This is a genomic window from Brachybacterium paraconglomeratum (genome assembly GCF_003994255.1).
GTDB classification, from domain to species: domain Bacteria; phylum Actinomycetota; class Actinomycetes; order Actinomycetales; family Dermabacteraceae; genus Brachybacterium; species Brachybacterium conglomeratum.
This window is the reverse complement of sequence record NZ_ML133855.1, coordinates 57,021-114,691: the sequence shown is the minus strand read 5'-3', so window position 1 is coordinate 114,691 and position 57,671 is coordinate 57,021. Positions and strand designations below refer to the sequence as shown.

42 protein-coding genes and 1 other RNA gene are annotated in these 57,671 nt (G+C 72.9%); 20 read left to right on the top strand and 23 right to left on the bottom strand.

Features of this window, described 5'->3' with window-relative positions:
* Nucleotides 1–30: 30 nt before the first annotated feature.
* On the top strand, nucleotides 31–498 hold the full coding sequence (locus DS079_RS09460) for a globin family protein (protein WP_126986871.1): 468 nt from the start codon (nucleotides 31–33) through the stop codon (nucleotides 496–498).
* 127 nt (nucleotides 499–625) lie between these two features.
* Entirely contained in the window at nucleotides 626–1,765 is a 1,140-nt protein-coding gene (locus tag DS079_RS09455) for an adenosine deaminase (protein WP_126986869.1), read from the top strand.
* A 10-nt stretch (nucleotides 1,766–1,775) separates the two neighbouring features.
* Here the strand turns inward: DS079_RS09455 and DS079_RS09450 are convergent, their stop codons facing one another.
* The 7 genes from DS079_RS09450 to DS079_RS09420 all read right to left on the bottom strand — a co-directional run bounded on the left by DS079_RS09450 (nucleotide 1,776) and on the right by DS079_RS09420 (nucleotide 10,494).
* Nucleotides 1,776–3,116, bottom strand: coding sequence for a glycosyltransferase family 4 protein (locus DS079_RS09450; RefSeq protein ID WP_126986867.1), 1,341 nt, complete (start codon nucleotides 3,114–3,116; stop codon nucleotides 1,776–1,778).
* Nucleotides 3,117–3,244: 128 nt separating this feature from the next.
* Nucleotides 3,245–4,498, bottom strand: a complete 1,254-nt coding sequence (locus DS079_RS09445) for a GHMP family kinase ATP-binding protein (protein WP_206516157.1) — start codon at nucleotides 4,496–4,498, stop codon at nucleotides 3,245–3,247.
* Nucleotides 4,495–5,292, bottom strand: coding sequence for a nucleotidyltransferase family protein (locus DS079_RS09440; RefSeq protein WP_164736180.1), 798 nt, complete (start codon nucleotides 5,290–5,292; stop codon nucleotides 4,495–4,497). Before DS079_RS09440 ends, DS079_RS09445 begins: the two co-directional genes overlap by 4 nt.
* Complete coding sequence (locus DS079_RS09435; protein WP_126986865.1) at nucleotides 5,289–6,707, bottom strand: phosphoglucomutase/phosphomannomutase family protein; 1,419 nt, start codon at nucleotides 6,705–6,707, stop codon at nucleotides 5,289–5,291. The genes DS079_RS09440 and DS079_RS09435 overlap by 4 nt, the downstream gene beginning before the upstream one ends.
* Before the next feature lie 267 nt (nucleotides 6,708–6,974).
* Nucleotides 6,975–8,291, bottom strand: a complete 1,317-nt coding sequence (locus DS079_RS09430) for an ROK family transcriptional regulator (RefSeq protein ID WP_241237612.1) — start codon at nucleotides 8,289–8,291, stop codon at nucleotides 6,975–6,977.
* Between the two features lie 32 nt (nucleotides 8,292–8,323).
* Complete coding sequence (locus tag DS079_RS09425) at nucleotides 8,324–8,962, bottom strand: TetR/AcrR family transcriptional regulator (protein WP_126986863.1); 639 nt, start codon at nucleotides 8,960–8,962, stop codon at nucleotides 8,324–8,326.
* Nucleotides 8,963–8,964: 2 nt separating this feature from the next.
* A complete protein-coding gene (locus DS079_RS09420) occupies nucleotides 8,965–10,494 on the bottom strand; it encodes an MFS transporter (RefSeq protein ID WP_126986861.1) in 1,530 nt (509 codons plus the stop codon).
* A gap of 145 nt (nucleotides 10,495–10,639) precedes the next feature.
* On the opposite strand from DS079_RS09420, the gene DS079_RS09415 reads away from it, so the two are divergent.
* The gene (locus tag DS079_RS09415) at nucleotides 10,640–12,754 is read left to right on the top strand and encodes a potassium transporter Kup (RefSeq protein WP_126986859.1); all 2,115 of its coding nucleotides are present in this window, start codon (nucleotides 10,640–10,642) and stop codon (nucleotides 12,752–12,754) included.
* Here the strand turns inward: DS079_RS09415 and DS079_RS09410 are convergent.
* From DS079_RS09410 to DS079_RS09395, 4 genes are read right to left on the bottom strand one after another with little or no spacing between them, the layout of a single operon-like run.
* Entirely contained in the window at nucleotides 12,751–13,323 is a 573-nt protein-coding gene (locus tag DS079_RS09410) for a PRC-barrel domain-containing protein (protein ID WP_126986857.1), read from the bottom strand. The genes DS079_RS09415 and DS079_RS09410 overlap by 4 nt on opposite strands.
* A 56-nt stretch (nucleotides 13,324–13,379) precedes the next feature.
* Complete coding sequence (locus tag DS079_RS09405; RefSeq protein ID WP_126986855.1) at nucleotides 13,380–14,237, bottom strand: TetR/AcrR family transcriptional regulator; 858 nt, start codon at nucleotides 14,235–14,237, stop codon at nucleotides 13,380–13,382.
* A 13-nt stretch (nucleotides 14,238–14,250) separates the two neighbouring features.
* A complete protein-coding gene (locus DS079_RS09400; protein WP_126986853.1) occupies nucleotides 14,251–15,369 on the bottom strand; it encodes an aspartate-semialdehyde dehydrogenase in 1,119 nt (372 codons plus the stop codon).
* The gene (locus tag DS079_RS09395) at nucleotides 15,366–16,733 is read right to left on the bottom strand and encodes an aspartate kinase (RefSeq protein ID WP_126986851.1); all 1,368 of its coding nucleotides are present in this window, start codon (nucleotides 16,731–16,733) and stop codon (nucleotides 15,366–15,368) included. Before DS079_RS09395 ends, DS079_RS09400 begins: the two co-directional genes overlap by 4 nt.
* A gap of 1,219 nt (nucleotides 16,734–17,952) precedes the next feature.
* Between DS079_RS09395 and DS079_RS09390 the strand changes: the two genes are divergently transcribed.
* Nucleotides 17,953–18,609, top strand: a complete 657-nt coding sequence (locus DS079_RS09390; RefSeq protein WP_126986849.1) for a hypothetical protein — start codon at nucleotides 17,953–17,955, stop codon at nucleotides 18,607–18,609.
* Nucleotides 18,610–18,902: 293 nt separating this feature from the next.
* Here DS079_RS09390 and DS079_RS09385 read toward each other — a convergent pair whose 3' ends face one another.
* Nucleotides 18,903–20,495, bottom strand: coding sequence for a mannitol dehydrogenase family protein (locus tag DS079_RS09385; RefSeq protein WP_126986847.1), 1,593 nt, complete (start codon nucleotides 20,493–20,495; stop codon nucleotides 18,903–18,905).
* Between the two features lie 224 nt (nucleotides 20,496–20,719).
* Nucleotides 20,720–21,709 (bottom strand): sugar-binding transcriptional regulator, encoded by a 990-nt coding sequence (locus DS079_RS09380; protein WP_241237611.1) that lies wholly within the window; start codon nucleotides 21,707–21,709, stop codon nucleotides 20,720–20,722.
* A gap of 168 nt (nucleotides 21,710–21,877) precedes the next feature.
* Here DS079_RS09380 and DS079_RS09375 point away from each other — a divergent pair, with 168 nt between their 5' ends.
* The 3 genes from DS079_RS09375 to DS079_RS09365 are packed head-to-tail and all read left to right on the top strand — an operon-like array spanning nucleotide 21,878 to nucleotide 24,260.
* On the top strand, nucleotides 21,878–22,354 hold the full coding sequence (locus DS079_RS09375) for a hypothetical protein (protein WP_241237610.1): 477 nt from the start codon (nucleotides 21,878–21,880) through the stop codon (nucleotides 22,352–22,354).
* A 3-nt stretch (nucleotides 22,355–22,357) separates the two neighbouring features.
* Nucleotides 22,358–23,323, top strand: coding sequence for a carbohydrate ABC transporter permease (locus DS079_RS09370; protein ID WP_126986845.1), 966 nt, complete (start codon nucleotides 22,358–22,360; stop codon nucleotides 23,321–23,323).
* Between the two features lie 52 nt (nucleotides 23,324–23,375).
* Complete coding sequence (locus tag DS079_RS09365) at nucleotides 23,376–24,260, top strand: carbohydrate ABC transporter permease (RefSeq protein ID WP_126986843.1); 885 nt, start codon at nucleotides 23,376–23,378, stop codon at nucleotides 24,258–24,260.
* Between the two features lie 130 nt (nucleotides 24,261–24,390).
* On the opposite strand, the gene DS079_RS09360 is transcribed toward DS079_RS09365, so the two are convergent.
* Complete coding sequence (locus DS079_RS09360; RefSeq protein ID WP_126986841.1) at nucleotides 24,391–26,655, bottom strand: NAD(+) synthase; 2,265 nt, start codon at nucleotides 26,653–26,655, stop codon at nucleotides 24,391–24,393.
* Nucleotides 26,656–26,786: 131 nt separating this feature from the next.
* On the opposite strand from DS079_RS09360, the gene DS079_RS09355 reads away from it, so the two are divergent.
* The 6 genes from DS079_RS09355 to DS079_RS17425 all read left to right on the top strand — a co-directional run bounded on the left by DS079_RS09355 (nucleotide 26,787) and on the right by DS079_RS17425 (nucleotide 32,365).
* Nucleotides 26,787–27,650 (top strand): carbohydrate ABC transporter permease, encoded by an 864-nt coding sequence (locus DS079_RS09355; protein WP_126986839.1) that lies wholly within the window; start codon nucleotides 26,787–26,789, stop codon nucleotides 27,648–27,650.
* A gap of 13 nt (nucleotides 27,651–27,663) precedes the next feature.
* On the top strand, nucleotides 27,664–28,644 hold the full coding sequence (locus DS079_RS09350; RefSeq protein ID WP_241237609.1) for a carbohydrate ABC transporter permease: 981 nt from the start codon (nucleotides 27,664–27,666) through the stop codon (nucleotides 28,642–28,644).
* Between the two features lie 98 nt (nucleotides 28,645–28,742).
* Nucleotides 28,743–30,110 (top strand): ABC transporter substrate-binding protein, encoded by a 1,368-nt coding sequence (locus DS079_RS09345; RefSeq protein ID WP_126986837.1) that lies wholly within the window; start codon nucleotides 28,743–28,745, stop codon nucleotides 30,108–30,110.
* Nucleotides 30,111–30,203: 93 nt separating this feature from the next.
* A complete protein-coding gene (locus DS079_RS09340; protein ID WP_126986835.1) occupies nucleotides 30,204–31,238 on the top strand; it encodes an ABC transporter ATP-binding protein in 1,035 nt (344 codons plus the stop codon).
* Nucleotides 31,238–31,735, top strand: a complete 498-nt coding sequence (locus DS079_RS17430; protein ID WP_241237608.1) for an ABC transporter permease — start codon at nucleotides 31,238–31,240, stop codon at nucleotides 31,733–31,735. The genes DS079_RS09340 and DS079_RS17430 overlap by 1 nt, the downstream gene beginning before the upstream one ends.
* The gene (locus DS079_RS17425) at nucleotides 31,736–32,365 is read left to right on the top strand and encodes a hypothetical protein (protein ID WP_241237607.1); all 630 of its coding nucleotides are present in this window, start codon (nucleotides 31,736–31,738) and stop codon (nucleotides 32,363–32,365) included. It begins immediately after the preceding gene.
* A 123-nt stretch (nucleotides 32,366–32,488) separates the two neighbouring features.
* On the opposite strand, the gene DS079_RS09330 is transcribed toward DS079_RS17425, so the two are convergent.
* Nucleotides 32,489–34,189: a hypothetical protein gene (locus DS079_RS09330; protein WP_126986833.1), complete on the bottom strand. Its 1,701-nt coding sequence runs from the start codon at nucleotides 34,187–34,189 to the stop codon at nucleotides 32,489–32,491.
* Between the two features lie 19 nt (nucleotides 34,190–34,208).
* Entirely contained in the window at nucleotides 34,209–34,802 is a 594-nt protein-coding gene (gene recR, locus DS079_RS09325; RefSeq protein ID WP_010549346.1) for a recombination mediator RecR, read from the bottom strand.
* A 143-nt stretch (nucleotides 34,803–34,945) separates the two neighbouring features.
* Between recR and DS079_RS09320 the strand changes: the two genes are divergently transcribed.
* Both DS079_RS09320 and DS079_RS09315 read left to right on the top strand, forming a co-directional pair.
* Nucleotides 34,946–36,310, top strand: coding sequence for a glycoside hydrolase family 125 protein (locus DS079_RS09320; RefSeq protein WP_126986831.1), 1,365 nt, complete (start codon nucleotides 34,946–34,948; stop codon nucleotides 36,308–36,310).
* Nucleotides 36,311–36,467: 157 nt separating this feature from the next.
* Nucleotides 36,468–36,995, top strand: coding sequence for a GyrI-like domain-containing protein (locus DS079_RS09315; protein WP_126986829.1), 528 nt, complete (start codon nucleotides 36,468–36,470; stop codon nucleotides 36,993–36,995).
* A 57-nt stretch (nucleotides 36,996–37,052) separates the two neighbouring features.
* Here the strand turns inward: DS079_RS09315 and DS079_RS09310 are convergent, their stop codons facing one another.
* Nucleotides 37,053–40,805 carry a DNA polymerase III subunit gamma and tau gene (locus tag DS079_RS09310; protein ID WP_126986827.1) on the bottom strand — a complete coding sequence of 1,251 codons (3,753 nt, stop codon included), beginning with the start codon at nucleotides 40,803–40,805 and terminating at the stop codon, nucleotides 37,053–37,055.
* 537 nt (nucleotides 40,806–41,342) lie between these two features.
* Between DS079_RS09310 and DS079_RS17090 the strand changes: the two genes are divergently transcribed.
* Nucleotides 41,343–41,621 (top strand): type II toxin-antitoxin system prevent-host-death family antitoxin, encoded by a 279-nt coding sequence (locus DS079_RS17090; RefSeq protein ID WP_164736179.1) that lies wholly within the window; start codon nucleotides 41,343–41,345, stop codon nucleotides 41,619–41,621.
* A gap of 37 nt (nucleotides 41,622–41,658) precedes the next feature.
* Here the strand turns inward: DS079_RS17090 and DS079_RS09300 are convergent, their stop codons facing one another.
* On the bottom strand, nucleotides 41,659–43,041 hold the full coding sequence (locus DS079_RS09300; RefSeq protein WP_241237606.1) for a hypothetical protein: 1,383 nt from the start codon (nucleotides 43,039–43,041) through the stop codon (nucleotides 41,659–41,661).
* Between the two features lie 240 nt (nucleotides 43,042–43,281).
* Between DS079_RS09300 and DS079_RS09295 the strand changes: the two genes are divergently transcribed.
* Nucleotides 43,282–44,769, top strand: coding sequence for a dicarboxylate/amino acid:cation symporter (locus DS079_RS09295; RefSeq protein ID WP_126986823.1), 1,488 nt, complete (start codon nucleotides 43,282–43,284; stop codon nucleotides 44,767–44,769).
* A 218-nt stretch (nucleotides 44,770–44,987) separates the two neighbouring features.
* Here the strand turns inward: DS079_RS09295 and DS079_RS09290 are convergent, their stop codons facing one another.
* Nucleotides 44,988–49,805, bottom strand: a complete 4,818-nt coding sequence (locus tag DS079_RS09290) for a lamin tail domain-containing protein (protein ID WP_126986821.1) — start codon at nucleotides 49,803–49,805, stop codon at nucleotides 44,988–44,990.
* A 292-nt stretch (nucleotides 49,806–50,097) separates the two neighbouring features.
* Here DS079_RS09290 and DS079_RS09285 point away from each other — a divergent pair, with 292 nt between their 5' ends.
* Nucleotides 50,098–51,447: an MFS transporter gene (locus tag DS079_RS09285; RefSeq protein WP_164736178.1), complete on the top strand. Its 1,350-nt coding sequence runs from the start codon at nucleotides 50,098–50,100 to the stop codon at nucleotides 51,445–51,447.
* 15 nt (nucleotides 51,448–51,462) lie between these two features.
* On the opposite strand, the gene DS079_RS09280 is transcribed toward DS079_RS09285, so the two are convergent.
* Nucleotides 51,463–52,323, bottom strand: coding sequence for a CPBP family intramembrane glutamic endopeptidase (locus tag DS079_RS09280; protein WP_126986819.1), 861 nt, complete (start codon nucleotides 52,321–52,323; stop codon nucleotides 51,463–51,465).
* A 235-nt stretch (nucleotides 52,324–52,558) separates the two neighbouring features.
* An RNA gene (gene ffs, locus DS079_RS09275) (signal recognition particle sRNA small type) lies at nucleotides 52,559–52,655 on the bottom strand.
* 251 nt (nucleotides 52,656–52,906) lie between these two features.
* Between ffs and DS079_RS09270 the strand changes: the two genes are divergently transcribed.
* Complete coding sequence (locus DS079_RS09270; RefSeq protein WP_126986817.1) at nucleotides 52,907–54,484, top strand: alanine/glycine:cation symporter family protein; 1,578 nt, start codon at nucleotides 52,907–52,909, stop codon at nucleotides 54,482–54,484.
* Nucleotides 54,485–54,712: 228 nt separating this feature from the next.
* On the opposite strand, the gene DS079_RS09265 is transcribed toward DS079_RS09270, so the two are convergent.
* Nucleotides 54,713–55,717 (bottom strand): aldo/keto reductase family protein, encoded by a 1,005-nt coding sequence (locus DS079_RS09265; protein WP_126986815.1) that lies wholly within the window; start codon nucleotides 55,715–55,717, stop codon nucleotides 54,713–54,715.
* 167 nt (nucleotides 55,718–55,884) lie between these two features.
* Between DS079_RS09265 and DS079_RS09260 the strand changes: the two genes are divergently transcribed.
* Nucleotides 55,885–56,397, top strand: a complete 513-nt coding sequence (locus DS079_RS09260; RefSeq protein WP_126986813.1) for a DUF779 domain-containing protein — start codon at nucleotides 55,885–55,887, stop codon at nucleotides 56,395–56,397.
* Between the two features lie 365 nt (nucleotides 56,398–56,762).
* Here the strand turns inward: DS079_RS09260 and DS079_RS17240 are convergent, their stop codons facing one another.
* Nucleotides 56,763–57,587 carry a MerR family transcriptional regulator gene (locus tag DS079_RS17240; protein WP_206516156.1) on the bottom strand — a complete coding sequence of 275 codons (825 nt, stop codon included), beginning with the start codon at nucleotides 57,585–57,587 and terminating at the stop codon, nucleotides 56,763–56,765.
* Between the last annotated feature and the right edge of the window lie 84 nt (nucleotides 57,588–57,671).

Here is a 57,671-nt window from a genome sequence, read left to right as displayed (position 1 = left end):
GGCCGCCCGGCCCTGAACCTACGGAGAGTCATGAGCAACATCGAGCTGACGGATGTCGACGGGGACGCCCTGACGATCTACATCCGCGACGAGTCGACGTGGATCACGTGCACCAGCGGCGCCGAGGAGGTGACCGTCGGTCCCTTCCCCACCCATGTGGTGCGGTCCGTCGTGGACCGCGGCTTCGAGGTCGAGGGCGGGACCCTCTCCGCCCTGGTCCGCCGCACCTCACAGGCGGGCACCCGCCTGACCGACGAGATGCGCGAGAGGGCCTGGGAGGTCTTCGCCCGGGAGAGCGGCCTGCCGGGCGAGGCGGACCCCGCGGCCCGCGAGGCGCTGGACCGCGCGCTCGAGGCCGCGCTCGCGCCGCCGGTCCGCACCCCGGCGGCGGAGGCGCTGGTCGGCGATCTGCGCCGCGCCGCCGTCACGATCACGGACGTCGAGGGCCTCGCCGATCATCTGGTGGCGAGCGGCTACCGCAAGGGCGCCGCCTCCTGACGGGCGAGGCCGCACCGGTGCGTCGACCCGGCCTCTGGATGGGGATCCGCCGGGGTCGACGGGAAGGGCCGGCCGGGCCGCCACAGCGCCCGGCCGGCCCGCTCCTCGCGCCGCGTATCCTGCGGGGATGCCGCTGCCCCGTGACCTCGTCCGCTCCCTGCCCAAGGTCGTCCTGCACGACCACCTCGACGGCGGGCTGCGCCCCGCGACCGTGATCGACCTGTGCCGGGTGCTGGGGATCGACCCGCCGGGCGCGGACGCGCAGCAGGCCACCGCGCAACAGGTCTCCGAGCAGCAGGTCGCCGACTGGTTCCACGACGCCGCGGACTCCGGCTCCCTGCCCGAGTACCTCTCGACCTTCGAGCGCACCGTCGCGCTCATGCAGTCCGCCGCGCACCTGCGCCGGATCGCGCGCGAGTTCGTGGAGGACATGGCGGCCGACGGGGTCGTGTACGCGGAGACCCGCTGGGCGCCGCACCAGCACACGGACGGCGGACTGTCCCTCGAGGAGGCGGTCCGGGCCGTGCAGGACGGGCTCGACGAGGGCGTCGCGGCGGTCGAGGCCCGCGGCGGCCGGATCATGGTCGGCCAGCTGCTGTGCTACCTGCGCCATCTCGAGCCGGGCGACGACCTGGTGGAGATCGCGCTCGCGCGGCGAGCCGACGGCCCGCGCCCCGGGGCGCCCGTCGGCTCCGCGGGAGTGGTGGGGCTGGACCTCGCCGGTCCCGAGGCGGGCTTCCCCGCCTCCCGCTTCGGTGCGCAGTTCGCCCGTGCCCGGGCCGAGGGGCTGCGCGTCACCCTCCACGCCGGGGAGGGCGACGGCCCCGCCTCGATCGCCGACGCGCTGGAGGCCGGCGCCGAGCGGCTCGGCCACGGGGTGCGCCTGGTCGAGGACCTCGATGCCGACGGCGGCGACGCCCTCGGCCCGCTCGCCGAGCGCGTCCATCGGGAGCAGATCTGCCTGGAGGTGTGCCCCAGCTCGAACCTGCAGACCGGGATCGCCCGGACGATCGCGGAGCACCCCGTCGGCCGCCTCCACGCGGCCGGCTTCGCCCTTGCCCTCAGCAGTGACAACCGGCTGATGAGCCGCACCGGCACCACCCGTGAGACGGCGCTGGTCGCGGAGGCGCTGGACTGGGGCGTCGACGAGCTCGAGCAGGTCGCGCTCACCGCGCTCGACAGCGGCTTCGCCCCGGCGGCCCAGCGGGAGGCGCTGCGCGAGGAGGTCGTGCGTCCCGCCTACGCGGCGGCGCGGCGAGCGGGCTGACCGGACCGCATCAGTCCGCGACCACCTCGCGCAGGATCTCCAGATAGGTGCGTGCGAGCTCGTCGTCATCGGCGTGCTCGCTCACCCAGTTCCGCCCGCTCGCCCGCACCGCGGTGCGGGAGCGGTCCGCGGCAAGTCCGCGCCACAGCTCCACCAACGCCGCCACGTCCTCGGGCGGCAGGACGTCCCCGGCCCCGGAATCGCGGACGATGTCCGCAGCCTCCCCCTCCAGAAGCGCGGTGACATGGCGGCCGGTCGCGAGGATCTCGTACAGCTTCGAGGGGACGGTCCAGGCGAACGGCGCCCACGACCGCAGCGACACCACGACCGAGTCCGCCCAGGCGTACTGCGCGCCGACCTCGCAGTGCGGGATCCGAGGCAGCACCTCGACCGGGGCCTCCAGCTCTCGGGCGAGTGCTGCGAGCGCGGGAGCGGCCACCCCGTGCCCTACCAGACGCACTCTCAGCGAAACCCCCTCGCGTGCGAGCACCGCCGCCGCCCGGACCACGGTCTCGAGCCCCTGGGAGCGGCCCATGTTCCCCAGGTACAGGCAGCGCAGCTCGGCGTGGTCGCCGGGTGGATGGTCCCGCTGGGCCCGGACGCGCGAGAGCTCGGTGCCGTTGCGGACCACGTGGACAGTCGGGACCCCGCGCTCGCGCAGCACGTCAGCGAAGCGGGAGGTGGTGGTGACCACGGCATACGCCTCGGTCTGCCAGTCAGTGACCTGACGGTGCACTACCCGCTTGGCGAGTGCCACGACGCTGCTGCGCAGACGACCGAGGGAGAGGACGCGGGCCGCTCCCTCGCGCCGTTCGGGCCGCTCTCCGGCGTCGCCGGCGGCGCGGACAGCGGCCACGACCGCCCCGGGCACGACCCGCGCGGCACCGCCGACCTGCGTGACCAGGTCCGGCCAGGCGTCGCGCATCTCCACCACCAGCGGCACACCCCACCGTGCGGACAGCAGTCTCCCGACGAGGAGGGTGGGGATCGCGGGGGCGGTCGCGACGATGACCTCCGGCCGGTCCTCCGGGCGGCCGAAGCGTCGACGCAGACGGCACAGGGCATCGAGTGCGGCGACCAGGTGGTCCGCGGTGCGGGTCCCGATGTCGCCTAGATGCGGCAGGTAGGCGGTGCGCAGCACGGTCTCGCCGTGCGCGCCGTGCTCCGCTCCGCCGACCCGGTGGTCACGCCGCTGCTCGACCGTCGGGCGACCGGAGGGATAGTGCGGGACGGGGGCGGCGACCGTGACGCGATGACCCGCCGCGATGAAGCGGCTGACCAGCGCGGACCAGCGGCGCTGGGGAGCCCCGTACTCGGGGGCGTAGTAATGGGTCAGGACCAGGATCCTCATCCCGCTCCTGCACCTCGGAGCTCTCCGCGCACAGCCACGACCATGGAGTCTACTCATCGTTCGGGCAGCCTCTGCATCAGCACCCCGTCGGGCGCCCGGCTCAGCCCGTTCGTCCCGCCGAGACCGACTCAGCCCGCGATCGGATCGACCCGCCTGCCGGGAGCTCCGGGGCGGGTGACCAGCGCGGAGGCCCCGCCCGGCGCCGTGCCCTCGGCGCGGTAGCGGTCCATCCACTCCGCGGCGAAGCCGTCGGCGTCGGCCGTGGGGACGAGCGCCCACACGCTCCCGCCGAAGCCGGCGCCGAAGGAGGAGGCCGCCCGGGCGCCGAGCGCCTTCGCGTGCCGGGCCAGGGCGATCGTCTCGGGGACCTGGTTGCCGAGGTGCGTCTCGGCGAGGCGCTGGGAGGCGTCGACCGCGGCCGCGAAGGCGTCGAGGTCGCCGCCGCGCAGGGCGCGATGGGCGCGGGGCACGAACACCGCGGACTCGAGCAGGAACTGGTCCAGCCGGTCCCGCTCGGCGCCCTCGGGGGCCAGGCGGCGCAGCGGCTCCCAGCGGATCTCGTCCTCGGCGAGCGGGGCGGCGAGGTCCTCCCCCACCAGGGAGCGCAGCGCCCCCTGCAGCGAGGCGTCGGCCCGGCCGGTCTCCCGGTTCCAGCGCTCGAGGATCTGCCCGAGCAGGGCGGGGCCGCGGTTGTAGGAGGCCTGGGCGGCGCCGGTCTTCTCGGCGAGCACGCCGGAGACGGCGACGACGAAGGACCAGCCCTCCGGCAGGGCGACCTGGTCGAGGATCCGCATCGGGTCGAACTCGGCGTAGGAGATCATGCCGTCGTGGCCTGCGAGCATGCCGGTGTGGTCCAGCGAGCCGCCGCTGGTGCCGACGCCGGGCCGTCCGGCGAGGGCCCCGAAGGTCTTCCCGTTCTCGATCGAGGCGGCGTAGCCGGCCAGCACCACCCGGTCGGGGATCTGCGAGGTCCAGGCCTCGGAGGCGGGCAGGCCCGCGAGGTCGGCGAGCGCGAGCGCGGTGCCGGTCAGCAGCGCGGAGGAGCTGGACATGCCGGAGGCGGGCGGGAGGTCCGAGGTGATCGTGAGCCGCGCGGCGGGCAGCGGACCGAAGTTCGCCCCCAGCCGCTCGATGACGGTGTGGACGTAGCGGCCCCAGTGCCCGGCCGGCAGGTCCGGGGCGGTGCCGGCGGCGAGGCGGAGCGTGCCCGGGTAGGCGTCGGTGCTCGCCCGGAGGGTTCCCGTCGGCCCGTCGATCCGCTCGGCATGCACGGTGACGCCGCGGTCCACGGCGCAGACCAGCACGCGGCCGCCGCCGTAGTCGGTGTGCTTGCCGAGCACCTCGATGCGGCCGGGCATGGTCCAGCGCGCCGCACCGCTCACAGGGCGACCTCGACGCCGGCCAGGCGGCGCTCGACCTCGTCGATGTCGTCGCGGCGCGAGAGGTCCAGGACCCCGCCCGCGAAGGGCAGCACGCGCACATCGGGCAGGGCGCGGACGGCGTCGACGATCTCGAGCTCCCCGCGCTCGGACGGCTCGATCCGTGCGCAGGCCTCGAAGATCTCCGGCTGGAAGGCGAAGGCGTTCATGCTGACCAGCGCGTCGGGGCCGGCGGCGGCGAGCTGCTCGGCCGTCGGCTTCTCGAGGATCCGCCGCAGCGCGCCGTCCTCGTGCTCGACGATCGCGAAGGCCGCGACCCGGTCGGCGGCGATGTTGGAGTGCTCCACGAGCGCGGTCCGCTCGAAGCCGAGCAGGGTGGTGCGCTCCTGCTCGAGCAGGGCCGCGATCCCGTCGCGGGGGTAGAGGTTGTCGCCGTTGACCATCACGAAGGGCCGCTCGCCCACGGCGTCGCGGGCGGAGGCGACGGCGTCGGCGGTGCCCTGCGGCTCGGCCTGGACGGCGAAGCCGATCTCGAGCCGGAGGGGCGCGAGCTGCTCGACGTGGCGGGCGAATTCCTCGTGCTCCGGGGCGACCACGAGCACGGCGCGACGGATGCCGGCGTCGGCCAGGGCCGAGAGGGAGTAGTCGATCAGGCGGTGGGGGCCGATGGGCATCAGGGCCTTGTGGCCGGAGGCGGCGGCCGCGGCCTGCTCCGGGGTGAGGTCGCCGGCGCCCTCCTTGCGCATGCGGGAGCCGAGTCCCCGGGCCAGGACCACTGCGGTGTCGATCATCGTCATGCCCCCAGACGGTAGTGCTCGGCGACGGTGCGGGAGAGCCGCTGGGCCTCCTCGGCGGTCTGCGCCTCGGAGAACACGCGGATCACGGGCTCGGTGCCGGAGAAGCGGATGGTGAGCCAGGAACCGTCCGCGAAGTACACCTTGCCGCCGTCGGACCAGGAGATCCGCTCGATCTCGCGGTCGAAGGCGGGCAGCTCGTGCTCTACGAAGATCCGCCGCTGCAGCTCCTCGCGCCGCTCGGGGGTGTACTCGTAGGCGGCCTCCTCCATCACGAGGGAGCCGTAGCGCCGGACGATGTCCGCGTAGATCTCCGAGAGCGGCTTTCCGGCGCGGGCGACCATCTCCACCAGCAGCCCGGCGGCCTGGATGCCGTCCTTGCCGGGGATGTGGCCGCGCACGGTGAGGCCGCCGGAGGACTCCCCGCCGATCACGGCGTCGGTCTCGGCCATCTTCGCGCTGATCCACTTGAAGCCGACGGGCACCTCGTGGCACTCCTGGCCGTGCGCCTCGGCGACCCGGTCCAGCAGGTGGGTGGTGGACATGTTCCGCACGACGGGTCCGGTCCAGCCCTTTCCGGTCAGCAGGTACTCGTACAGCAGCACCAGCACCTGGTCGGGGCTGATGTAGGCGCCGGTGTCGTCGATGATGCCGAGCCGGTCGGCGTCGCCGTCGGTGGCGATGCCGAGGTCGGCGCCTCGCTCGAGCACGGCCTGGCGCAGCGGGGACATCGACCCCTCCGCCGGGGAGGGCATGCGCCCGCCGAACAGCGGGTCGTGGCGGGCGTTGATGACCTCGACCTCGCAGCGGGCGCTGATCAGCACGGTCTGCAGCGAGGTCTGGGAGACGCCGAACATCGGGTCCAGCACGATCTTCAGGTGCGCGTGACGGATCACCTCGAGGTCGAGCTGCTCGATGATCGCGTCGAGATACCAGTTGATCGAGGACTGCTGGGTGACGAGCTCCGAGTCGCGCACCTCGTACGGGGCCAGCGAGCGGACGTCCGCGGGGTCGAGGGTCGCGGTGTGGGCGGCGAGCTCGTCGGTGACCTCGAGCTCGGCGTCGCGCCCGCCCTCGGTGAAGATCTTCAGCCCGTTGTAGAGGGCGGGGTTGTGGGAGGCGGTGACGGCGATGCCGTAGGCCGCGCCGGTCTGCCGCACGGTCCACATGCACATCGGCGTGGGCACGGGGCGGGTGATCACGCGGACGGGCACGCCGTTGCCGGCGAGCACCTCGATCGCCCACCACGCGGCGACGTCGGAGAGGAAGCGGCGGTCGTAGCTGATCACGAGCCCGCGCTCGACGACGCCCTGGGTGTGCATCCGATCGGCGAGGCCCTGCGCGAGCAGGCGCACGTTCTCGCGGGTGAACTCGTCGCCGATGATGGCCCGCCAGCCGCCGGTGCCGAAGCTGATCATGGGGGTTCCTCCTCGAAGCCTCAAACGTTCACGTTGCGAACAAACTAGGGCCGAGCGGCCGACGTGTCAACCGCGGGAGCCGAGCGGGCCGCCCGGCGGCCGGCGCGCCCGTCGGCCGAGTCCCTCGCCGACTGGGCCGCCTGCCGCCCCGCCTCTTGCGCCGCCCTTCGGCCGGTGCCCACCTTTTGCACCGCCACGACCCATGTGGGAGCCCGGATGAGTCGCCAGGGCAGCAGAACCTGCTGCCGGACCCCGCGCGACGGGTGATCAGCGGGAGGCGCCGGTGGGGAGGACCGGGGCGAGGAGCGGGTCCGCGAGCACGCGCTCGAGGGCCATGTCGGCGCCGCCGATCGCCGCCGCGTCGAGGCCGAGCGCGGAGGCGCTCACCTCCACCCGTCCGTCCGGGGTGAGCAGCCGCGCGTCCAGCGCCTCCTGCACCGGCTGCACGAGCACGTCGGCGAAAGCACCGAAGAAGCCGCCCAGCACGATGGCCTGCGGGTTCAGCACGTCCACGAGCACCCCGGCCCCCCGCGCGAGATCGCCCGGCAGGGTCCGGAAGCGCTGCACGAGGCGCTCGTCCCCGGCGTCGAGCAGGCCCCGGAGCCGGCGGAGCCGCTCCTGCAGGGGCAGGTGGCCAGACCGCGCGGGATCGTCGGGGTCCAGCACGGCCAGCACGGTGTCGAAGCCGACGAGGGTCTCCCAGCAGCCGCGCCGCCCGCAGCGGCATGCCACCCCGGCGGGGTCCAGGCCGATGTGCCCCACCTCGCCGGAGAACCCGGACCAGCCGCGGACCAGCCGTCCGTCGGCGATGATGCCGGCGCCCACGCCGATCTCGCCGGTGAGATAGACGAGGTCGGTGATCCCCTGCCGGGCCAGGCGCGGCGCCTCGGCGAGCGCGGAGAGCTTGGCATCGTTCTCGATCGAGAGCGGCGGCATGTCCGGACCGAGGCGCTTCGCGAGCTCCTCGCCGAGTGGGACGCCGGACCAGCCGAGGTTCGAGGCGAAGCGGACGCCCGCGCCCGCGTAGTCCACGGGGCCGGGCGGGGAGATGGTGGCCCCGGCGACCCAGAGGCCCTGCGCTGCGGCGGCCTCGAGCGTCTCGCGCAGCTGCTGCGCGACGAGGTCCAGGACGGGGGCGACCGGGTGCGAGCGGCCGTCCTGGCCGTCCACCACGGGCGTCGGGACGGAGGAGCGGAAGCGCACCTGGCCGCCGAGGTCCTGCAGGGTCACCGCGAGATGGTCGACGTTGAGCTCGAGGCCGATGCCGGCGACGTGACCGGGGTCGATGCGCACCTCGGTGCCGGGCCGGCCCACGGTGCCGCGCCGTTCGACCCGCCCCTCCTGGACCAGCCCGCGCTCGGCGAGGTCGCCGATCAGCGAGGTCACCGAGGCCTTGGAGAGCCCGGTCTCCTGGGCGAGGGTGGCACGGGAGCGGCCGCCGCGGGCGTGGAGGTGGCGCAGCAGCAGGCTCAGGTTGGCCGAGCGCATCGCGGCGTGTCCCACCGGGGCGGCGCGACCGGTCGAGGCGGCGGGGCCGGGCGTCCCGTCCGCCGCCCCGCGCACGGGTCGGCTCGGTGACGTCATGGCGGCCATCGTAGTCGGGCCGGCCAGCGCGATCAGCGCGGCTCGGCCAGCTCGAGCAGGCGGGCGTGGGCGAGCTCGCGCTCCTGCTCGGTCGCGTAGGGCGTGCCCATGTTCATCGCGAGCCCCTCGCTGGCCAGGCGCACCACGAGGGCCTGGGCCGGGTCGAAGCCGTCGACCGAGAGCGCCTCGCGCCAGCGCGCCGCGTCCTCGTCGACCAGCTCCTCCATGCCCGGGCGGTCGCCGAGGACGGTCAGCAGGGAGGACGGGGAGAAGATCTCGGCCGCCCGCGAGTCCGGTGCGGTCAGGGCGCGCACGTAGGCGCGCAGCAGCTTGCCGGGACGGTTCTCGGAGAGGTCGACGAGGGCGTGCACATCGGCCCAGAACTGCTCGTTGGAGCGGCGGACGAGGGCCTTCTCGAGCTCGAGGCGGTGCGGGAAATGATGGGTCAGCGCCCCCTTGGACACCCCGGCCCGCCGAGCGATGTCCGCGAGGCTCACCCCGCTGCCGTGCTCCACGATCATGCTCGCGGCGGCGTCGAGGATCGCGGCGCGGGTGCGCTCCTTGTCGCGCTGGGGCGCGGGCTGCGCGGCGGGACGGGCGTCGACGCGCGCGGCGTCGGCGGAGGCGCCGGCAGGGTCGTCGGCGCGGTCGTCGGGCTCGTCGTTCTCCACGATCAGCTCCTGGGGGTCGTCTCGGAGGGGATGAGGCGCCAGGCGAGGAAGGCCGCGAGGGCGAGCAGCCCGGCGGCGACATAGGCGGTGGCCTGGGTGGCGTGCGTGAAGGCGTCCTGCGCGAGGTCGAGCAGGGGCGCCCCCTCCTCCATGATGCTCGATGTGTGGGCGAGGGAGTCCTCCATCGCCTCGGCCTGCACCGCGGGGGTCCCGGAGGGGATCGTGAGGTCCGCGCGGTAGATCGCGGTGTGCAGCGAGCCGAGCACGCCGATCCCGAGCGCGACGCCCAGCTCGTAGGCGGTCTCCGAGATCGAGGAGGCGGCGCCGGCGCGCTCGGGCGGCACCGCGGAGACCACGGCGTCGGTGGACAGCGTCATCGACAGGCCCGTGCCGAGCCCGATCACGGCCAGGGCGATCCCGATCCCGAGATAGCCCGGCAGCCCTTCGGCGACGCCGAGGCCGGCCAGGCCCAGCGCCCCGACGGCGAGCCCGAGCGCGATCGCACGGCCCCGCCCGAGCCGGGCGAGCGCCACGCCGACGACGACCACCACGACGAGGGAGGCCAGCGTCGCGGGCATCTCCGCGAGCCCGGCCACGAAGGGCGAGAAGCCGCGGACCAGCTGGAGGTACTGGGAGAAGAAGTAGAGCATCCCGAGGAAGGCGAAGATCGACAGGCCGTTCGCGGCGATCGCACCGCTGAAGGCGGGGATGCGGAAGAGCTCGACGTCGATCAGCGGGGTGGCCAGGCGCCGCTGGCGGCGCACGAAGACGACGGCCGCGACGACGCCGACCAGGGCGGCGAGCAGGGCGGGCGCTCCGGTGCCGCCGCCGAGCACCTGCTTGATCGCGAAGACGACGGGCACCACGGCCAGCACCGACAGCAGCGCGGAGAGCAGGTCGATCCGCCCCGCGACAGGGCTGCGCGACTCGGGCAGGAGCCAGGCGCCGAGCCCGACGACCGCCACGATCACCGGGACGTTGATGAGGAACACCGAGCCCCACCAGAACATCTCGAGCAGCGCCCCGCCGACCAGAGGTCCGACGGCACCGCCTGCCATGGCGCCCGCGGACCACAGCGCGATCGCGCGGGTGCGCTGGGCGGGGTCGTGGAACAGGTTGCGGATGATCGACAGGGTCGAGGGCATGATCGTGGCGCCCGCGAGACCGAGCAGCGCACGGGCGGCGATCAGCATCCCGGCGCTCGGGGCGAAGGCCGCCAGCAGCGACGCGGCGCCGAAGGCGGTGGCGCCGATCAGGAGCAGGCGCTTGCGGCCGATGCGGTCGGCGAGGTTGCCCATGGTGATCAGCAGTCCGGCCAGGACGAACGAGTAGATGTCCCCGATCCACAGGATCTGCGTGGCCGTGGGGGCGAGGTCCGCGGTCAGCGAGGGGATCGCGAGGAAGAGCACGGTGCCGTCGACGGCGAGCAGCGTCACTGCGAGCACGAGCACCATGAGCGCGGCCCACTGGCGGTGCCCGGCCAGGGGCGCGGTCGGTGGCGAGGGGACGGCGGAGGTCCGGGATGCCGTCATGCCCTCGAGATTAACGAACCGCTCGGTTCGCTGCCAGAGCCGTTCGGTTCGTGTGAGTCATCTGGCGCGGGATGTGACGCACGGAGCAGAACCCGCACGCTCCCGGAGGGTGCATCGGGGCGCGGCGGTGGCAGGATGTCGCTCCGTGCACGAGGACACCTCGAGCTCGCCCCGCTCCGACGAGCCCCTCACCCCAGATCCCGAGCGAACCCCTCCGGCCGACGAGCCCGCCTCGCAGGCCCCTCCCCCGTCGGCCGCGCCGCGCTCCCCGGCTGGGCCCCACGACCACCCGCACAGCCATCACCATCTCGACCACCGCGGCATGCCCCGCTCCAGGACCCCGCTCGCCGCGGCCTCGCTCGGCGCGCTCGGCGTGGTCTTCGGCGACATCGGCACGAGCCCGCTGTACGCGCTGCAGACCGTGTTCAGCCTCCACCACCACGCCGTCGGCCCCTCCGAGGCCGACGTGCTCGGGGTGATCTCGATGGTCGTGTGGTGCCTGCTGATCATCGTGACCTTCGCCTACATCGGCCTGATCATGCGGGCGGACAACCAGGGCGAGGGCGGCATCCTCGCCCTCACGGCGCTGGTGCTGCGCAAGCTGCACGGGCCCGGCGGGGTCGGTCCGCGCGAGGCGTCCGTCGCGCTGGTGCTCGGCGTGGTCGGCGCGGCGCTGTTCTTCGGCGACTCGGTGATCACCCCGGCGATCTCCGTGCTCTCCGCTTTCGAGGGCATCGAGGTGGCCGCCGCGGTCCCCGACGCCGTGATCGTGCCCGGCGCGCTGATCGTGCTCACCGCGCTGTTCGCCGTGCAGCACCGCGGCACCGGCGGCATCGGGCGGTTCTTCGGCCCGGTGATGGCGCTGTGGTTCCTGACCCTCGCCGCGATCGGGCTGCCGCACCTGCTGGCCGGCCCCTCGATCCTGCGCGCGCTGTCCCCGCACCACGCGATCGCGTTCATGGCGGACCGACCCTTCATCGCGTTCATCGCGCTCGGCGCGGTGGTCCTCGCGATCACCGGCGCGGAGGCGCTGTACGCCGACATGGGCCACTTCGGGCGCCGCCCGATCGCGGTCGCCTGGCTCGCGCTGGTGCTCCCGGCGCTGGTGATCAACTACCTGGGCCAGGGCGCGCTGATCCTCGCCGACCCCGCCGCGATCGCGAACCCCTTCTTCACCCTCGTGCCCGAGGCGCTGCGGATCCCGCTGGTGGCGCTCTCGGCCGTCGCGACGGTCATCGCCTCCCAGGCCGTGATCTCCGGGGCGTTCTCGGTGGCGCGGCAGGCGACGCGGCTGTCGCTGCTGCCGCGGCTCAAGGTCACCCAGACCTCCCTCGAGCACGGCGGCCAGGTCTACCTCCCCGCCATCAACCTGCTGCTCTTCGCCGGGGTGGTCACCCTGGTGCTCGTCTTCCGCCGCTCCGAGGCGCTCGCGGCGGCCTACGGCCTGGCCGTCACCGCGACGATCCTGCTGGTGCTCGCGCTGTACCTGCTGTACGCGCGACGGATCCTGCGCCGACCGCTGTGGCAGGTGGTGGCGCTCGCGGCGATCGTGGGCGGGCTCGAGCTGCTGCTGCTCGCCGCGAACATCGTCAAGATCCCCGCCGGAGGCTGGATCTCCCTGGTCATCGCCGCCGCGCTCACCACGATCATGCTGGTGTGGCATCGCGGGGCACGGATCCTCTTCGGCCGACGACGGGAGCTCGAGGGGCCGCTCGAGGAGTTCGTCGCCGGGCCCGAGTGCGCGGTGCCGCGGGTGCCGGGCCTCGTCGTCTACCCGCACGGCGACCCGACCACCGTGCCGCTCGCGCTGCGCACCGGGGTGGAGATGAACCGGGTGCTCCACGAGCACGTCGTCATCGTGACGATGAAGCACATCGGGGTGCCGCACGCCCACCGCGACGACCGGGTTCATGCCCGCGAGATCGGGCCGGGGATCGTGCAGGTGACCTACCTGGTCGGCTTCCACGACTCGCAGGACGTCCCCTCCGCGCTGCGCACCGCCGTCGCGCTGCTCGGGCACCCGCACGAGGCGGACTGCCCCGACGACTGCCGGCGGCATCTGCCCGCGCTCGCGGTCGACGCGGACGAGGCGATGTACGTGCTGTCGGTGTTCCGCATCGAGGCCGGGCAGGAGCCCGTCATGCCGCGTTGGCAGAAGCGGCTCGTGCGCCTTCTCGAGAAGGGCTCCGCGAACCGCACCCAGGTGCTGCACCTGCCGCCGTCGCGCACCGTGGTGATGGGCGCCGAGACGGTGCTCTAGCGGGGCTCGTCCTCGGGGGCGGAGCTCTCGACGTGGTGCCCGCGGTCCGGGGCCCCGCCGTCGTCCGGGCCGGCGGCGTCCTCGGCGCCGGCCCGGCGGACGGACCCGTCGGCGGCCCCCGTGCCGGCCGCGTCCTCGGGCCCCAGCCCGAGCGCCTCGGCGGCCTCGCGCAGCTCCTCGGGGCCGACGTGCGCGGTCGCGGGCGGGCGCCTCCCGGCCCGCGCCGTCGCGGCGTCCACGCGCAGGCGCACCACCGCGTCCTCGTCGGGCGCGGGGCTCGCCCCGGGCGGGGTGAGTCCCCCGATCGCCGCGGCCGGGATCATCACGGTGCGCGAGCTCAGCTGGCGGGGCATCACGGTGAGCGCGGCGAGCTCGCCGCTCGCATCATGCTGGTAGACGTCGCGCACGCGGCCGACGACCCGGTCGTCGCTGCCGCGCACGGTGAGCCCGGCGAGGGCCTGCAGGCCCGGCGCCCGGTGGTGGACGAGGGGCTGGTCCCGCGCGTCCCCGGCCTCCGGCCCGCCGGTGAGGCCGGAGGTGCGATCCTCCGGGGTGCGCTCGGCGCTCATCGGGTCTCCTCGCAGGGGGGTCACGCCCACGGAGTCTACCGACGGGGTCCGGGCGCTCAGTCGGTCACGCAGCAGAGCCGTACGAACTCCTGCACGTCCGCGATCGGGTCCGCGTCGGAGGTCTTCTGCAGCTCGCGGACCGTGTGCTCGCGCACCGTCAGGCTCAGCAGCAGGGAGAAGAGGGAGCGGGCGAGGAACTTCGGCGAGGTGCCGGCGACCAGATGCCCCCGCTCGTCGAGGCCGCCGAACACGCGCTCCAGCACGTGCTCGTGGACCAGTCGGAGCCGGGCGACGCGGAAGCGGCCGGGATGCCCGGGATCCACGATCTCCGCCGACAGCGTCGCCAGCAGCGCCATCGAGTGCTTGCGCGGATCCCACGGACCGCCCAGCGCCGCGATCAGCGTCTCCGGCGACGAGGCGATCGAGTCGGCCGAGTCCAGCAGACCCTGCGCATGCGCCTCCATCCGGTCGATCACCGCGCCGAGCAGAACCCCTTTCGAGGAGAAATGGTGCAGCATGCCGGGATGCGAGATCCCGACGCGACGCGAGATGTCGCGCAGGCTCGCACCGTCGTAGCCGCGCTCGGCGAACAGGGCCGAGGCGGCGTCGAGGATCATCTCCCGCCGCGAGGGCTCGGCGGCGGTCGAGCCCTCGGCTGCGACGGCGTCGTCGGCCGTGCCCGAGCCGGCCTCGTCGGCCGAGGCTCCGTACGCGCCCTGGAGGTCGGCGCCGAGCTCGCCCTGGGACTCGGTGACGGTGTCGAGGTTGCGCAGGACCCGGCCCAGCGGCTCCTCGAGCGCCCCGCCGCCCGCGCGGCACGGCGCCTCCTCGCCGGCTCGATCGGAGAAGACCGCCGACGGCGGCACCGGTCCCGTCCCGGCCCCCAGCGACCCGTTGGTCACGACACCTGTCATCGGCGTTCCTCCTTCACCGTCGGCGGGAGACGATCAGTTCCGCGATCTCGATCGCGTTCAGCGCTGCTCCCTTGCGGAGATTATCGGCTACCGCGAAGAGGATCAGGCCCTTCCCGTCCGGCACCGAGGCGTCCTGTCGGATGCGGCCGACGAATGTGCCGTCCTTGCCGGCCGCCATCAGCGGGGTGGGCAGGTCCACGACGGTCACGCCCGGCGCCGCCTCGAGCAGCTCGCGGGCGCGGTCCGGGGTGATCGGCTGATCGAACTCGGCATGGATCGCGAGGGCGTGGCCGCTCATCACCGGCACGCGCACGCAGGTGCCGGCCACGGGCAGGTCCGGCAGGCCCAGGATGCGGCGGGACTCGTTGCGGAGCTTCTGCTCCTCGTCGGTCTCGCCGGAGCCGTCGTCCACCAGGTTCCCGGCGAGCGCGACCACGTTGTACGCGATCGGCGCCTGGTACACGCCCGGCTCACCGAGCTCCACCGAGGAGCCGTCCAGCGCGAGCTCCTCGACATGGTCGACACCCTTCCTGACCTGCGCGGCGAGCTCCGCGACACCGGCCACGCCGGAGCCGGAGACCGCCTGGTAGGTGGCGACCTTCAGCCGGGCCAGGCCCGCCTCGTCGTGGAGGGCCTTCAGGGTCGGCATCGCGGCCATGGTGGTGCAGTTGGGGTTCGCGATGATGCCGCGCTTCGGGGCGGTGATCTGCTCCGGGTTCACCTCGGAGACCACCAGCGGCACCTCCTCGTCACGGCGCCAGGCCGAGGAGTTGTCGACGACCACGGCGCCCGCCTCGGCGAAGCGGGGCGCGAGCGCCTTCGAGGTCGAGCCGCCGGCGGAGAAGATCGCGACGTCCAGCCGCTGCCCCTCGGAGGTGATGTCGGCGGTCTCCGCGTCCTCGACCACGAGGTCGAGACCCGCATAGGAGACGGTGCTGCCGGCGCTGCGGGCGGAGGCGAACACGCGGATCGCGGAGTGTGCGACCGAGCGGTCGGCGAGCAGGGCGAGCATCACACGCCCGACCTGGCCGGTGGCGCCGACGACGCCGAGGACGGGCCCGTCGGCCGCGTAGCCGGGGGTGCCCGAGAAGTCGGGCGCGGTGGTGGAGCTGGGGGTGCTGGTGGTGTTCATCGTCCGGTCCCTCCGTAGACCACGGCCTCGGTCTGCTCGGCGTCGAGGCCGAACGCCGTGTGGATCACGCGCACCGCGTCGTCGAGCCGCGACTGCTCGGTGACGACGGAGATGCGGATCTCCGAGGTGGAGATCATGTCGATGTTGATGCCCGCCTCGCCGAGCGAGCGGAACAGGGTCGCCGAGACGCCCGGGTGCGCGCGCATCCCGGCGCCGACGATGGAGACCTTCCCGATCTGGTCGTCGTAGCGGACCTCGGTGAAGCCGATCGCCTCGCGCGCCTTCTCGATCGCCTCGAGGGCGGCCGGGGCGTCGGACTCCGGGAGGGTCAGGGAGATCGCGACGGTGTCGTCGACCGTCGAGGAGTTCTGCACGATCATGTCGATGTTCGCGCCGGTCCCGGCGACCACGTCGAACAGCAGCGCCGCCTTGCCCGGCGCGTCCGGGACCTCGACGACGGTGATCTTGCCTTCGCTGCGGTCGTGGGCGACGCCCGAGATGATCGGCGCCTCGAGGCCCGGTGCTGCGATGTCGTCCATGGGGAGCTCCTTGGTCGGGTCGGCGGCGTCGCGACGGGCGGCGTCCGCGGGGCGGAGGGTGACGTCGGGGTCGATCGGGATCTCGCGCTCGGGCTCGTCGGTGACGATCGTGCCGAGCCGGCCCGAGTACGAGGAGCGCACGTGCAGCGGCACCCCGTAGCGGCGCGCGTACTCGACGCTGCGCGCCATGAGGATCTTCGAGCCGTTCGCGGCCATCTCCAGCATCTCCTCGCTGGAGATGACGGGGACGCGGCGCGCGGCCGGCGCGATACGGGGATCGGCGGTGAAGACGCCGTCGACGTCGGAGTAGATCTCGCAGACGTCCGCCTCGAGCGCCGCGGCGAGCGCGACGGCGGTCGTGTCCGAGCCGCCGCGGCCGAGGGTGGTGATGTCCTTCGTGGTCTGCGAGACGCCCTGGAATCCGGCGACGATCGCGACCGCGCCCTCCTCCAGCGCCTCTTCGATCCGGCCCGGGGTGACGCGCAGGATGTGCGCCTTTCCGTGCACCTCGTCGGTGATCAGCCCGGCCTGCGAGCCGGTGTAGGCGCGGGCGTGGACGCCGGTGTCGTTCAGCGCCATCGACAGCACCGCCATCGAGATCCGCTCACCGGCGGTGACCAGCATGTCCATCTCGCGCGGTGGCGGGTTCGGGCTCACCTGCTCGGCGAGGTCGATCAGGTCGTCGGTGGTGTCGCCCATCGCGGAGACCACCACGACCACCTTGTGTCCGGCCCGGGAGTACATCGAGATGCGGCGCGCGACGCGCTTGATCGAGTCGGCGTCAGCGACGGAGGATCCTCCGAATTTCTGGACGACCAGGCTCATGAGCGGGTTCCTTTGACTGTCGGGGGCGGTGCGGATCGTGCGTGGGTGCGCGGACTTCCGCCGTCGCGGGTCCGCTCGAGCCGATCGGACGCCCCGTGCCGTGCGGTCCGAGCCGGGCTCGCGGGGGCGGCGCAGACGCACGCCTCCCGCCGGACACCGCTCGTCCCGGACGATCCGGTGACGCCGTCGCGACACACGGGCCAGTCTACGAAGACGGCTCCCCGAAGCCCCAGTGACCTCGTCATTCGAGACAGGAGGCCAGGTCAGGACGGTTCGCGCACGTGACCGGCGCAACACCGCCCCGGGCGTGCCGCGGGGCTGGCGCGGGCCGGGCACGGCACGGCACGGCAAGGAGGTGAGCGGCGCGCAGGCACGGCACGGACATCAGGCCGCGGGTTTTGTGACGCCACGACCCATGTGCTCCCCGACATGAGTCCTCACGGCGACAAAACCTGGCGGGCGCAGCCGAGCTCACGGTCTGCGGGTCGCCAGGGCAGCTCCTGGCGACAGCAGCGGGCGGCGGTGCCGGGCCCGGCGACGGCGAGGCGGCGCGGCTGCCGGACCCTGCGACCTCCTCGACGGCGAGGCGGCGCGGCTGCCGGACCCAGCGCCCTTCCCTCCACATACGGCCGTCGTCCACAGCTCGCGGACGGCCGTCGCCGTCCCGCACCGGCCGGCCATACCGTCCCTCGACATGCGCCCTACGCCGCTTCTGCCCGGAGCCCTCCTCCCCCGCGAGGAGTGGCGTGCTCGAGGGGTCTCGTCGCGGCGTCTCGCCGGTCCCGAACTCCACACCGTGTTCCGAGGGTTCTCCACCCCGACGGCGAGGCCCGCCACGGTCAACACGATGTGCGAGGTGCTCCAGCAGAAGGTTGTCCCGGGCGCTGTCATCAGTCACACGACCGCCGCGGCACTCCTCGGGATCGCCCTGCCCTGGTGGGTCGACCGCGGCATCGGAGTCCTGGCGGGCGTCTCCTACGAAGAGGGCGGAAGGCGCACGGTCCCGAGCACCCTGCCCACTCGCTCCGAGGATTCGTCGGAGGTCCTCGATGCGGAAGACCTCCCTCCGGCCTGGCACCGACGAGCGGAGTCCGGCCTCCCGGTCCTGCGCTCCGGGCCCCGATTCGGTCGCCCGCCGACGGAACGCCACCTGGTCACCCCGCCGCTCCTGCACTGCAGAGTCGATCCGGGGAACCAGCGTGCCGCGGGTCCGAACGTCGTGGTCCACCGGACCTCACCACGCACCCGCTTCCGCGTCGGCGACATCGAGCTCTCCCATCCCTACATCGCCCTGCTGGAGATCGCGACCCTGCTCGAGCACGACGAGATCGTGATCGCCATCGACTCCCTCGTCTCCCGCGACCCTCCGCTGCGGGACGCCAGCCTCGAGAAGATCCGAGAGACCGCGGAGATCTTCGGCGCTGTCTGGGGCGCCCGCGCGCTCCGAGATGCGCTGGGCGACGCGCGAGCGAACACGGACTCGCCCGGGGAGACCCGCACACGACTGCTGCTCCAGCGCGCAGGCTTCCCCGAACCGGTGCTGAACCACCCCGTGCGCGATCCGGACACGAACCGTCTGAGGTATCTCGACCTCGCATACCCGGAGCTCGGCATCGCTCTCGAGTACGACGGCGACTACCACCGTCTCACCACGGAGCAGAAGCGCAAGGACCAGGGTCGGCTGGATTCTCTCCACTCCGTCGGGTGGAACATCCGCATGCTCAATGCCGAGGACATCAAGCAGCCGGAGCGGGTCCTGGACGCGCTGCACCGCACGTTCGTCTCCGTCGGCGCACCCACGCCCCCGACCAGCAACTGGTCTGGCAGCGCCGGGAAGCGGCTGGGTCGTTCCCTGCGCCCGCCGAAGTCGGCCTGAGCACGCAGAGCCACCTGGCAGGCGATGCAGGTCGATGATCACAGGACCTGTCGTGCCGTCCTGCGTCTTTGCCGCCACCCCGGTCACGTACGCGGTTCCTCGACGAGCCCGACGACCACGGCCCAGAAGCTCCGGGCCCGGTGGCCCCTGCCGCGGCGAACCGGGACTAGGAAGTTTTGCGCCGCCCACGACTCATGCCGAACGAGGGATGGGTCGTAGGCGGCGCAGAAGTTGACTGGCACAGGGCGGGGGTGGCCAGCGACAGGCGGAACCGGGACCGGCTGGGCCGCCCGTCAGAGGGCGGCGGTGAGCTCGGTGAGGAGGGTGCGGGCACCGTCGGTGCGGAGCACCTCGAGGGCGTGGAGGTAGGGCGTCGTGAACGCCTCGTGCTCGACGAGGTCGCCGAACAGCTCCTCGTCGCGAAGGAAGGCGAGCGGGTCCTCGTCGTGCTTCGCGGCGGCGGCCATGACGCGGTCGTGGAGGCGGTCCACGACCGGCCACTGCTCGCCGTTCTCCCCGGTGCCCTCGGCGTACCGGGCCCAGGAGGCGACGATCGCTGCCGATGCCGAGACGTCGCGGCCAGCCTCGAGGTTCTCCCGGATCACGGGCACGAGCCAGGTGGGGATGCGGTCGGAGGACTCGGCGGCGAGGCGGGCGAGGGTGTCCTTCACGCTCGTGTTCGCGAAGCGCGCCATGAGCTCGTCCTTGTAGGCGTCGAGGTCCATGCCGGGCACCTCGGGCACGGTCGGGGTGCCCTCACGGTCCATGTACAGGGTGCGGGTGAAGGGGGCGAGGTGCGGGTCGACGGCGGCCTCGTCGGCATAGGTCTGCCCGAGCAGCAGGCCGAAGTAGGCGATGGCCTGGTGGGAGCAGTTCAGCAGGCGCAGCTTCATCAGCTCGTACGGCTCGACGTCCTCGACCATCTGCACGCCGACCTCCTCCCAGGCGGGACGGCCCGCGGGGAACTCGTCCTCGAGCACCCACTGCACGAAGTCCTCGCTGACCACGGGCCAGGCGTCCTCGATGCCGTAGTCCGAGGCGATCATCGCGATGTCCGACTCCGCGGTGACGGGGGTGATGCGGTCGACCATGCAGTTGGGGAACGCGACCTCGGAGGCGATCCAGTCTGCGATCGGCGCATCGCCGTGCAGGCCGTTCTCGTCGCGGCGCTGCGCATAGGCGAGGATCATGCGCTTGGCGAGGTCCCCGTTGCCGCGCACGTTGTCGCAGGACATGACCGTGAAGGGGGCGGTGCCGGCCTCGCGGCGGCGGCGCAGCGCCTCGACGACGTAGCCGAACATCGTGCGGGGCCGACCCACCTGCTGCGCGGAGTTCGCGCCGCCGTCGTCCGAGCCCGCGAGGCCCGCGGCCTGGGCGTCGGCAGGATCGAACCGCGTGGCGAGGTCCGCGGCGACCGCCTCGGTCTCGTACTGGAACTCCCCGGTGGAGGGGTTGTAGTTGTAGCCACCCTCGGTGACGGTGAGCGAGACGATCCGCACGGCCGGGTCGGTCATCTGCGCGAGCACGGCCTCGGGGTCGTCGGGCGCGAAGAGGTAGCGGGCGATCGAGCCGATCACGCGGGGGTCGCGCGTCCCGTCGGGCGCCTTCGTGACCAGGGTGTACAGGGAGTCCTGGGCGTCGAGCGCGTCACGCATCCGGGCGTCGCCCGGCAGGAGGCCGACGCCGCAGAGCGCCCAGTCGAGGTCGCGTCCGGCGTTCATGAGGCGGTCGAGGTACATCGCCTGGTGGGCGCGGTGGAAGCCGCCGACGCCGAAGTGGACGATGCCGACGCGTCGCTCGTCCAGCGGCTGCTGCGGGGTGGCGACCTCGCCGCGGGCGGCGATCTCGGAGAGGGCTGCGGAGGTCAGGGCGGTCGGAGCGGTCATCGGCTCATCCTTCGACGAGGAATCGGGGGTGCGCCCGACGATACACACTCCGACGTCAGATGAGCAGAGGGCGGCGCTCACCTGTTCGACACCGGGCTCACCGCGGGCCCGAGGGGGCCGAGCGGCGGCGCGGTCGACCCGAGGCGGCACGGCGACGCAGAGCGCGACCGGATCGGCCAGCACGGCAGCGGCAGAGCGGCCGGCCGAGGACGGAGGGGCCTCGCTCAGCCCAGGAGCGCCTCGACCTGCTCGGCGAGCTCGGGGGCGAGGACGATGTCGTCGACGAGGCCGGAGCGGGCCGCGGCGAGCACCGCCTCGGGATGGCCGACGGCGGGGATCGCAGCGATGACGCGGGCGCGGCGGAGCTGGTCGGGCCGCACCCCGATCACGCGATCCTCCACGGCGGAGTGCCACACGGCGCCGCTCTCGCCGAGCAGGATCCCGCAGATCTCGGCGACGACGCCGGCGTCGAGGGCGCGCTGCTGCTCGGCGGGGCGCAGGCGGCTCCAGAGGGTCGAGGCCCCGTCGGCCCAGGCGCCGACGGACACGGTCGCCACGTCGAGCCCGTCGGCCGCATCGAGCGCCGTGCGCACCTCCTCCATGGAGCGCAGCGAGGCCGCGACCTGCGGGGAGTCGACGATGAGGGGGGTGGGCAGGGCCCAGACCTGCCCGCCGGAGCGGGCGCCGAGCTCGTGGACCAGCGCGGAGGACTGCGCGGTCGAGTGCCCGGCGGTGCTCACGGGGCCGACGAGCTGGACGATGTCGGCCACGGGCAGCGCATCGAGCGCGGCGGGCAGGTGCATGAGGGTGCGCGACCATGCCACGCCGACCCGTCCACCCTCGCGCAGGTGACGAAGCAGCAGGCCCGCGACCTGGCGGGCGATCGCGGCGCGAGGCGCCTCGCCGGGGCGGGCGACCGCGACGGTGACCGAGGAGATGCCCAGGCGCTCGGCGAGCGGGGAGAGGTCGCGGCCGGCGGCGGTCGGGTCGACGACCTCGATGCGGACGATGCCCTCGGCGCGCGCCTCGTCGAGCAGGCGCGCGACCTGGAAGCGGGAGAGTCCGTGGCGCCGGGCGAGCTCGATCTTCGGCACGCCCTCGAGGTGGTGCTCGCTCGCGAGGGCGACCTTGAGCGCGATCGCGTCCGCGGCCCCGGCGCCGGCCTGCATCCCGGCACCCGCCTGCATCCCGACCCCGGCCTGCTCGCTCCCCATCGGTTCTCCCTCCGCAGCCTGCATCGACCCCTCAGGTGAGGGCAGATGGTTGCTCGGCTGAGCGTATATGACTACGCTCACCCTCAGTTGAGAAGTCTCCCCGCTCATCTGAGCGAGCGGTCGTCCCCTCGGCCGTGCCCTCCCGGGTACGCCCCCGAGGCGCCGACCGTGCCCGCCCTCCGCGACGACGCGCCCGAGCGGCCCGTCTCCGCGATGTTCACAGGAGAACAGCGCATGGGTCCCCGAGTACGCGGAGCTCTCGAAGACCTATGCCGAGCCGACCCTCGACTCGATGGAGAACTCGACTACTTCCAGCTGGTGGGCCAGGAGATCGGCTGGGAGGCGCTGCCGCCCGGATCGCGTCTGTCCACCTACGAGATCCCCGAGTACGCGGAGCTCTCGAAGACCTACGCCGAGCCGACCCTCGACTCGATGGAGAACTCGACCCAGGAGAACTCGATGACCGTGGACGTCCCCTACGACGGGCTGCAGAACGTCGTGATCCCCGAGTTCCAGGACCTCGGCACCCGCGTCGGCCAGCAGTTCTCCGCCGCGATCGCCGGGCAGAAGAGCGTCGACGAGGCCCTCGACCAGGCACAGGGCTTCGCCGAGTCCGTCGCCCGCACCTACGGCTGGGAGGGCTGAGCCATGACCGCACTGGACACCGCACCCGCGCCCGGAGGGCGCGCCCCGTCGGCCGACGGGCCCCGCTCCCGCCGCCGCGAGGACGGGGCCTCCCGCGCCGAGGGCTGGCGCCGTCGGCTCCCGCTGATGCCCGCCTTCGTGTTCGTGGTGATCTGCACGCAGATCCCGTTCCTGCTCACGATCTGGTACTCGCTGCGCTCACGGAACCTGCTGCGCCCCGAGGGCGAGACGTTCGTGGGGCTGCGGAACTACCTCGACCTCGCCGTCGACTCGACCTTCCGCACCGCGGCGCTGAACTCGATCCTCATCACGCTGGGCTGCGTGCTCGTCTCACTGCTGCTGGGGCTCGGACTCGCGCTGCTGCTGGACCGGGGGTTCGTGGGCCGCGGATTCATCCGCACCCTGCTGATCACGCCGTTCCTGATCATGCCGGTGGCCGGCGCGATGCTGTGGTCGATCTCGATGTTCGACCCCACCTACGGGCTCGTGAACTGGCTGATCGGCACCGTCGGCATCTCCCCGGTGGACTGGACCAGCCAGTTCCCGATGCTCTCGATCATCATCGCGCTGGTGTGGCAGTGGACGCCGTTCATGATGCTGCTGCTCCTCGCGGGGCTGCAGTCCCAGACCGGCGACGTGCTCGAGGCGGCGCAGATGGACGGGGCCGCGACGTGGACCACCTTCGTCCACATCACCCTCCCCCACCTGCGGTTCTACCTCGAGCTGTCGGTGCTGCTGGGCGCGATCTACGTGGTCAACACCTTCGACCAGATCTACCTCATGACCGCGGGCGGGCCCGGCACGGCGTCCGCGAACCTGCCGTTCTACATCTACCAGCGCGCCTTCCTCGGCTTCGACATCGGGCAGTCCGCCGCGATGGGCGTGGTCACGGTGATCGCCACGATCATCATCGCGACCTTCGCGCTGCGCCTGATCTTCACGAGCATCAACTCCAAGGAGCAGTCATGACCGCCACCCTCGATCGACGAACTGCGAGGAACGAGCGGGAGGAGAGGGAGTCATGAGCACAGCCACAGTCTCGCCGTCGGCCGCTCCTGCCGCCGTGCCTGCTCCCCGCGCCCGCCGCGGCAAGGGCCGGATCGGCGGGCACCTGCTCACCGTCCTCGCCTGGGCGGTCGGCCTGCTGTTCTTCGCCCCGGTGGCGTGGATGGTGCTGACCAGCTTCAAGCAGGAGTCGCAGGCCGCCTCGAACCCGCCCACCTTCTTCTTCACCCCGACGCTCGAGCAGTACACCTCGATCATCAGCTCCGCCCAGGTCGGCTCGTACGTGCTGAACTCGGTGCTCGCCACCGGCATCTCGACGCTGCTGGTGCTGGTGCTCGCGGTGCCCGCCGCGTACGCGGTGAGCATCCGGCCCGTGAAGCGCACGCAGGACGTGCTGTTCTTCTTCATCTCGACGAAGATGCTGCCGGTGGTCGCGGTGATCATGCCGATCTACGTGATCGCCGGGCAGATCCGGATGCTCGACAACATCCTCACGCTGATCGTTCTGTACACGGCGATGAACCTGCCGATCGCGGTGTGGATGATGCGCTCGTTCTTCCTCGAGGTCCCCGGCGAGGTGCTCGAGGCGGCCTCGATCGACGGCGCCTCGCTGCTGCGCACGATGCGCACGGTGCTGCTGCCGATGGTCGCCCCGGGCGTCGCCGCGACGGCGCTGATCTGCGTGATCTTCGCGTGGAACGAGTTCTTCTTCGCCCTGAACCTCACCGCGGCGAACGCGGCGACCGTGCCGATCTTCCTGATGTCGACCATGACCTCGGAGGGCCTGTTCCTGGCCCGGCTCTCGGCCGCCTCGGTGCTCGCCTCGCTGCCGGTGGTGCTCGCCGGCTGGATCGCACAGAAGCAGCTGGTGCGCGGCCTGTCGATGGGTGCGGTGAAGTAAGCGGCCGGCCAGTCGGACCGCGCGACCGACCACCGAGACGTAGGTTCCTGCCCCTATCGAGCGCGATAGGAGCAGGAACCTACGTCTCGATGCGTGCCGGAGCCCGCGGTCCGGCCGACGCCCGGTTCCGTCAGTCGCCGGGGACGTCGCGCTCGATCTCGGCGAGCCAGGCGGTCGATGCGGCGTCCGAGGGCATCCGCCAGTCTCCGCGCGGGGAGAGCGAGCCGCCGGCCAGCACCTTCGGGGCGTTCGGCAGGGCGGAGCGCTTGAACTGGTTGTTGAAGAAGCGCCTGGTGAACACGGTCAGCCAGTGCTTGATCTCCTCGCGGGTGTAGGCGCGACGGTCGTCCTCGGCGTAGCCGGCCGGCCACTCCCCCGCCTCCGCGTCGCCCCAGGCCTGATGGGCGAGATAGGCGATCTTGCCGGGGCCGTAGCCGCGGCGCAGCAGGTGGTAGAGCGCGAAGTCGTGCAGCGCGTAGGGGCCGATGGAGTCCTCGGTGGACTGCGCCTTCTGCCCGGGAGCGGTGGGGATCAGCTCCGGGGAGATCTCGGTGTCGAGCACGGCGCGCAGCACCTCGGCGGTCGCGGCGTCGAAGATCCCCTCGGAGATGACCCAGCGGATCAGGTGCTGGATGAGGGTCTTCGGCACGCCCGCGTTCACGCCGTAGTGGGACATGTGGTCGCCCACCCCGTAGGTGCACCAGCCCAGCGCCAGCTCGGAGAGGTCGCCGGTGCCGACCACGATGCCGCCGTGGTGGTTGGCGAGGCGGAACAGGTAGTCGTAGCGCATCCCGGCCTGGACGTTCTCGAAGGTCACGTCATAGACCGGCTCGCCCTCGCCGAAGGGGTGGCCCATGTCCTTCAGCATCTGGGTGGAGGCGGGGCGGATGTCGATCGTCTCGAAGCTCGCGCCGATCGCCGTCGAGAGCAGCTCGGCGTTGGAGCGGGTGTGCTCGGTGGTGGCGAAGCCCGGCATCGTAAAGGCGAGGATCTCGGAGCGGTCTCGGCCCAGCAGGTCCATCGCGCGGGCGCAGACGATCAGGGCGTGGGTGGAGTCCAGGCCCCCGGAGACGCCGATGACGGGGCGGGTGCCGCCGGGCTTGTCCCCGCCGATCTGCTTCAGGCGCCGCACGAGGCCCGCGACCTGGATGTTGTACGCCTCGTAGCAGTCCTGGGCCAGGCGCGCGGGGTCGTCGGGCACGAAGGGGAAGCGGTCGTGGTGACGGCGCAGCGGACCGGTCGCGGGCGGGGTCCGCAGGGCGGGCAGCTCGGCACCGGTCGCGGCGGAGCGGGCGTCGTGCCGGGCCTGGGCGGCGCGACGCCGGCCGCCGAGGAGGATCGGCTCGGGCGCCTCCTCGTCGTCCTCGTCCGCGTCGTCCCAGCAGTCGGGAACGTCCCAGGGGCCGAACAGGGTGGTCTCCTCCCAGCCGTCGAACTTCTCGAGCGAGGCGGCGTGGGTGCGCCGGTTGTCGTCGAAGGTGTTCTGGCGGCGCCGCTCGGCGACGATCCGGTCGAGGTCGACGTCGACGATCGTGGAGCGCACCCCCGTCGGGAACCGCTCGGACTCCCCCAGCAGGTCGCCGCACTCGTACACGAAGGTCTGCCCGTCCCAGGCGAGGTCCGTCGTGGACTCGCCCTCGCCGGCGGCGGCGTAGATGTAGGCGGCCTGGCCGCGGGCGGAGGCGGAGCGGGCCATGAGCTTGCGGTCCTCGGCGCGGCCGATCGTGATCGGGGAGCCCGACAGGTTCGCGATCACGGTGGTGCCGGCGAGCGCGGCCTCGGCCGACGGCGGGACCGGCACCCACATGTCCTCGCAGACCTCGACGAACAGCGACAGGCCGGGCACGTCCTCGACTTGGATGATGCCGTGCGGGGTGAGCTGCGCGAACTGCCCGCCGAGGATCACCTCCTCGCCTGCCGCGTCGTCGCCGGGCGCGAACCAGCGCCGCTCGTAGAACTCTCGATAGGTGGGGAGGTTCTGCTTCGGGGCGATGCCGAGGATCTGCCCCCGATGGATCACGACGCCGCAGTTGAAGACGCGGGAGCGGTCCTTCGCGCGCAGCGGGGCGCCGAGCACGATGATCGGCATCAGCTCCTCGCTCGCCTCGAGCACGGTGAGCACCGCCTGCTCGGCCGCGTCCAGCAGCGGCTCCTGCAGGACGAGGTCGTCGAGGGAGTACCCGGTCAGGGACAGCTCGGGGAAGACCGCGATCCCGACCTGCTGGTCGTGCAGGTCACGCAGCACCTCGAGGTGGCGCTCGGCGTTCGCGGCCGGGTCGGCGAGCGCGACCGGCAGGGTCACCGCGGCGACGCGCACGAAGCCGTGGTCGTATATCGAGGCATGGGGGTCCGTGGCCGCGGCCGCGTGACCGGCGGTGTCCGTCGCAGAGGTCATGGCCCGAGCGTAGTGCGCCGCGCCCCTCCCCGTCGGCCCCTGGCCGGGACGGACAGCACCACGACCTGGGCGGCGCTGCGATAGCTTGATCCGGTGGAACATCGGCACGGCGCAGGCGGGAGGCATCGACGATGAGCTCCCGCAGACCCCTTCTCGGCTGGCTCCTGATCGCCCCGAGCCTGATCGGCGTCACCTGCTTCCTGATCCTGCCGGTGGTGCTCGCCTTCGTGGTGTCCCTGTTCCGCTGGGACCTGCTGGGCACGCGCTCGTTCCTCGGACTGGAGAACTACGCCTCGCTGCTCCGCGACGGCGCTCTGGTGAACTCCCTGCTGGTCACGGGGGTCTTCACCCTCATCTCGGTGCCGGTCTCGCTCGCGATCGGACTCGTGCTCGCCACGCAGCTGGTGCGGGCGCTGCCGGGCTCGGCGATCGTGCGGGTGATCGTGGTGATCCCGTGGGTGTGCGCGCCGCTCGCGCTCGGCGTGGTGTGGAAGTGGATCTTCCAGCCGTCGGTCGGCGCGCTGAACCAGATCCTCGGGGTGCGGATCGAGTGGCTGACCGATCCCTCGCTCGCCCTGCCGGCGGTCGCCTTCGTCGCGATCTGGCAGAACGTCGGCTACATCTCGCTGTTCTTCCAAGCGGGGCTGTCGCGGATCCCCGGCTCGATCTACGAGGCCGCCCGGATCGACGGCGCGAACGTCGGGCAGCAGCTGTGGTTCATGACGATCCCGCTGCTGCGACCGACGACCTTCTTCCTCGCGGTCACCCAGGTGGTCGCGTCCTTCCAGGTGTTCGACATGGTCTTCGCCCTCACCGGCGGCGGGCCGCAGCACCGCACCGAGGTGATCGCGTCCCTGATCTACCACGAGGCCTTCGAGGCCAGCCGCCTGGGCCGCGCGAGCGCCGTCGCGGTGATCCTGTTCGTCCTGCTGGTGGTGATCACGGTGATCCAGCAGCGCTGGTTCTCCCGGCGCATCACCTACGACATGAGCTGAGAGGAGGGACGAGATGACTGCTCAGGATCCGAGCCCGGCTGGCGGCCACGGCACCAGACCGGCCGACGAGCGCTCCGCGCCTGCCGACGGCGGCGGCTCCGGCGGCCGCGATCACCGGCGCACCGCCCGCCCCTCCGGGCGCCGTCGGCCGCTGACCGGCTCGCTGCTCGCGCGCCGCGTGCTCGGCCACGCCGCGACCTATCTCGTGCTGATCGTCGCGGCCGCGCTCACGCTCGGGCCGTTCCTGTTCTCGGTGATGACCGCGCTGACCTCCACCACGCAGTTCGCGCAGGAGGGGCCGCTGTCGGTGCCCGCTCCGCCGGTGCTGGACAACGTGATCGCCCTGTTCAGCTCCGAGGACGGCTTCGTCACCCCGGTCGCGGTGACCGTGCAGATGGTCGCCGTGATCCTGGCGGGGCAGATGGTGTTCTCGGTGCTCGCCGCCTATGCCTTCGCCCAGCTCCGCTTCCCCGGCCGTGACCTGCTGTTCTGGGTGTACATCGCGACGCTGATGGTGCCGCAGGTGGTGGTCGTGGTGCCGCTGTACCTGATGCTCTCGGAGATGGGGCTGCGCAACACCTTCTGGGCGCTCGTGCTGCCCTTCGTGCTCGGCTCCCCCTACGCGATCTTCCTGCTGCGGGAGAACTTCCGCGGCATGCCCTCCGAGCTCATGGACGCGATGCGGATCGACGGCGCGGGCACCCTCCGCCTGCTGTGGCATCTGGTGGTGCCGCTGAACCGGCCGATCATCGTCACGCTGGTGCTGATCACGGTGGTCACCCACTGGAACAGCTTCATGTGGCCGATGGTGATCACCTCCGGGCCCGAATGGCGGGTGATCACCGTGGCGACCTCCGCGCTGCAGTCGCAGTACAACAACAACTGGACCCTGGTGATGGCCGGGACGACGCTGGCGATGCTGCCGCTGGTGATCCTCATGATCGTCTTCCAGAAGCAGATCACGCGCTCGGTCGGCGACGCGACGCTGCGCTGAGGGCCGCGTCCCGCCGCGTCTCGGAAGGTCATCTAGCGTCCCACGACGGGGCCGGCGGACGATAATGGGCAGGACACCACTTCCCGGAAGGACCTCCCATGCTGAAGCGTCGTACCCTCCTCTCCTCCTTCGCCGCCGCCGGCCTGCTCGGCACCGCGGCGGCCTGCTCCCCGTCGGGCGGCGGTGACAGCGGCTCCGGCGGCGAGGGCGGCGGCAGCGATGCCGGCGGCAGCAGCGGCGGTGACAAGGGCACGCTGACCTTCCGCCTGTGGGACGAGAACGCGGTGGCCGCCTACGAGGAGTCCTTCGCGACGTTCACGGAGCAGTCCGGCTGGAACGTGTCGATCGACGTGGTGCCGTGGGCGGACTACTGGACGCGTCTGCCGCTGGACGTCGCCAGCGGCGATGCGGCCGATGTGTACTGGATGAACTCCGCGAACTACGTGCTGTACAAGGACTCCGGCGACCTGCTGGACATCAACGAGGTCGTCCCCGACGGAGCCTCCCAGTGGGAGAAGGCCGTGGTGGACCTGTACTCGCGCGACGGCGGGCTCTGGGGCGTGCCGCAGATCTGGGACTCGATCGCCGTGTTCTACAACAAGGCGCTGGTCGAGGAGGCGGGCGTGGACCCGTCGGCTCTCGCCTTCGACCCGGCCGCCGACACGGACTCCCTGCGCGACGCGGGCCGGAAGCTCACGGTGGACGGCGAGGGCCGCCACCCAGGCGAGGACGGCTTCGACGTGGACTCCCGCGCGCAGTTCGGCTTCAACTCGCAGGCCGACCGGCAGGCGATCATCGGCCCGATGCTCGCCTCGAACGGCGCGCAGTGGCAGGACGAGGACGTGTACACCTTCGCCTCCCCCGAGGGCATCGAGGCATTCCAGTACATGGCGGACCTGATCAACGTCGAGAACATCGCGCCCAGCGCCGCGGACACCAACGAGAACGGCGACTTCACCCGCGACCTGTTCACCCAGGGCAAGCTCGCCCTGTTCCAGTCCGGGCCCTACAACCTGCTGCCGGTCTCCGACGGCGTCGCCGACTCCTTCGAGTGGGCGCTCGCCGCCCCGGTCGCCGGCCCCGACGGGGCGAAGTCGCTGGTCCACGGCGTGGTCGCCGTCGGCAACGCGAAGGCCGACGACGAGCAGCAGGCCGGCATCGCCGAGCTGCTGACCTGGCTCGGCTCGAAGGACGGTCAGCTGCCGCTCGCGGAGCAGGGCGTCTCCTTCCCCGGCCACGTCGACGCGCAGGACGCGTACATCGAGTTCTGGAAGGGCAAGGGCGTGGACGTGAGCGTGTTCGTCGAGGCGGCGAAGAACCCCGCCGAGGCCGACACCGGCGCCCGTGCGAACGCCGGGCTGACCGCCGCGATGCCGATCTTCCAGGAGGTCTTCATCGGACGGCTCTCCGCCGCCGACGGGATCCCGCAGGCGCAGGAGGAGGGCAACGCCGCCATGGCGGAGTGAGCCGCGGGCTCTCCACCGCTTCCTCACAGTTCGTGCCCCGAACGTGCCCAGGAAGGGCTGTCGCTCCAGGTCAGGGCGTGGGAATGTAGCCCCATGACACAGAGCACACCCGCGGACGGCCCGCCTCCGCCCCTCCCGCCGGTCGACCATGCCTCCCCGCAGAGGGCTCCCGGTCCGGAGGGGCCGGGGATCGTCGCCGAGCACGTCAGCCGCGCCTTCGGCAGCGTGCAGGCGGTGGCGGATCTGAGCTTCACCGCGCCGCGCGGGGCGGTGACGGCGCTGGTCGGCCCGAACGGCTGCGGCAAGTCGACGCTGATGCTCATGCTCGCCTCGCTGCTGGCCCCCGATTCGGGCCGGGTGCTCGTCGGCGGCGTCGACCCCGCCGAGGACTCCGCCGCGGTGCGCGCGCAGGTGGGCTGGATGCCGGACCAGTTCGGGGCGTGGGACTCGCTGCGGGTCGCCGAGGTGCTCGAGGTGATGGGCCGCGCCTACTTCCTGCCCTCCGCGCAGCTGCGCGGGAGGGTGGACGAGCTGCTGGAGCTGCTGGACCTCGTGCCGCTCGCGCAGCAGCCCGCGCACGTGCTCTCCCGCGGGCAGAAGCAGCGCCTGGGCCTGGCTCGTGCGCTCGTGCACGACCCGCAGGTGCTGGTCCTCGACGAACCCGCCTCCGGCCTGGACCCCGCCTCGCGCCGACGCCTGCTGCAGGTGGTCCGCTCACGGGCGGCCGACGGGGCGACCGTGCTGGTCTCCAGCCACATCCTCGGCGAGCTCGAGGAGATGGCCGACCACGTCGTCTTCATGGACGGCGGTCGCGCCGTGGACGCCTCGAGCCTCCGCGACCTGGCCGCCCGGCCGCGCCCGTGGCGGATCTCCTCGCTGCACCACCAGGCGCTCGTCGAGGCGCTCGACCAGCTGCAGGTGCGCCACGGCGGGGTGGTCGCCGGCGACCGCACCACCTCCGGCCATGCGGAGGCGGTGGTGGAGCTGCCCGACGACGCGACCGCCGCCCGCCTGCTCGCGGATCTCACCGCCGCGGGCGCCCGGATCATCGGCTTCGGCCCGACGACGGGCAGGCTCGAGGCCGCCTATCTCGCCTCCGACGCCGCCCAGCGAGAAGGAGCCCTGTGATGAGCACTCCCCAGACCCTCGAGGCCGGTCCCGGGACCGACCGTCCCCGCGGCCGCGGCCGCTATGCGCTGCGCTGGCGCGGACTGCGGCTGGTCACCTCGCTCGAGCTGCGCCAGCGCCTGCGCTCCAAGCGCTGGTACGTGGCACTGGCGGTGTGGACGCTGGTGATGATGGGCATCGGCGCGCTCGGCCTCGGCCCGACGCTGTACTCCGCGCAGTGGGAGGACGTCGGCCCGATCGCGGCGATGGTGTTCAGCCTGCAGATGATCCTGGTGCTCTTCGCGATGCTGCTGGTGGTGCCGGCACTGTCGGCCGGATCCATCAACGGCGACCGCACCGCCGGGACCCTCGCCACGCTGCAGGCCAGCCTGCTCAGCCCCGCCGAGATCGTGCTCGGCAAGCTGCTCGCGGGCTTCCTCACCGGGCTGGCCTTCCTGGTCCTCGCCCTGCCCTCGCTGGTGCCGATCGCGCTGCTGGGCAGCATCGGGATCCTGTAAATGCTGCGGCTGCTCGGGGTGATCGTGCTGCTCACCCTGTGCGTGACCGCGGTGGGGCTCGGGCTCTCGGCGCTCACCTCGCGGCAGCTCGGCTCGGTGGTGCTCGCCTACGTGATCGTGTTCGGGGTGACGGTGGTGCTGCCGATCGCGTGGGGCTCCACCGCCGTGGTGCTGAACGAGGAGCGGGAGGTCACGAACTACTACAGCGTCTACGACGACGAGTACTCGATGGAGAAGAGCCGGTGCGTGGCGGAGCAGGTCGAGGAGACGGTGCCGCGGCTGGACCTCTCCCTGCCGCTGCTGTGGGGGAACCCGGTGGTGCTCCTGGCCGAGGCCGCGCCGGCCCTTCCTGCGGACTACGACCCCCTCGAGGACCCGGACACGGACCTGCTGACGACGCTGAAGACCGGGATGCGCTCCGCCGCGACCACCACCCACCCCGTCCACTCCGTGCACTGCTCGCCGGAGGACCCCGGCTATCCCACCGATCTCGGCACGCCGCCGAACCGTCCGGTGTGGCCGATGGGTCTCGGACTGTGGCTGCTCGTCGGGGCGCTGTCGCTGCTGGTCGCGGTGCGGCGGCTCGCCGTGCCGGTCAGGCACCTCGGCGCGGGCACCCGGATCGCCTGAGGCGACGGGGCCGGTCGTGGTCAGGTGATGGCGTCCTGCGTTCCGGTACGGCGATATATCCGTACCGGGACGCAGGACGCCATCAGTCGACCACGCGCCGAGGGCCGATACAGGGCCGCCGGTTCAGCGCTCGCGCAGCCCGGTGACCGTGTCGGGGATGTCGTGCAGGTGCGAGGCCTGCTCGGAGGGGCTGTTCCCGCCGCCGGTGAAGGCCGAACCCTCGGAGCCGAAGTCCGGCAGCACGCCCTGGGCGAGGTCCGCCTGCCGCACGGCGGTGTCGCTCGCTCCGGGGGCGTTCTCGTCCACCCACAGCCGCTCCCCCGCCGCGTCGAGGTCGAAGATCTCCAGCGCGTGGTCGCCGCCGTCGGCCTGGAGGCGCTTGCGCAGCGCGGCGCGCACCGCGGGGTCCTTCGCGCGGTCGGCGCGGGTGCCGAACTCGGGGGCGACCAGCGCGTACGGGGTCTCGCGGCGCATGTATCCGCTGGCCGGCCCGTAGAGCACGTCGCGCAGTCCGCTCTTCATCGCCTGCGTCGCCGCGACGCCCAGCAGCGGCACGGCCATGAGCGCGAGGAGGGTGAGGAACACCCAGGTCAGGGCCGTCCCGGCGCCGAGCAGCGGGAGCAGGACCGCGGCGAGCACCGTCCCGGCGAGCGCCCAGCCCGCGCAGAGCCAGCCGGTCAGCGTGCACACCCGCGCCTCCCACGGATTCACGCGGGCCCGGTGCGCCCACTCGGCGTAGGTGCGCTGGTCGCGCACCTGGGCGCGGTGGCCGGAGGAGAGCGGGACCGCGAGCGCCGGGGCGAGCGCGCAGCCGGCCGCGACGAGCCCGAGCAGGGGGAGGCCGACGGCGAGGTGCTGCCAGCGCAGCGGGGTCTCGACCTGGGACAGTCCCGTCGCGGACAGGGAGCCCAGGACGGTGACGAGGTCCGCGATGCCGAGCACCAGCCAGGAGGTCCCGGCCAGGGCGGGCAGCACCCAGGTCAGTGCTGACCGGGCGATGAGGGCGAGCGCGGTGAGGGCGCCGCGGGGGCTCCTCGCCCCGTCGGCCGCGGGGGTGCCGGGGTTCGGCGGCAGGTGCCGGCGGTCCTGGGCGAGGTGCTGCCGGGCGGCGGCGCGTCGGCGCTCCGGGTCGGTGCCGATGCGCGCCTCGGTGTGCAGCACCTCGTGGGAGGTGATCCCGAGCAGCCGCGCGGCGGGCACGGTGCGACGCACGAGCACCCAGGCGAGCTCCAGGGCGACCAGTCCGGCGCACCACACGGACAGCGGGCCCGCGCCGAGCCCGGTCCAGGGCTGCGGCAGGCCGAGCACGACCGTCAGCGGCAGGGCGAGGACGGTGAGCACCGGCAGCGCGAGGAGCATCGCGGTGGTGCGGTCCTCGACGCCGCGCTGGAACTGCGTCTCGGAGAGGAAGCGGCGGGGCTGCAGCGGCGCGACCAGGCGCGGCACCAGCAGCGCCCCGAGCAGGCTCAGCACCGTCGCGAGGGCGGGCAGCAGCAGGAACGCGGTCCACAGCCCCTCGGAGGTGAAGTTCAGGGCGCTCATCGCCTGGCGCAGGTAGGCCGGATCGCCGAGGCCGGCGAGGAGGGAGAAGAACCAGAAGGTCGGCGAGGCGCCGACGACGTACAGAGTCAGCAGCACGTACCAGAGGCTGAGCAGCACGAGCGCCGGCGCCCAGAGTCGACGCAGCAGGCTGCGGAGGATCTCGCGCCGGGACTCGACCATGATCTCCCCCGGCGAGACCAGGTGCGTCTCCTCCTCCGGCAGGCGCGGCGGCGAGGGCAGGTCCGTCAGCGGCGGCAGCGTCCGGGAGTGGGGAGAGGTCATCACGGGAACCGGCGGCGCCTCAGACGGTGCGGCGGCCGAGGAAGGCTCGGCCCAGGGTCATCTCGTCGGCGTAGTCGAGGTCGCCGCCGACGGGCAGCCCGGAGGCCAGGCGCGTGACGGTCAGCTCGAGCGGTCCGAGCAGGCGGGAGAGATAGGCGGCGGTGGCCTCGCCCTCGATGTTCGGGTCCAGCGCGAGGATGACCTCCTGGGTCTCCCCGGAGCCGAGGCGGCTCATCAGCTGGGTGATGCGCAGGTCGTTCGGGCCGACGCCGCCGATCGGGTCGATCGCGCCGCCGAGCACGTGGTAGCGGCCCTTGAACTCGCGGATCTTCTCGATCGCGACGATGTCCTTGGACTCCTCGACCACGCAGATCACCTCGTCGCTGCGGCGCGGGTCGGTGCAGATGCGGCACTTCTCCTCCGCCGAGACGTTCCCGCAGATCTCGCAGAAGCGGACGGTGTCCTTGACCTGGACGAGCACCTCGGCGAGCCGGCGCACGGCGGCGTCGTCGGCGTCCAGCAGATGGAACGCGATCCGCTGCGCCGACTTGGGGCCGATGCCCGGCAGCTTGCCGAGCTCGTCGATGAGGTCCTGGACGATGCCTTCGTACACGCGTCTCACTCTAGTTCCCGGGGCCGACGTGCGGCGACGGCGTCGAGGTGGTGTGGATCGCTGCACGCTCCGCGGACGGCCGGACCGGGCGCGAGAGACCTCGATACGCTGGCGATCCCGACCCACTCTCGATGCGGAGAACCATGGCCAGGCTTCCCGACACCCTCCTCGACGCCGTGCAGGCACGCGTGCTCGAGGGCCTCGCCGATCTCGGCGCCTCCGACGCGCTGGTCGGCGAGATCGCGCAGCGCGTGGTCGCGTACCTGCGCAACACCTCCGAGACCACGGTGAGCGTGGAGGAGGACGGCACCACCTTCGTGATCACCGGCGACATCCCGGCGATGTGGCTGCGGGACTCCGCCGCGCAGCTGACGCCGCTGCTGCGGCTCGTGGTCGCCGGGGTGGGGGCCGACGAGGACCGCGCCGAGCTGGTCGCGCTGCTCGCCGGGCTGCTGCGCCGCCACTGGCAGTACCTCGAGATCGACCCGTACGCCAACGCCTTCAACCGTGCCCCGGACTCCTCTCACTGGGACGCGGACGAGACCGAGCGCGATAATCCCTGGGCGTGGGAGCGCAAGTTCGAGCTCGACTCCCTCTCCTACGGCCCCGACCTCGCCTGGCGGCTGTGGCGGGCGACCGGCGACACCTCGTGGGCCGACGAGCGCTTCCTGCCCGCGGCCCGCGCGATCCTCTCCACCGTCCGGGCCGAGCAGCACCACGAGGAGCGCTCCGCGTACTTCTTCCGACGCTCCGGCGTGCCCGCCCAGGACACCCTCGCCCGGGAGGGGCGCGGCTCCCTCACCACGCCGAACGGCCTGGTGTGGGCGGGCTTCCGCCCCTCGGACGACGCCTGCGAGCTGGGCTACAACATCCCCGGCAACCACTTCCTCGCCCTCGCACTGGAGCGTCTCGCGGAGCTGCTGGAGCAGGTCGCGGACGCCCCGGCGGAGGCGGACGAGGCGCGGGAGCGCGCGGAGCAGATCCGTGCGGCGCTGGTGGAGCACGGCACGATCGAGGGGCCGACGGGCGAGCGGGTCTGGGCCTATGAGATCGACGGCCGCGGCGACCACCGGTTCCTGGACGACGCGAACGTGCCGAGCCTGCTCGCCCTGCCGTACCTGGGCTGCGTGGCGCAGGATGATCCGCTCTACCTGGCCACGCGCGCCGCGGTGCTCTCGCGCAGCAACCCGTACTACTACGAGGGGCTGTACCTCGAGGGCGCCGGCTCCCCGCACACCCCGAAGGACCATGTGTGGCCGATCGCGCTCGCTGTCGAAGGGCTGACCAGTGCGGAGCGTGACGAGAAGCTGCGTCTGCTCGAGCTGATGATCCGCACGGACGGCGGGACCGGGATGATGCACGAGGGCGTGCACGTGGACGACCCGTCGGTGTTCACACGCGAGTGGTTCTCCTGGTCGAACTCGATGTTCTGCGAGCTGGCGCTGGATCTGGCCGGCGTTCTGCGGGACCGGTCCGGCACGCACGAGGGGGCGCGGTCCCTGTCATGAGCCCCAGGGGTGGTGGGCATCGGGCACGACGGGGATCCACCGCAGAGCGTGCCGGCTCCTGGCGGTGCTGGTGGCGTCCAGCCTGCCGCGATAGCGTCTGACCGGGCCGCCGCCTTCCTGCTCGGCCCGCCGCCGACCGCGAACAGGACGAGTCCCGATGTCGCCGATGCCCGCCCCGTACGACGCCGCCGAGCCCGCCACCTCCTGCCGGATCACGAACGCTCCCGAGATCATGACCGCCGTCGTGGTCCAGCACGACTTCCCGATGTACGACATGCCCGCCCTCATGGACGGCACCTTCTCCCACCTCGCCGAGGCGCTGGCGGCGCAGGGCATCCGCCCGATCGGCCCCGCGTTCTCCCTGCACCACCGGGCGCCGGTCGCGACGGCCGATCTCGAGGTGGGCTTCCCGGTGGACGCCCCGCTGACCGAGACCCTCGAGCTGCCCAGCGGCTACGAGGTCATCGGGTCGAGCATCCCGGGCGGTCGCATCGCCTGGACCTCGCACATCGGCGCCTACGGCGGCCTCGCGGAGAAGTGGGGGGCGTTCACCGAGCAGGTCGGAGAGTCGGACGAGCAGATGACGTACCCGTTCTGGGAGTTCTACGTCACCGAGCCGCATCCCGACATGAACCCGGCGACCCTGCGCACGGACCTGTTCTCCCTGCTCGAGCCGCGCAGCTGAGAAGGATGCAGGTCGGCGCGCGCCGATGAGGCATGCGCCGATGCGACGTTCGCCGAGTCAGCGCGGACGGTTCTCGTCGATGACCTCGAGGACCCTGCCGCCGAGCATCTTCTCGATCACCTCGCGGCCGTTCCGGGTCGCGACGACGGCGTCCTCGTCGTCCCGGGTCGCGCCGCCGGTCGGGTCCAGATCGGCCTCGGGTGCCTGATCCGACTGGCCTCGCCCTCCTCGCAGGCGCTGACCTGCGGTGCGGGACGCCATCGCGGCCTCGCGGACGAGCGCGGCACCGCTGCGCGGCGCGTCTGCCGCCGACGGTGCGGCTGGTGCGGTGCTGGGAGCTGCGGCGGGCGGCGTGGTCGGAGCTGCGGCGGGCGGAGCCGACGGTGCCGCGGAGGGCGCCGGGGATGCTCCCGAGGCGGTGCCGGTGACCGCCGCCGCGGCGCCCCATGAGCTCGACGCGCGTGCGGAGGCGGAGCCATCCGCGCCGCCCGGCGCGACCTGGCCGGAAGGCTGAGCTGGGTCGCCGTGCGGGACGGCGTCGCCGTGCGGGACGGCACGGCCGAGCCCGGCCGGTGGGGCTGAGTCCGGCGAGGTGGGTGAGGGGACCTCGGGGGCCGCGGTGAACTCATGCGGCATGTCACCGCCCTGCGCGACGTCCTCCGGCTCCCGGACCGGGGCCTCGCCCGGTCCTGAGGCGGAGGCGTCCGCCCCCTGCGCGAGGTGCGCGGCGGGCAGCGAGCGGACCACGCGGCCCTCCGCGAGGGCACGCTTGAGCGCGTTCTGGCCGAAGGTGCGGGGCTCCTCCGCCGGCAGTCTGTCGCGCCCCTCGTCCTCGACCTGGAGCGGCGGGCCCGCCGACGCGGAGTCCGGGAGCGTCCGGCCAGGAGCATCGCCCGCTGCCGACTCCGTGGACGCGGAGGCCCCGGATGCGGACGGGGCCGACGGGGCGGACGCCGCGGCGGATCGGGACGGGGCGGCGGGGCCGCCGGCTCCCGTGCCTCGGTCCTCGAGCGCTTCCGACCAGCGGCCTCCGCCCTGCGCCGCGGCGGGCGGCTGGTGCTGCGCGGGCGGGCCGTACTCCTCGGGGTCCGGCGGGTAGGGGTCGTCGGGCTCCGGCGGGAAGTCGTCGGCCGGGGCGTAGGAGGGTCCGGCCGGAGCGTTCCTTGCGGCACGTGCAGCGGCGGCCACCGCTCGTTCCGAGGCGCGCTGGCCGACGGACGCGGGCTGCTGCCGCTCGTGACCGTCGCCGCCGGCAGACGCCGCCGACGGGGCGGCCGACGACGGGAAGGACGACGACGCGGCCGAAGGGGCTGCCGACGGAGCTGCGGAGCCCGGCGCGGACGGCGCGGCGGCGGGTGCGGATTCGCGCGGCGCCATCGCGGAGGCGGCATCTCCCCACGGCGCTCCCCCGGTCCGCGGAGCCTGGCGGCCGGACGGGTCCTCCGCATTCGGGCCGCCGGCGGCTCCGCCTCCCTGCCCGCCCGGGTCGGGAGCGTCCTGCCCGACGGAACCCTGTCCGCGGGGAGCCCAGTCGCCCGATCCGCCACGACCACCCGGACCACCCGAGCCGCTCGGGCCGTTGTAGCCGGCAGGGTCGCCGGGACCGACGTTATCCGGCCCAGCACCGCCAGGACCGTTCCCTCCAGGAGCTCTGCCGGCGGAGCCTGGACCTGCGGTGCCACCTCCGCCGGGGCCTGCACCACCGGGACCAGCGCCACCGGGACCAGCGCCGCCGGGGCCGGGATCCTCCCCGACGACGGCATCGACCATGACGTCGACGTGCATGATGCGACGGACGGCGTCGGCGAGGTTCTCCGCCGCCGTGCCGCGGCGGAAAGCGCTCACGAGGCCCTCGGTGCGGAATCCGAGCACGAGGGTGCTGCCGTTCACGCCGTTGACGTGCGCGTTCTGCGAGATCAGGGCCCAGCTGGGGCGGCGGATCTGCTGCAGCTCGTCGAGGATCGCGGACCAGTGCCCGCGCACTGCGTCGGCATCGAGCCCGCCGCCCGACGCGGGAGCACCCTGCGGCGCAGCCGGAGTGTTCTGCGGTGCGCCCGACGCGCCCTGCAGCGCGGGGCCCGCACCCTGCGGCGTGGACTGGCCGCCCTGCGGTCCGGCCGGTCCACCCTGCGGAGCCGTCGGGCCGCCCTGCGGAGCCGTCGGGGCACCCTGTGGAGCCGTCGGTGCCGGAGCGCCCTGGCCGCCGGGCTCTCCCTGCCCGGCCGGCGGCTCACGGCGCTCATCGCCCGAGGCCTGGCGAGCACCAGCGAGCGCGCCCCAGGAGGCAGCTGCCTCCTCACGCCGCGGCGAGGACGAGGGCTGTGTTCCTTGAGCACCTGGGCGCTCGGTCCGCGGGGCCTGAGCGGCCTGATCGTCGCCCTGGGGCGCCGCACCCCAGGAGGAACCCGGGGCGGTTGCCGTCTTCGTCGGCTCGCTCTGAGGACTCCCGCCCTGTGCGGCGGGCGGGGCGTCCTGCGTCGGGGCAGGCGGCGCGCTGGGGGCGGCCGCGGGGGCAGGCCGCCCGCCTCCGCGCGCCTGCCGGGCCGCCTCGGCGCGCTCCTGGGCGATGCGCCGGGCCTCCTCACGGCCGCCACCTCCGCCGGTCGGCGCCGCACCGGAGCGGTCCTGCGCGCCGCGGCCTGCGGCCGCACCGCCCTGGGGCGCTCCGCCCTGCACGGCCGGCGCGTCGGCCGCGGCGAGCGCCGCCCGCTCGTCCCGCAGCACCAGTCGGGCCGCGAGCAGCTCGAGGTGGAGACGGGGCGAGGTCGCGCCGCTCATGGTCGAGAGGGTCTCGTGGACCAGGTCGCCGCACTGGGAGAGATCGGCCGGGGCGAACTGCGCGGCCTGGCCGAGCATCCGCTCGAGCTCACCGGCCGGGACCTGCGGGAGCAGGTCGGCGCCCTTGTCCGGCACGGCGGCGAGCACGATCAGGTCCCGCATCCGCTCCAGCAGGTCCTCGACGAAGCGGCGCGGCTCGTGGCCGGTGGCGAGCACGTGCTCGACCGCGGAGTAGAGCGCGGCCGCGTCCCGCTCGGCGATGGCGGTGACGGCCTGGTCGAGCAGGGCCGTATCGGTGAAGCCGAGCAGCGCGATCGCGGTGGGGAAGTCCAGGCCGTCCTCTCCGGCGCCGGCCATCAGCTGGTCCAGCACCGACATCGAGTCACGGGCGGAGCCGCCGCCGGCGCGCACGACCAGCGGCATCACGCCCTCGCCGACCTGGACGTCCTCCGCGGCGCAGACCTCCTCGAGGTAGGGGCCGAGCACCTGCGGCGGGATGAGCCGGAAGGGGTAGTGGTGGGTGCGGGAGCGGATCGTGCCGATGACCTTGTCCGGCTCGGTGGTCGCGAAGACGAACTTCACATGGTCCGGCGGCTCCTCGACGAGCTTGAGCAGCGCGTTGAATCCGGCGGAGGTGACCATGTGGGCCTCGTCGATGATGAACACCTTGAAGCGGTCCCGCACCGGGGCGAAGGACGCGCGCTCCCGCAGCTCGCGGGCGTCGTCCACGCCGCCGTGGCTGGCCGCGTCGATCTCGACCACGTCGAGCGAGCCGGCGCCGCCGCGTGCGAGGTCGCGGCAGGAGTCGCAGGTCCCGCAGGGAGTGTCCGTCGGCCCCTGCTCGCAGTTCAGGCAGCGGGCGAGGATGCGGGCGGAGGTCGTCTTGCCGCAGCCGCGAGGCCCCGAGAACAGGTAGGCATGGCCGACCCGGCCCGCGCGCAGCGCACGCCGCAGGGGCGTGGTGACGTGGTCCTGGCCGATCACCTCGGCGAAGGACTCCGGGCGGTAACGACGGTACAGAGCGGTGGCCACCCCGACAGGCTAGTCGAGGCCACCCACGCTCCCCCACCGTCGCAGGGATCCTCGTGGAGAACCCCGCACTGTGGAGGAGAGGTCACGGCTACCCTCCTCGACGCCGGGCGGCGGTCATCTCGCGGAGGCCATCCAGCGCCGGGCGACCGCCCCCCCGGCACTCGTCGGTCATTCGACGCGCGGCGGCGGCATTCGGGCACCGCACGACGCCGCACGGCACAGGTACTGCAGAGAACTGCGTACATCACGTACGTCATGTACGTGCTTTTCCACAACAGACACCGCATGCGGAGCCGATACCGACCAGATGGCCGAGACTCTCCCTCAGGGACATGACAGATACGGGGGATGAGCGGCATGGCAGAGAGTGCATGGGAAGCAGAGGTGGAGGTGTCGGATCGCATCGACGCGGCAGACGGGTCGAATCGGGACGACACAGCGGACGAGACGGATCGGGCTGACGAGACGAGCACGGCGGGCACTGGCCGCGCGAGGTATGTGAGTGACGCGATCGGGACCCCACTTGGCGGGCCGTCGATGGGCCCGCCTGCACTGACCGCGATCGAGGCCGCGGTCACCACGAAGATCGTGACCGCCTCCGAGTTCCGCACGAGGTTGAGCGAGCTCCTCGAGCTCTCGCACCGTCAGCCCGTCACGGTGATGAGTCGCGGTGCACGGGCGCGCGGCGTGCTGGTCTCCGCCGACTTCTTCGACCGCGCCTGCACCGCACTCGGGGACGAGCCCTACGCTCGGCCCCCGCGCATCCGACTCGAGGAGATCATGGCGGAGAACAGGCAGTTCCTCGAGTTCCTCTGACCAGGCACCGGGCCTGCCTGCCCGCTCCGGACGGGGATCAGTTCTGCGTGCCGATCTCCCCCGCGGAGCGCTCGTCGACCTCGACCTCCGACGGCGGCGGCCCCGACGGCTCGGCTCCGTAGTCGCAGCCTGCGACGTGCGCTCGGCTCGCCGGCGCGACGTCCGCGTCCGCGCTTCTCGGCGTCTCGGCATCCGCCCCGTCCGCGGCGTCCGAAGCCGCACCGCCCGTCCTCGCGGCAGGCGCTCCGGCGTCGTCGTCCGAACCCGCACCTCTGTCCGAACCCGCGCCGCTCGACGTCTCCGCGAGCTTCTCCCGGCGCGTGCGCAGGGCGCGGTGGGTCGCCGTGAACACGGCGATGACGACGATCACCGGCACCAGCACGTCCACCAGCCAGCCGGGCACGGAGAAGGGGAGGCCGATGTCCGGCAGCAGGTCCAGCAGCCAGCGCACGGCCTCGCCGATCGGGCGGAGGATCGCGGCAATCAGCTCCTGGATCGGGCTCAGGAGGGCGTCGAGGAACTCCCGCACCGGACGCGTTGCCTCTCCGATCCAGTCCCGGATCGGCTGGGTGGCCTGGACGATCGCGTCGACGACGGGCCGGATCCGCGCCTCGACCCACTCCTTGACCGGGTCGAGCAGCCCGCCGAACAGCGCGCCGAGGCCCAGCAGCGGGATGAGGAACTTCGCCGCCTTAGCCAGCGCCGCGATGAGCGCATAGCGGGTGGGATGGGCCGTGCGCTTCTCGTCGCGCAGGGCCGACGGGGACCCCTCTGCCGGGACGAGCAGGGTGGTCCGCAACCCGTGCCGGACCTCGACCTCGCCGGCACCGCCGAGTCCCGCGGTGCGGATCGTGAGCACCTCGCAGTCCTTGACCTCACCGTCCTCGCGACGACGGCGCACGGTGCAGCGCAGCGTGGAGAACCCTTCGTCGAGGCCGAACTGCAGGTCGTCGTCGGCCGCGTTGTCATCAATCGCATCGTCGCTGGTCGCGTCGTCGCCGGTCGCGTCGTCGTCGCTTGCCTCGCGCTTCTCCCGGGCCTTCCGTGCCTTCTCCTCTGCCTTCGGGTCGTGCTCGATCCCGTCGATGACCACGGTGAAGGAGGTGTCCAGGAGACGATGGCGCACGCGGACGAGATAGTCGTGCTCGCCGGCACGACCGCTGTACTCGACGTCGGCGGCGAAGCGGGTCACCGGCTGATCGCCGAAGGGGACCTCCTCCTGGGCGGCGTCGGTCCTCCCGGCGCGCCCGCCGGCCGCGCCGTCGACCCCGTCCGCCGTCCCGTCGACCCCGTCGACGGCACCGTGCGGCCTGTCCGCTCCTTCGGGCATCCCGTCGGTGCCGTCCGCCGCACCGGCAGCACTCCTCGGCACCTCGTCCGAGGAGGCGGGATCGACGTGGTCCACAGGTGTGCGAGGCATGGCTCCACCGTGCCAGGCCCGCTCGCGACCGACATCCTCCGCACGTCGGTTCCCACCTCGCCGAGATCCTCCGATCGGCCGAGGGCCGCACGGCTCCTCCGCTGCCGCGCCGGCCCGACCACGCATCGCTCGGACTCCCCCTCCAGCGCCTGGCAGCAGCACACAACCCCATAGCTGCGCTAATGTGACCGCACAGCAATATGATTGAACCTGGGAGCATGGGCGCGTAGCGTCCCGCTCGTGAGCACATCAACCACCTCCTCCTCGGCTTCGACGCGGTCGCGCAACCCGCTGACCGCGATCACCCGCATCCCCTTCGGCTGGCAGGTCCTGATCGGCCTCGTCCTCGGCATCGTCCTCGGCCTCGTCGCCGCCCAGATGGGCCCGGTCGCCGAGACCGAGGCGAACCCGGACGGCGCGAACTGGCTGACCACAACGCTGGACACCATCGGCACGATCTTCGTGACGCTGCTGAAGGCTCTGGTCCCGCCGCTGATCTTCCTCGCGATCGTCACCTCGATCGCGAACCTCCGCGGCGTCACGAACGCCGCGCGTCTGGCCGGCAAGACCCTGCTGTGGTTCGGGATCACCTCCCTGATCGCCGTGTCGATCGGCATCGCCCTCGGCGTGCTGACCACCCCCGGCGCGAACTCGCAGGTCTCCGCGGACTCCGCCGAGGCCTCCTCCACCCAGGGCGGATGGCTCGACTTCCTCACCGGCCTGGTCCCCTCGAACTTCCTGGGCATCACCGGCTCGGCCGGGGACGACGGCTCCGTCTCCCTGAGCTTCAATGCCCTGCAGATCCTCGTCATCTCCATCGCCGTCGGCATCGCCGTGCTCTCCGTCGGCGAGAAGGCCGAGCCGTTCCTCAAGTTCACCGGCTCCGCACTGGAGATCGTCCAGAAGCTGCTGTGGTGGGTCATCCGCCTCGCCCCGATCGGCACCATCGGCCTGCTCGGCAACGCCGTGGCCTCCTACGGCTGGGACGCGATCGGCCAGCTCGGCGTGTTCACCCTCGACGTCTACGTGGGCATGCTGATCGTGCTGCTGGTCGTCTACCCGATCCTGCTGAAGGTCAACGGCCTCTCCATCGGCTCCTTCTTCCGCGGCGTGTGGCCGGCGACCTCGCTCGGCTTCGTCTCCCGCTCCTCGCTGGGCACCATGCCGATGACCCAGACCGTCACCGAGCGCATGGGCGTCCCGCGCCACTACGCCTCCTTCGCGATCCCGCTGGGCGCGACCACGAAGATGGACGGCTGCGCCGCGATCTACCCCTCGCTCGCCGCGATCTTCGTCGCGAACTTCTACGGCGTGCCGCTGGGCGTGACCGACTACCTGCTGATCGTGCTCGTCTCCGTGCTCGGTTCCGCCGCGACCGCCGGCATGACCGGTGCGACCGTGATGCTCACACTGACCCTGTCCACCCTGGGCCTCCCGCTCGAGGGCGTGGGCCTGCTGCTCGCGATCGACCCGATCCTCGACATGGGCCGCACCGCTCTGAACGTCACCGGGCAGTCGCTGGTGGGCGTGATCGTCGCCAAGCGCGAGAAGATCCTGGACCAGGACACCTACGACGCCGCCGCCCGCACCTCCTTCCAGGCCATCCAGGCCGAGCAGAAGGCGGAGGCCGACGCCGTGGAGCGCGCGGAGTCCGACGGCGCCACCGCCGCGTCGACGGATGCCTCCGAGGCGACCGACGCCCGCGAGGCGGCCGGCACCCGCGCCTGACCCGGCCAGCACCTGCGCCGCCGGCACCGCCGGCGCACAATTCCGAGTCCCTGGCGTGACCTCGACCCCGTACAGCGGGTGAGGTCACGCCAGGGACTCGTCTGTTGTCAGCCGCGGGTGCCGGTGGGCGCCGAGGGGCGCCGGCGTGAGCCGCATCGGACGGTGATGCCCTGCCCCTCGACGCAGGGACAGGGCATCACCGGTTCTCGAGCAGACGCTCAGGCCCGGCGGCGCCGCACCAGGGCGATCCCGGCACCGGTGAGGGCCAGTGCAAGGGCGGCGAGTCCCGCCGCCTCCACACCCGTGCGGGCGAGCGATCCGGTTCTCACGGCACCGTCCTGGGCCTGCTCGTCGCCAGTCCCGTCCGCGGCGCTGCCGGGCCCGGTCGCACCGGAACCGCCGGCTGCTGCCGAGCCCTCGGAGCCGGCTGCACCGGAGTCAGCGCCGCCGGGATCGGACGCACCGGAGTCCGTCGCTCCGGAACCGGTCGCGCCCGGGGCGCCCGCGTCGTCCCCCTCGGCACCGTCCGCGCCGCCGCTCCCGCCGGAGCCGTCGCCGGTGCCCGACCCGTCGGAGGCGCCGCTCCCGTCGGATCCCTCCGAGCCGCCCGCGCTCCCGGAGCCGTCGCCGGCGCCAGGGGCCTGGCCGCCGCCTCCCGGCTCGCCGGAGCCGCCGTCGCCGGAGCCGCCCTCGCCGCCGGAGCCGCCGTCGGACCCCTCCCCGCCGTCGCCCGGCGCGCCGCCCTCGCAGCCCGCCGCGTCGCCGGTCAGCGTCAGCTCGCGCACCTCGGAGCGGGCGATGCCGCCGTGGGGATCGGTGACGCGCACGTACCAGGAGTGGGTCCCGGCGCCGAGCACCGCGGAGTCCGCCTCGACGGTCTCGCCCGAAGCGACGTCGTCCACCTGTGCGAACTCCTCGGAGGAGAGCACGTCGGCGCGAAACGCGTCGGTGGTGAGCTCCTTGTCGGCGGGCTCGATGCCGAGCTGCGCGTAGGAGACCTCGAAGTCCTGGTCCTCGGGGGTCAGGGTCGCGTCGTCGCTCGAGTACTGCTCGAGCGAGGGCGAGAAGGTGCGCACGATCATGCGCTCGCCCTCGTTGTCGAAGTGGAGCAGGCGCAGGAAGCCCTGACCGCCCTCCGGCAGACCCTGGTAGTCGAACAGCATCTGCGTGACCTCGCGGTCCGGGGTGCCGTCGCCGTCGTCGTCGAAGGAGTCCACGCGAGTGTGGGCGTCGTGGTAATGACCGCTCATCACCATGGACACGTTCGGGTTGGTGGCCACGACCTCGTCCTGGATCCGCTGGGGGATCGGGCCGAGACCGCCGGTGGTGAGCATGTACTCGTGGAGGTTGATGATCGCGGTGCGCTCCGGGTACTGGGCGAGCACCTCGTTCATCCAGTCGATCTCCGCATCGCCGGGGCCCCAGCCCTGGGAGACGACGATGAAGTCGACGCCGCCGGCGCTGAACAGGGTGTAGGAGCCGCGGTTGTCCTCGTAGAACCCGCCGTACCAGGGCTTGTCCTCGTAGCGGTGCTTCCCGAAGTGCTTCGAGTACTCGGTAAAGTCGCCGTCCATGTGGCCGACGTCGTGGTTGCCGGCGAGCACGTTGTAGGGCAGGCCCGCCTCGTCGAGCTGGGCGTAGGCCGGGTTCGCGTTCGCCCACTGCTCGGGCTTGTCGGACTCGTCCACGATGTCGCCGGTGTGGAAGAGGTACTGCAGGTTCATCGGCTCGCGCTGCTCGAGCAGGAACTCGTGGATGTTCAGCTGGTGCTCGTAGAACTCCTCGTTGTAGTACTGGGTGTCGGACTCCCAGGCCAGCGTGAAGTCGTACTCCGAGCGGTCGGTCGCCTCCGGATGATGCGGGGCGGTCGCGTCCGCGCGGGAGGAGAGGTCTCCCCCGGACCAGCCCACGGAGTGCTGGACGACGGCGCGCAGCTGACCGCCGGAGACGTGACCGGCGGCGGGGACCACCTCGTCGAAGGCGACGGAGCCGTCCTCGGCGGCGAAGGCGTGGGCGACCTCGACGAGCTCGCCGCCGGCGGTCTCCTCGACCAGCAGCCGCACCCGTGCGCCGGGATCGGCGCTCCCCTCCCAGGTCACGTGCACCTCGGCGTCCCCGCTGGCGCCCTCGGGGACGTCGACGGCGAACTCGTGGAAGGGCAGGGCGTCCTCGGAGGCGGTGGTCTGCCCAACGGTGAGGGTCTCGCCCTCGCGCTCGGCGGCGTCGGCGTCGCGCACTTCGCCGGCGGTGCCCGCGACGGTCCCGTCGGCGAGCGACGCGGAGGTGCCGGCGCGGAAGGAGACGTCCATCGGATCGCCCGACGGGTCGGTGACGCGGGCGGTGAGATCGGGTGCCTCGCACACCGGCACGGTCAGGCCGTCCTCGGTGAGGAGGGTCGCGGTCGGGTCCTCGACGGGGGTGGTGAAGGCGAGGGTGCGCGTCGCCTCGTTGCCGAGCTCGTCGGCCGCGGTGACCTCCAGGGTGTGCTCGCCCGGGTCGAGGGTGAGGGAGGAGAGCTCCTCGCCAGGCTGGACCTCCTCGCCGTCCAGCAGCACGGTGAGGGAGGCGAGGCCGCTGCCGGCGTCCTCCGCGGTCACGTCCAGGGAGAAGGTGCCCTGGTAGTCGGCGCCGTCCTCGATCCCGGTGCTGATGGTCGGGGCGGTGTTGTCGACGAGCACGGTGCGCTCGACGCGGTTCCCGTCCCCGTCGGCGCCGGCCAGCACGTGCTCGCCGTCGGCGACGGCGGTGGTGTCCCAGGCGACGGCGTGGGCGGTGAAGGCGTCCTCCGGGATCTCGAAGGCGGCGTCGTAGAGGTCGTGCTTGCCGGCCGAGTCGCCCATCGCGATGATCTCGGCGGGGTCCACCCCGTCGACCGGGCGGAGGGTGCGGCCGTCGGGCAGGATCAGGCGCAGGTTGCGGATCGAGAAGTCGTCGTTGTTCTCGTTCTCGTCGATGCCGGGATACGCCTTGGTGCCCGCGGCGACCGTCACCGTCAGCGGCTCGCCGCGCACCACGTGCTGCAGCGGCACCTCGGCGTCGTGGCCGACCCAGTTCGCGTAGGTGCCCTCGTCGAAGATCGAGATGATCTCGTCGCCCACCAGCACGCCGTTGCGGAAGAAGGTGTCGGTCTGGGAGACGTCCATCGCGAAGACCGGTGCGGCCTCGAGCGCGGGGACGACGTCGCTGCGCTCGGTCCCGTCGATGCTCACCGTCGCCTCGGCCGGGTACCGGTCGCCGGCCACCGAGACGGAGGCGGTGCCGGAGACGTACTGCCCCTCGGCGAGGTTCATGCGCAGCGGGGCCGCGTCGACGCCGGTCAGCGCCACGCGGGTGGGCTCGGTGCGGCTCTCGTTCGTGCCGTCGGAGGCGACGACGTAGTACTCGAACCAGCGCTTGCCGGTGAGGTCCGCGGCGGGGATGGCGTGGTCGAAGCGGTCGCCCTCGGTGCGACGCACGGTGATCGGGGTGAACTCGTCCTCGGCGCTGGAGCGGAGGTGGAGGGTGACGGTGCGGGCCTGCACGTCATCGGTCACCTCGTGGCTGATCACGGCATCGGCCGACGGGTCCAGCTCCGCGGGGCTGAGGTCGCGGACCTCGGGGGCCTGCGCGTCGGCGGGGACGTCGACGAGCCCTGCCGGCACCTGGGAGGGGTCCACCGCGCCGGGGGTGGCGGGGGCGAGGCCCGTCTTCGCCGCACGGGAGAAGTCCGGCTGCGCGCCGTCGGCGCCGTCACCGGTGCGGTACTGGATGCCCTGGTCGGGCTGGGTGTCGTCGGCGCCGGAGAGGTTGTAGAAGGCGCGGTGGACGCTGTCGCCGGTGCGGGTGCGGATCTCGAGCCCGCGTCCGGAGCCGTTGGCCATCCCCGCCGTGGCCGTCTCCACCAGGTTCAGGGAGGCGGGGTCCACGCCGTAGTTCGCGGCGAAGTCCGAGGCGGTCGCGGCGTCGTTGGCGCCGTTGCGCACCCAGACCACGAGGGTGCCGCCCGGCTCGATCACGACGTCCGACGGGCTGAGCGGCCAGTCCGCGGCGTTGGTGATCGACTCGCCGTCGGCGGTGTAGAGGTAGCGCAGCTCGTAGTCCGCCATCGAGACCGGAGCCGAGGTGGCGTTGTACAGCTCGATGAACTCGTAGCCGTCGGCGCCGTCGATGTTGGTGGTGTCCGGGGTGACCTCGGTGATCTGCAGGTGGCCGACGAGGGAGTCGGCGGGCGGTGCGGCCGGCGGGTCCACGGGCTCGGCGGGCTCCTCCGGCTGCTCGGGCTCGGCGGGTGTGAGCTGGGCGTCCTCGGCGGTACCCGGGGTGGGCGCGGCGGCGGACGCGAACAGGGCCGCGGAGAGCGAGTCGGCGGCGGGGAGCGCGAAGTGGGCGCTGCGATCCTGGCCGACGGAGCCGGCGGGGTAGAAGCTGCGGGAGACCTCGGCGCCGTCGCCGTCGAGCACCCGCACGCCGCGTCCGCCGCCGTTGGCCATGCCGGGCTGGCCGGTCACGCGCACGACGGGGACGTCCTCGGCGGCGCCCCAGTGGGCGCGGAACTCCTCCACGGTGCGGGAGAAGGAGTCCAGGTCCTTCGCCTCGTAGCTCAGCCACAGCACGAGCGAGTCGCCGGGGGCGAGCTCGACCGACCCCTCGAGGTCGAGCGGGACGTCGCGGGCGGTGTCGGCGCTGTCGGCGTAGATGTAGCTCAGGGAGTGGCCGCCCTCGCCGCCGACGGTGACGGGCTCGGTCGAGGTGTTGGTGAGCTCGAGGAACTCGAACTCGTCGGCCCCGACGGTGTCCGGCGCGATCTCGGTGACCAGCAGCGGGCCGCCCGGGGCAGGGGCAGCCTGTGCGGCGGGGACGGCGCCGCCGGCGAAGACGCCGAGCGGTCCGGTCAGCGGCAGGGCGGCGGGGCCGAGCGCGAGGGCGGTGCCGGCGAGCAGGGCGATGCCGGCGCGGCGCAGCGGGACGCCGCGGCAGGGGGCCGGGACGGCGGCCGTCGCGGCGGGAGGACCGGGCCGCGGGGATCGTCGCAGGGATGGCGAGGGAGGGGTGGTCATGGTGTCCGTTCGGGTCGCGAGGAGCAGAGGATGAGAGCGCTCCCATAGGTACGGGGCGAAGGCGAACGGCGCATGACGCGGGGGTGTCCCGGACCCGGCGCGATCGTTGCGGACCGGTCTCGATCCGGTCACCGGTGAATCCGCGCACCCCGCCTGCCTCCGCCCTGGTCACGCCCCCGCGCCCCGCGTAGGATCGATGCGTTCCCCACCCGCTCCGGCGGGTTCCCGGGTGCATCTACCTCGGGTCCACGACGTGGATCGTCCAAGGCGGCACCACCGTCATGGAGGTTCGATGACCACGCCGCACACCGCCCCGCAGCCCCGCGCCGACGACGCCCAGCCCGTCGACGGCCCGGCACTGGGCACCCCCGCCCCCACCACGCTGCGCCGCGAGGCGGGCACCGCCTACTTCCCCATCGCGTTCATCGCCCGCTTCCCCTTCGCGATGATGATCGTGGGCACCCTGACACTGGTCGTCGCCGCCCGCGACTCGATCGCGCTGGGCGGGCTGAACTCGGCCGTGCTCGGCCTCGGCTCCGCGCTGGTGGGCCCGCTGCTGGGCGCCGCCGCGGACCGCTTCGGCCAGCGCCGCGTGATCCTGGTGGCCGGGATCGTGAACTCGCTGGCGCTGATGGGCCTGGCCTGGGTGGCCTTCAGCCCGCTGCCCGATGTCGCGGTGCTCGCCGTCAGCTTCGTGATCGGCGCGTCCTCCCCGCAGATCGGCCCGTTCTCGCGCACCCGCCTGGTGCACCTGATCCTCACCCGCCTGCCCGTCGCACGTCGGGCGAAGAGCCTCAACGCCACGATGGGCTACGAGTCCGCTGCCGACGAGACCGCGTTCGTGTTCGGCCCCGTGGTGGTGGGCCTGCTGGCCACGACGATGTCCCCGGCCGCGCCGATGATCGGCGCGGCCCTGCTGACCCTGGTGTTCGTCACCGCCTTCGCGCTGCATCCCACCGCGCGCGCCTCCGCGCCCAGCAGCGAGTCGCCGACCGAGCAGGCGCCCGCCGCCGAGCTCCGCACCGCGCGGGTGCTCGTGCTGGTCGCCGGGGCGCTCGGAGTCGGCCTGTTCTTCGGCACAGTGCTGACCTCGCTGACGGCCTTCCTCGACACCCGCGGTGCAGGCGACTCCGCCGGCCTGGTGTACGGGGTGATGGGCGTCGGCTCGACGATCCTGGCGCTGTCGATCTCGCTGTTCCCGGAGAGGTTCCGCCGCTCCCACCGCTGGTTGTTGTTCTCCGTGCTGATGCTGGCCTCGATGATCGCCTTCGGGCTCGCCGGCGGACTGTGGGGCCTGGTCGGGGCGATGGCCGTGGCGGGCATCGGGATCGGGCCGACGATCGTGACGATCTACAGCCTCGCCGCGGACCGTGCCCCGCAGGGCCGCTCGGCGACGCTGATGTCGATGCTCGGCTCGGCCACGATCGTCGGCCAGTCCGCAACCTCGGCGCTGACCGGCGCGGTCGCGGACGGCGTCGGGGCCGAGGCCGCGATGTGGCTGCCGACGGGAGCGGCGGCGTTCGTGGTCCTCGCCGCGCTGGTCAACGCCGCGCTCGGCGATCCCCGGGCCGCGACCCCCTCGGAGCCGACGGTGGAGGAGCGGGCGAGCACCCTGGAGGAGCTCCCGGCCGAGCATCTGTGAGCGGGCGCCCGGGGCTCACCGCACCGGCAGGGCGGCCCCGGACACCGCTCCGGGCGTCGTCGCGCGGCGCCTGCCGCCGAGGTGCAGCACGACCGCGGCGACCGCGAGCCACAGCGCCCACGAGCTCAGATCCAGCAGCCAGGCGGTCCCGGGCTCGAGCGGGCCGAGCACGTTCTGCTCGATCGCGACACGGGCACTGTTGAGCAGACCGTGGCCGAGCACGGCCGCCCAGGCGGTGCCGGAGACCTCGCGCAGCGCGGACAGCAGCGGTGCGACGGCGACGATGGTGCCGAGATAGGTCACGGCCTCGCGCGGCGCGAGGCCGAGGGCGAGCACGATCGGCGCATGCCACACCGCCCACATCGCCCCGATGAGCAGGGACATCGGCCAGAACCCGAGCGGGCGTAGCTCTCCGTGCAGCCAGCCTCGCCACCCTGCCTCCTCGCCGATCGCGAACAGCGACTGCATCACCAGCACGGCCGGCACGGCGAGCAGCAGGGACGACAGCGGGAGGGCATCGGCCGACGGAGGCGCCCCGGCGCCGAGCCCGATCAGCACCCTGGCCAGCGGCACCGCGACGAACGCGGCGATCGCGGCGAGGGCGGCGACCCCGAGCGCCCGCCAGGACGGGACGGCGAGCGCGAGGGCGCGCCACCACGGCGCTCCGCGCCTACGCACCAGCAGCGCGGCCAGCAGCGGGGAGAGCTGCGCGAGCGGCACGGCGAGGCCGACGGCCGCCGGCGGCAGGGCCCCGAACGCGAAGGGCAGGGACAGGGCGGTCGAGACGGCGAGCGCAATGCCGAGGAAGGCGAGCACGCGGCGCAGAGAGGGGGCGGGGGCGAGGACGGGCTGGGCGACTGCCGGGGGCGTCGACATCGTGCGCTCCTGGAGAGGGATGCGCGGGTCCCGGGGCGGGCTCCGCATCGCACTCCACGCTAGGGATCGCGCCCGGGGCGCCGGTACGGGGAGGACCGCCCGACCGAGGTGGGGAGATCCCCCGTCGGCGGCGGGGGTCGCAGGGCTCGGCGGGGGCACGTTCGTCGGCCGGAGGCGCCCCGTCGATGGCCGCACCTGCGAGGCCGCCGGCCGTCGGACCTCCTGCGTCCGGACATGAAGCGACCCCTCGCGCACCTGCCAGAGCTCACCTGCCCTTGCTGCCGTCAAGCCCTGGGGGAGTTCAGCAAGATGACACCGCACGAGGGGTCACCACGAGTGTAACGGGTCTGCGCGGCGGAGCCTGCACGGGGCAGGGGCGAGACAGCCCACATACGGCGCCGACGGTCGACGCGACGAGCGTCCCCTCTGCGAGCCGCTAGGTCACGAGAACGCAACACGCTCCAGAACAGTCCGAACAGTGAGACGTCGTCGGGTAAGTTCTCCCCACACCCTCGGTGACCCACGTCACCGGACCGCGACGCCGCTGTCGCCGTCGCGTCCCCATTCCCCCCAGGAGGCATTCATGACCTTCGCCGACATGATCGACGCCGTCAACGGCGTCGTCTGGGCGCTCCCGCTGGTCGGGCTGTGCCTGCTCGCCGGCCTCTACTTCTCGATCCGCACGAAGTTCGTCCAGGTCTCCGGCCTGCCGGACATGGTCAAGCAGCTGTTCGGCGGCGAGAAGTCCACCGACGGCACGTCGTCGTTCCAGTCGCTGATGATGTCGCTCGCCAACCGCGTGGGCATGGGCAACATCGGCGGTGTCGCCACCGCCATCGCCTTCGGCGGCCCCGGCGCCGTGTTCTGGATGTGGACGGTCGCCTTCCTCGGTGCCGCCACCTCCTTCATCGAGTCCACCCTCGGCCAGATCTACAAGGAGAAGGATCCGGACACCGGCGAGTACCGCGGCGGCCCGGCCTACTACTTCGAGAAGGCCTACAGCCACAAGGCCAAGGCCCTCTCCCTCGTGTACGGCATCCTGTTCGCCGCCGTCACCGTGATGGCGATGAGCTTCTTCCTCCCCGGCGTGCAGGCCAACGGCATGGCCTCCGCGATCAACCTCGCCTGGGGCTTCCCCACCTGGGGCGTCGCGATCCTGCTGGTGATCGTGCTGGCCTTCATCGTGATCGGCGGCGTGAAGCGCATCGCCGCCTTCGCCGCGTTCGTGGTGCCGCCTATGGCGATCCTGTACATCATCGCGGCGCTGGCCGTGTTCTTCGTGAACTTCGACCAGATCCCCCACGTGTTCGGCCAGATCTTCTCCAGCGCCTTCGGCGCCAACGCGGTGTACGGCGCGATCATCGGCCTCGCCATCAAGTGGGGCGTGCAGCGCGGCATCTACTCCAACGAGGCCGGTCAGGGCACCGGCCCCCACCACGCCGCGGCCGCCGAGGTCTCGCACCCCGTCAAGCAGGGCCTGGTGCAGGCGTTCTCGGTGTACATCGACACCCTGTTCGTGTGCACCGCCACCGCGTTCATCATCATCTCGACGGACATGTACTCGGTGTTCGAGAACGAGACGTTCCCCGGCCCGACCCTCTACACCGGCGCCATCGGCACCGACGTGGAGCCCGGCCCCGGCTTCGTGCAGAACGGCTTCGACACCCTCGCCCCCGGCATCGGCCTGGGCTCCAGTTTCGTGGCGATCGCACTGACGTTCTTCGCCTTCACCACGATCGTGGCCTACTACTACATGGCCGAGGTGAACCTCTCCTACCTCACCCGCAAGATCAAGAACGGCGTGGTGCGCCGCGGCCTGCTGCGCCTGCTGCAGGGCGTGCTGCTGGTCTCGGTGGCGTACGGCGCGATCAACACCGCCGGCTCCGCCTGGGGCCTGGGCGACATCGGCGTGGGCTCGATGGCCTGGCTGAACATCGTCGGCATCCTCCTGCTCCAGGTCCCCGCGCTGAAGGCGCTGAAGGACTACCGGGCGCAGAAGAAGGCCGGCAAGGATCCGGAGTTCGATCCACGACCCCTCGGGATCGCGAACGCCGAGTTCTGGGAGCTGCGGGCCGACGGGAAGGTCCGCCAGGGCCAGACCGGCGAGGAGCTCGCCGCCGAGACCGGCGAGAACCCGATCACTCCCCCGCCGCGCCCCTGACAGGCCACGTCGCGACAGCGACAACAGCAGGACCACAGCGGAATGCCCCGCCCCCGAGATCCTCGGGGGCGGGGCATTCCGCTGTGCGCGGCGGGTCGTCAGGCCAGCCCTTGTGGCCAGACTCCCGAGCCAGGCGGTCGAGCCAGGCCTCGTGGCCGGACTTCCGAGCCAGGCCTCGTGGCCGGACTTCCGAGCCAGGCGGTCGAGCCAGGCCTCGTGGCCGGACCCTCAGGCCAGGCGGTGCGCCGGGGACTGGGTCTTCGTCGCGTCGGTCTCGGGCAGGGCGCCGAGCACCTCGTCGATGCGAGCCTTCACGTCGGCGTCGAGGGTGACCCCGGCGGCCTTGACGTTCTCGGTGACCTGCTCGGGGCGGGAGGCGCCGATGATCGCGCCGGCCACGTTGTCGTTGCTGAGCACCCAGGCGATCGCGAGCTGCGCTGGGGTCAGCCCCAGCCCCTCCGCGATCGGCAGCAGACCCTGCACGGCGGTGAGCACCTCGTCGTTCAGGAAGCGCTTGATCATGTCGGCGCCGCCCTTCTCGTCGCGGGCGCGCGAGCCCTCGGGCGCCTCGGCCCCGGGCTTGTACTTGCCGGTGAGGATGCCCTGCGCGACCGGCGACCAGACGATCTGGGAGATCCCCAGCTCGCGCGAGGTCGGCACGACGCGCTCCTCGATGACCCGCCACAGCATCGAGTACTGCGGCTGGTTGGAGACGAGCTGGATGCCGAGCTCGCGGGCGAGCTGGTGGCCGGCGCGCAGCTGGTCCGCGTTCCACTCGGAGACGCCGATGTACAGGGCCTTGCCGGAGTGGACGACGTCGGCGAAGGCCTGCATCGTCTCCTCGAGCGGCGTCGCGTAGTCGTAGCGGTGGGCCTGGTAGAGGTCGACGTAGTCGGTGCCCAGGCGGCGCAGCGAGCCGTCGATCGACTCGCGGATGTGCTTGCGCGAGAGGCCGGTGTCGTTGTGCCCCTTCGGGCCGGTGGGGAAGTACACCTTGGTGAAGATCTCGAGCGACTCGCGGCGCTCGCCCTTCAGCGCCTCGCCGAGCACTACCTCCGCGGCGGTGTTGGCGTAGGTGTCGGCGGTGTCGAAGGTGGAGATGCCGGCGTCGAGCGCGGCGCGGACGCAGGCACGGGCGCGGTCGTCCTCGACCTGCGAGGCATGGGTGAGCCAGTTGCCGTAGATGATCTCGCTGATCTTGAGGCCGGAGCGGCCGAGGTGGCGATGTTCCATGTGCCCAACCCTATGTCCGCCGGCACGGGTCTATCCTGGTGGCCCGCGTCACATCGGCCGACGTCGGCCGTCGCACCCGCCGTCCGGGCCCCCGTGACGCAGAGGCCGATGATCGCCGCCGCGCACCCGGCCGGCCCCGCCGTCGGCCGCGCTGGAAGGAGAGCCCGATGACCGACACCTCCACCACTCCCGCACCGCAGCCCGGGCAGCCGCCGGCACCCCCGCTGCCGGAGCCGACCGAGGCCGACGACGTCCTGGAGATGGAGCCGACGGTCGAGGGCGAGGACTTCTCCCGCGTCGCCTTCACGTCCGCGGCGGTCGCACAGATCCAGCGGCTCATCGACCGCAACGGCCCGCTGATGTTCCACCAGTCCGGCGGCTGCTGCGACGGCTCCTCCCCCATGTGCTACCCCGAGGGCGACTTCATCACGGGCGACGCCGATGTGCGGATGGGCCACGTCGAGGTGCCCCTGCCGGGCGGCACCACCAGCCCGCTGGACTTCTGGATGAGCCGCGAGCAGTTCGCCTACTGGCGCCACACGCACCTGACGATCGACCTGGTCGACGGGCGCGGCGGCGGCTTCAGCCTCGAGACGCCCGACGGGAAGCGGTTCCTCACCCGCTCGCGGATGCTCGAGGACCGGGTGCCGGTCGAGATCCCGGGAACCGGTCCGCGATGACCCGCCGCCCGATCGAGGACCGCTCGGTCGGCCTCCCTGATGCCGAGCACGCGCCGAGCGGCTCGCTCGCGTCCGCGCCGTCCGGCGGCAGCCTGCCGCCGCCCAGCGAGCCGCCGATGACCCCGCCCGGGAAGCCGCCCACGGAGCCGCCGACCGCGCCTCCCACCGAGCCGCCGGGAGCGCCGCCCTCGGACCCGCCGGCCCCGATCCCCGGGCGACCGCCCGAGCCGTCGCCGGAGCCGCCGCCGGAGCCGCTCCCCCAGCCCGACCAGCCCCCACCGCCGGAGCCTCCGCCCGGGGCGCCGCCCACGACGCCGTACTGAACCGCCGGGGCGGCCACTGAGCCGCTCGGGACGGGGCGGCGCTCATCGTCGAAGGTCGGTCCGGAGCCGGCCCCCGTCGACGGTCTCCGCGCGACGCACGGAGAGCTCGCGCTGGGCGAGCAGGCGCAGGGTGAGCAGCACCGGCTCGAGCATCACGGTGCCGACGACCACGCGGCGCACGGCCTCGTCGGGGTCCCCGGGGACGGTGTCGACGTCCAGGCGTGCGACCTGCTCGAGCGCCTCGGCGTAGCCGTCCATCAGCTCGTCGTCGAGCTGGATCCCCGCCGCCTCACAGGCCGCCCAGACCCGTTCGAGCCGGGCGACCAGGAGGTCGTCCCCGTACGTGTGCCAGCCGCGTCGGGAGAGCCACTCGCGGGCCGGCGAGGTGCCGTCGACCGGCTCCGAGACCTCGGAGTCGTCAGCGCCCTGCGCATCCTCTGCACCCTGCGCCCCTTCGGAGCCGTCGGCACCCTGCGTGCCCTCGGAACCATCGGGGCCCTGCCCGGCGTCGGCCCCTTGCGCGGCGTCGACACCCTTCCCCGCCGACACGCTCGACACGATCGGCGCTGTCGCCACGGACGGCGCCGGCTCGTCGGCGAGCAGCGCGTGCTGCGCAGTGGCGAGCAGGTCGAGGCGGGCGGGCCCGGGCGCGTCGAGCACCTCGACGATGCGGCGCACCGCCGCGATGCCCAGCCCCCCGGCATCGGTCAGGGCGCGCACGAGGCGGATCCGCTCGACGTGCGACTCGTCGTACTCGGCGGTGGTGCGGGAGGTCTGCCGCCCCGGCGCGAGCAGGCCTTCGCGCAGGTAGAACTTGATCGTGCCGATCGGCACCTCGGTGCGGGCGGAGAGGGCGGAGATCCTCATCGGGCCCCTTCCGGGAGAGCGACGGCGGGCGGGACATCGGACGGAGAGCACGCCGACGTGACGGCCTCGATTCTCGCGCAGATC

Excerpts from the sequence above, each read along its gene's own strand:
- DS079_RS09460 (WP_126986871.1), top strand. The coding sequence starts at position 31 with ATGAGCAACATCGAGCTGACGGATGTCGACGGGGACGCCCTGACGATC.
- DS079_RS09455 (WP_126986869.1), top strand. The coding sequence starts at position 626 with ATGCCGCTGCCCCGTGACCTCGTCCGCTCCCTGCCCAAGGTCGTCCTG.
- DS079_RS09450 (WP_126986867.1), bottom strand. The coding sequence starts at position 3,116 with ATGAGGATCCTGGTCCTGACCCATTACTACGCCCCCGAGTACGGGGCT.
- DS079_RS09440 (WP_164736180.1), bottom strand. The coding sequence starts at position 5,292 with ATGACGATGATCGACACCGCAGTGGTCCTGGCCCGGGGACTCGGCTCC.
- DS079_RS09435 (WP_126986865.1), bottom strand. The coding sequence starts at position 6,707 with ATGATCAGCTTCGGCACCGGCGGCTGGCGGGCCATCATCGGCGACGAG.
- DS079_RS09430 (WP_241237612.1), bottom strand. The coding sequence starts at position 8,291 with ATGACGTCACCGAGCCGACCCGTGCGCGGGGCGGCGGACGGGACGCCC.
- DS079_RS09420 (WP_126986861.1), bottom strand. The coding sequence starts at position 10,494 with ATGACGGCATCCCGGACCTCCGCCGTCCCCTCGCCACCGACCGCGCCC.
- DS079_RS09410 (WP_126986857.1), bottom strand. The coding sequence starts at position 13,323 with ATGAGCGCCGAGCGCACCCCGGAGGATCGCACCTCCGGCCTCACCGGC.
- DS079_RS09405 (WP_126986855.1), bottom strand. The coding sequence starts at position 14,237 with ATGACAGGTGTCGTGACCAACGGGTCGCTGGGGGCCGGGACGGGACCG.
- DS079_RS09400 (WP_126986853.1), bottom strand. The coding sequence starts at position 15,369 with ATGAACACCACCAGCACCCCCAGCTCCACCACCGCGCCCGACTTCTCG.
- DS079_RS09395 (WP_126986851.1), bottom strand. The coding sequence starts at position 16,733 with ATGAGCCTGGTCGTCCAGAAATTCGGAGGATCCTCCGTCGCTGACGCC.
- DS079_RS09385 (WP_126986847.1), bottom strand. The coding sequence starts at position 20,495 with ATGACCGCTCCGACCGCCCTGACCTCCGCAGCCCTCTCCGAGATCGCC.
- DS079_RS09380 (WP_241237611.1), bottom strand. The coding sequence starts at position 21,709 with ATGGGGAGCGAGCAGGCCGGGGTCGGGATGCAGGCGGGTGCCGGGATG.
- DS079_RS09370 (WP_126986845.1), top strand. The coding sequence starts at position 22,358 with ATGACCGCACTGGACACCGCACCCGCGCCCGGAGGGCGCGCCCCGTCG.
- DS079_RS09365 (WP_126986843.1), top strand. The coding sequence starts at position 23,376 with ATGAGCACAGCCACAGTCTCGCCGTCGGCCGCTCCTGCCGCCGTGCCT.
- DS079_RS09360 (WP_126986841.1), bottom strand. The coding sequence starts at position 26,655 with ATGACCTCTGCGACGGACACCGCCGGTCACGCGGCCGCGGCCACGGAC.
- DS079_RS09355 (WP_126986839.1), top strand. The coding sequence starts at position 26,787 with ATGAGCTCCCGCAGACCCCTTCTCGGCTGGCTCCTGATCGCCCCGAGC.
- DS079_RS09350 (WP_241237609.1), top strand. The coding sequence starts at position 27,664 with ATGACTGCTCAGGATCCGAGCCCGGCTGGCGGCCACGGCACCAGACCG.
- DS079_RS09345 (WP_126986837.1), top strand. The coding sequence starts at position 28,743 with ATGCTGAAGCGTCGTACCCTCCTCTCCTCCTTCGCCGCCGCCGGCCTG.
- DS079_RS09340 (WP_126986835.1), top strand. The coding sequence starts at position 30,204 with ATGACACAGAGCACACCCGCGGACGGCCCGCCTCCGCCCCTCCCGCCG.
- DS079_RS17430 (WP_241237608.1), top strand. The coding sequence starts at position 31,238 with ATGAGCACTCCCCAGACCCTCGAGGCCGGTCCCGGGACCGACCGTCCC.
- DS079_RS17425 (WP_241237607.1), top strand. The coding sequence starts at position 31,736 with ATGCTGCGGCTGCTCGGGGTGATCGTGCTGCTCACCCTGTGCGTGACC.
- DS079_RS09330 (WP_126986833.1), bottom strand. The coding sequence starts at position 34,189 with ATGACCTCTCCCCACTCCCGGACGCTGCCGCCGCTGACGGACCTGCCC.
- DS079_RS09320 (WP_126986831.1), top strand. The coding sequence starts at position 34,946 with ATGGCCAGGCTTCCCGACACCCTCCTCGACGCCGTGCAGGCACGCGTG.
- DS079_RS09315 (WP_126986829.1), top strand. The coding sequence starts at position 36,468 with ATGTCGCCGATGCCCGCCCCGTACGACGCCGCCGAGCCCGCCACCTCC.
- DS079_RS17090 (WP_164736179.1), top strand. The coding sequence starts at position 41,343 with ATGGGCCCGCCTGCACTGACCGCGATCGAGGCCGCGGTCACCACGAAG.
- DS079_RS09300 (WP_241237606.1), bottom strand. The coding sequence starts at position 43,041 with ATGCCTCGCACACCTGTGGACCACGTCGATCCCGCCTCCTCGGACGAG.
- DS079_RS09290 (WP_126986821.1), bottom strand. The coding sequence starts at position 49,805 with ATGACCACCCCTCCCTCGCCATCCCTGCGACGATCCCCGCGGCCCGGT.
- DS079_RS09285 (WP_164736178.1), top strand. The coding sequence starts at position 50,098 with ATGACCACGCCGCACACCGCCCCGCAGCCCCGCGCCGACGACGCCCAG.
- DS079_RS09280 (WP_126986819.1), bottom strand. The coding sequence starts at position 52,323 with ATGTCGACGCCCCCGGCAGTCGCCCAGCCCGTCCTCGCCCCCGCCCCC.
- DS079_RS09270 (WP_126986817.1), top strand. The coding sequence starts at position 52,907 with ATGACCTTCGCCGACATGATCGACGCCGTCAACGGCGTCGTCTGGGCG.
- DS079_RS09265 (WP_126986815.1), bottom strand. The coding sequence starts at position 55,717 with ATGGAACATCGCCACCTCGGCCGCTCCGGCCTCAAGATCAGCGAGATC.
- DS079_RS09260 (WP_126986813.1), top strand. The coding sequence starts at position 55,885 with ATGACCGACACCTCCACCACTCCCGCACCGCAGCCCGGGCAGCCGCCG.
- DS079_RS17240 (WP_206516156.1), bottom strand. The coding sequence starts at position 57,587 with ATGAGGATCTCCGCCCTCTCCGCCCGCACCGAGGTGCCGATCGGCACG.